Origin of the sequence: Microbacterium sp. RURRCA19A (assembly GCF_900156455.1) — a bacterium.
GTDB lineage: Bacteria > Actinomycetota > Actinomycetes > Actinomycetales > Microbacteriaceae > Microbacterium.
Genome location: NZ_FTNQ01000003.1, coordinates 337394 through 393086, shown reverse-complemented (window position 1 = coordinate 393086; position 55693 = coordinate 337394). Strand labels below are relative to the sequence as shown.

57 protein-coding genes and 1 tRNA gene (2 of these 58 cut by a window edge) are annotated in these 55693 nt (G+C 70.1%); 39 read left to right on the top strand and 19 right to left on the bottom strand.

Annotated elements, in window-relative coordinates:
- Window positions 1–1510, bottom strand: partial view of an acetate--CoA ligase gene (gene acs, locus BW982_RS14240; RefSeq protein WP_076494305.1) — the 5' portion only. Its footprint begins 458 nt before the window's first position; the window shows 1510 of its 1968 coding nt (coding positions 1–1510); the start codon lies at window positions 1508–1510; the stop codon falls past the left edge of the window.
- Window positions 1511–1980: 470 nt separating this feature from the next.
- On the opposite strand from acs, the gene BW982_RS14235 reads away from it, so the two are divergent.
- The 12 genes from BW982_RS14235 to BW982_RS14180 all read left to right on the top strand — a co-directional run bounded on the left by BW982_RS14235 (window position 1981) and on the right by BW982_RS14180 (window position 13049).
- Window positions 1981–2922, top strand: coding sequence for a TadA family conjugal transfer-associated ATPase (locus BW982_RS14235; RefSeq protein ID WP_076494388.1), 942 nt, complete (start codon window positions 1981–1983; stop codon window positions 2920–2922).
- A gap of 47 nt (window positions 2923–2969) precedes the next feature.
- On the top strand, window positions 2970–3809 hold the full coding sequence (locus BW982_RS14230; protein WP_254845612.1) for a type II secretion system F family protein: 840 nt from the start codon (window positions 2970–2972) through the stop codon (window positions 3807–3809).
- A gap of 26 nt (window positions 3810–3835) precedes the next feature.
- On the top strand, window positions 3836–4063 hold the full coding sequence (locus BW982_RS14225; protein WP_076494302.1) for a DUF4244 domain-containing protein: 228 nt from the start codon (window positions 3836–3838) through the stop codon (window positions 4061–4063).
- Window positions 4060–4392: a TadE family type IV pilus minor pilin gene (locus tag BW982_RS14220; protein WP_076494301.1), complete on the top strand. Its 333-nt coding sequence runs from the start codon at window positions 4060–4062 to the stop codon at window positions 4390–4392. Before BW982_RS14225 ends, BW982_RS14220 begins: the two co-directional genes overlap by 4 nt.
- Window positions 4393–4781: 389 nt before the next feature.
- Window positions 4782–7490 carry a type I DNA topoisomerase gene (gene topA, locus BW982_RS14215; protein WP_076494387.1) on the top strand — a complete coding sequence of 903 codons (2709 nt, stop codon included), beginning with the start codon at window positions 4782–4784 and terminating at the stop codon, window positions 7488–7490.
- Window positions 7487–8161: a dTMP kinase gene (gene tmk, locus BW982_RS14210; RefSeq protein ID WP_076494299.1), complete on the top strand. Its 675-nt coding sequence runs from the start codon at window positions 7487–7489 to the stop codon at window positions 8159–8161. Before topA ends, tmk begins: the two co-directional genes overlap by 4 nt.
- A gap of 81 nt (window positions 8162–8242) precedes the next feature.
- A complete protein-coding gene (locus tag BW982_RS14205) occupies window positions 8243–9418 on the top strand; it encodes a DNA polymerase III subunit delta' (RefSeq protein WP_076494298.1) in 1176 nt (391 codons plus the stop codon).
- Entirely contained in the window at window positions 9415–10962 is a 1548-nt protein-coding gene (locus tag BW982_RS14200; RefSeq protein WP_254845604.1) for an alpha/beta hydrolase, read from the top strand. Before BW982_RS14205 ends, BW982_RS14200 begins: the two co-directional genes overlap by 4 nt.
- Before the next feature lie 115 nt (window positions 10963–11077).
- Window positions 11078–11743, top strand: a complete 666-nt coding sequence (gene deoC / locus BW982_RS14195) for a deoxyribose-phosphate aldolase (RefSeq protein ID WP_076494296.1) — start codon at window positions 11078–11080, stop codon at window positions 11741–11743.
- 71 nt (window positions 11744–11814) lie between these two features.
- A tRNA-Thr gene (locus tag BW982_RS14190) sits at window positions 11815–11890 on the top strand.
- 150 nt (window positions 11891–12040) lie between these two features.
- On the top strand, window positions 12041–12436 hold the full coding sequence (locus tag BW982_RS14185; protein WP_076494294.1) for a hypothetical protein: 396 nt from the start codon (window positions 12041–12043) through the stop codon (window positions 12434–12436).
- Between the two features lie 37 nt (window positions 12437–12473).
- Window positions 12474–13049 (top strand): isochorismatase family protein, encoded by a 576-nt coding sequence (locus tag BW982_RS14180; RefSeq protein ID WP_076494293.1) that lies wholly within the window; start codon window positions 12474–12476, stop codon window positions 13047–13049.
- On the opposite strand, the gene BW982_RS14175 is transcribed toward BW982_RS14180, so the two are convergent.
- Both BW982_RS14175 and BW982_RS14170 read right to left on the bottom strand, forming a co-directional pair.
- The gene (locus tag BW982_RS14175) at window positions 13033–14148 is read right to left on the bottom strand and encodes a sensor histidine kinase (protein ID WP_083696715.1); all 1116 of its coding nucleotides are present in this window, start codon (window positions 14146–14148) and stop codon (window positions 13033–13035) included. The two genes, BW982_RS14180 and BW982_RS14175, sit on opposite strands and share 17 nt — an antisense overlap.
- 117 nt (window positions 14149–14265) lie before the next feature.
- Window positions 14266–15852, bottom strand: coding sequence for a molybdopterin-dependent oxidoreductase (locus BW982_RS14170; RefSeq protein WP_076494291.1), 1587 nt, complete (start codon window positions 15850–15852; stop codon window positions 14266–14268).
- Between the two features lie 158 nt (window positions 15853–16010).
- Here BW982_RS14170 and BW982_RS14165 point away from each other — a divergent pair, with 158 nt between their 5' ends.
- Window positions 16011–16238: a hypothetical protein gene (locus BW982_RS14165; protein WP_139327470.1), complete on the top strand. Its 228-nt coding sequence runs from the start codon at window positions 16011–16013 to the stop codon at window positions 16236–16238.
- 20 nt (window positions 16239–16258) lie between these two features.
- Here the strand turns inward: BW982_RS14165 and BW982_RS14160 are convergent, their stop codons facing one another.
- A complete protein-coding gene (locus BW982_RS14160; RefSeq protein ID WP_083696714.1) occupies window positions 16259–16987 on the bottom strand; it encodes an ABC transporter ATP-binding protein in 729 nt (242 codons plus the stop codon).
- Between the two features lie 37 nt (window positions 16988–17024).
- Window positions 17025–18503 carry an ABC transporter permease gene (locus BW982_RS14155; RefSeq protein ID WP_076494287.1) on the bottom strand — a complete coding sequence of 493 codons (1479 nt, stop codon included), beginning with the start codon at window positions 18501–18503 and terminating at the stop codon, window positions 17025–17027.
- Window positions 18504–18730: 227 nt separating this feature from the next.
- Here BW982_RS14155 and BW982_RS14150 point away from each other — a divergent pair, with 227 nt between their 5' ends.
- The 13 genes from BW982_RS14150 (at window position 18731) to BW982_RS14090 (ending at window position 31199) form a co-directional block, all read left to right on the top strand.
- On the top strand, window positions 18731–19108 hold the full coding sequence (locus tag BW982_RS14150; RefSeq protein ID WP_076494285.1) for a hypothetical protein: 378 nt from the start codon (window positions 18731–18733) through the stop codon (window positions 19106–19108).
- On the top strand, window positions 19108–20082 hold the full coding sequence (locus tag BW982_RS14145; protein WP_076494283.1) for an FAD:protein FMN transferase: 975 nt from the start codon (window positions 19108–19110) through the stop codon (window positions 20080–20082). Before BW982_RS14150 ends, BW982_RS14145 begins: the two co-directional genes overlap by 1 nt.
- Window positions 20075–20665, top strand: a complete 591-nt coding sequence (locus tag BW982_RS14140) for a ferric reductase-like transmembrane domain-containing protein (RefSeq protein ID WP_076494282.1) — start codon at window positions 20075–20077, stop codon at window positions 20663–20665. The genes BW982_RS14145 and BW982_RS14140 overlap by 8 nt, the downstream gene beginning before the upstream one ends.
- On the top strand, window positions 20662–21846 hold the full coding sequence (locus tag BW982_RS14135; protein ID WP_076494280.1) for an NADH-ubiquinone oxidoreductase-F iron-sulfur binding region domain-containing protein: 1185 nt from the start codon (window positions 20662–20664) through the stop codon (window positions 21844–21846). Before BW982_RS14140 ends, BW982_RS14135 begins: the two co-directional genes overlap by 4 nt.
- A complete protein-coding gene (locus tag BW982_RS14130) occupies window positions 21843–22049 on the top strand; it encodes a ferredoxin (RefSeq protein ID WP_076494279.1) in 207 nt (68 codons plus the stop codon). The genes BW982_RS14135 and BW982_RS14130 overlap by 4 nt, the downstream gene beginning before the upstream one ends.
- A 40-nt stretch (window positions 22050–22089) precedes the next feature.
- Complete coding sequence (locus tag BW982_RS14125; protein ID WP_175611116.1) at window positions 22090–22824, top strand: response regulator transcription factor; 735 nt, start codon at window positions 22090–22092, stop codon at window positions 22822–22824.
- Window positions 22821–24341 (top strand): sensor histidine kinase, encoded by a 1521-nt coding sequence (locus BW982_RS14120; RefSeq protein ID WP_076494277.1) that lies wholly within the window; start codon window positions 22821–22823, stop codon window positions 24339–24341. Before BW982_RS14125 ends, BW982_RS14120 begins: the two co-directional genes overlap by 4 nt.
- Window positions 24342–24407: 66 nt before the next feature.
- Complete coding sequence (locus BW982_RS14115; RefSeq protein WP_083696713.1) at window positions 24408–25484, top strand: phosphodiester glycosidase family protein; 1077 nt, start codon at window positions 24408–24410, stop codon at window positions 25482–25484.
- Between the two features lie 3 nt (window positions 25485–25487).
- Window positions 25488–26618, top strand: coding sequence for a bifunctional glycosyltransferase family 2/GtrA family protein (locus BW982_RS14110; RefSeq protein ID WP_076494276.1), 1131 nt, complete (start codon window positions 25488–25490; stop codon window positions 26616–26618).
- Entirely contained in the window at window positions 26615–27268 is a 654-nt protein-coding gene (locus BW982_RS14105; protein WP_076494274.1) for a DUF4956 domain-containing protein, read from the top strand. Before BW982_RS14110 ends, BW982_RS14105 begins: the two co-directional genes overlap by 4 nt.
- Complete coding sequence (locus tag BW982_RS14100) at window positions 27265–28110, top strand: VTC domain-containing protein (RefSeq protein WP_175611115.1); 846 nt, start codon at window positions 27265–27267, stop codon at window positions 28108–28110. The genes BW982_RS14105 and BW982_RS14100 overlap by 4 nt, the downstream gene beginning before the upstream one ends.
- Window positions 28095–29663 (top strand): carbohydrate-binding domain-containing protein, encoded by a 1569-nt coding sequence (locus BW982_RS14095; protein WP_076494273.1) that lies wholly within the window; start codon window positions 28095–28097, stop codon window positions 29661–29663. The genes BW982_RS14100 and BW982_RS14095 overlap by 16 nt, the downstream gene beginning before the upstream one ends.
- A 147-nt stretch (window positions 29664–29810) precedes the next feature.
- Window positions 29811–31199, top strand: a complete 1389-nt coding sequence (locus BW982_RS14090; protein ID WP_076494271.1) for a glycosyltransferase — start codon at window positions 29811–29813, stop codon at window positions 31197–31199.
- Between the two features lie 9 nt (window positions 31200–31208).
- Here the strand turns inward: BW982_RS14090 and BW982_RS14085 are convergent, their stop codons facing one another.
- The 4 genes from BW982_RS14085 to BW982_RS14070 form a co-directional block, all read right to left on the bottom strand.
- Window positions 31209–32267, bottom strand: a complete 1059-nt coding sequence (locus tag BW982_RS14085) for a LacI family DNA-binding transcriptional regulator (RefSeq protein ID WP_175611114.1) — start codon at window positions 32265–32267, stop codon at window positions 31209–31211.
- The gene (locus BW982_RS14080; protein ID WP_254845611.1) at window positions 32264–33064 is read right to left on the bottom strand and encodes a carbohydrate ABC transporter permease; all 801 of its coding nucleotides are present in this window, start codon (window positions 33062–33064) and stop codon (window positions 32264–32266) included. The genes BW982_RS14085 and BW982_RS14080 overlap by 4 nt, the downstream gene beginning before the upstream one ends.
- 93 nt (window positions 33065–33157) lie before the next feature.
- Complete coding sequence (locus tag BW982_RS14075; RefSeq protein WP_076494268.1) at window positions 33158–34138, bottom strand: carbohydrate ABC transporter permease; 981 nt, start codon at window positions 34136–34138, stop codon at window positions 33158–33160.
- 63 nt (window positions 34139–34201) lie between these two features.
- On the bottom strand, window positions 34202–35497 hold the full coding sequence (locus BW982_RS14070; protein ID WP_076494266.1) for an ABC transporter substrate-binding protein: 1296 nt from the start codon (window positions 35495–35497) through the stop codon (window positions 34202–34204).
- A 211-nt stretch (window positions 35498–35708) separates the two neighbouring features.
- On the opposite strand from BW982_RS14070, the gene BW982_RS14065 reads away from it, so the two are divergent.
- Together BW982_RS14065 and BW982_RS14060 are read left to right on the top strand one after the other, a co-directional pair.
- The gene (locus BW982_RS14065) at window positions 35709–37754 is read left to right on the top strand and encodes a beta-galactosidase (RefSeq protein WP_076494265.1); all 2046 of its coding nucleotides are present in this window, start codon (window positions 35709–35711) and stop codon (window positions 37752–37754) included.
- On the top strand, window positions 37751–39757 hold the full coding sequence (locus tag BW982_RS14060) for a hypothetical protein (protein ID WP_076494263.1): 2007 nt from the start codon (window positions 37751–37753) through the stop codon (window positions 39755–39757). The genes BW982_RS14065 and BW982_RS14060 overlap by 4 nt, the downstream gene beginning before the upstream one ends.
- Before the next feature lie 10 nt (window positions 39758–39767).
- Here the strand turns inward: BW982_RS14060 and BW982_RS14055 are convergent, their stop codons facing one another.
- Window positions 39768–40364: a TetR/AcrR family transcriptional regulator gene (locus BW982_RS14055; RefSeq protein ID WP_076494262.1), complete on the bottom strand. Its 597-nt coding sequence runs from the start codon at window positions 40362–40364 to the stop codon at window positions 39768–39770.
- 97 nt (window positions 40365–40461) lie between these two features.
- Here BW982_RS14055 and BW982_RS14050 point away from each other — a divergent pair, with 97 nt between their 5' ends.
- Both BW982_RS14050 and BW982_RS14045 read left to right on the top strand, forming a co-directional pair.
- Window positions 40462–42642 (top strand): beta-glucosidase family protein, encoded by a 2181-nt coding sequence (locus BW982_RS14050; protein ID WP_076494260.1) that lies wholly within the window; start codon window positions 40462–40464, stop codon window positions 42640–42642.
- Window positions 42643–42692: 50 nt separating this feature from the next.
- The gene (locus BW982_RS14045) at window positions 42693–43304 is read left to right on the top strand and encodes a DUF1349 domain-containing protein (protein ID WP_076494375.1); all 612 of its coding nucleotides are present in this window, start codon (window positions 42693–42695) and stop codon (window positions 43302–43304) included.
- Between the two features lie 19 nt (window positions 43305–43323).
- Here BW982_RS14045 and BW982_RS14040 read toward each other — a convergent pair whose 3' ends face one another.
- From BW982_RS14040 to BW982_RS14025, 4 genes are read right to left on the bottom strand one after another with little or no spacing between them, the layout of a single operon-like run.
- On the bottom strand, window positions 43324–43911 hold the full coding sequence (locus BW982_RS14040) for a twin-arginine translocase TatA/TatE family subunit (protein WP_175611113.1): 588 nt from the start codon (window positions 43909–43911) through the stop codon (window positions 43324–43326).
- A gap of 13 nt (window positions 43912–43924) precedes the next feature.
- On the bottom strand, window positions 43925–44692 hold the full coding sequence (gene tatC / locus BW982_RS14035; protein WP_083696711.1) for a twin-arginine translocase subunit TatC: 768 nt from the start codon (window positions 44690–44692) through the stop codon (window positions 43925–43927).
- Entirely contained in the window at window positions 44689–44928 is a 240-nt protein-coding gene (locus tag BW982_RS14030) for a twin-arginine translocase TatA/TatE family subunit (RefSeq protein ID WP_076494257.1), read from the bottom strand. Before BW982_RS14030 ends, tatC begins: the two co-directional genes overlap by 4 nt.
- A 28-nt stretch (window positions 44929–44956) precedes the next feature.
- Window positions 44957–45931 carry a dioxygenase family protein gene (locus BW982_RS14025; protein WP_076494256.1) on the bottom strand — a complete coding sequence of 325 codons (975 nt, stop codon included), beginning with the start codon at window positions 45929–45931 and terminating at the stop codon, window positions 44957–44959.
- A 163-nt stretch (window positions 45932–46094) separates the two neighbouring features.
- Here BW982_RS14025 and BW982_RS14020 point away from each other — a divergent pair, with 163 nt between their 5' ends.
- Together BW982_RS14020 and BW982_RS17900 are read left to right on the top strand one after the other, a co-directional pair.
- Window positions 46095–46532 carry a VOC family protein gene (locus BW982_RS14020; RefSeq protein WP_076494254.1) on the top strand — a complete coding sequence of 146 codons (438 nt, stop codon included), beginning with the start codon at window positions 46095–46097 and terminating at the stop codon, window positions 46530–46532.
- A gap of 325 nt (window positions 46533–46857) precedes the next feature.
- Window positions 46858–47163 (top strand): hypothetical protein, encoded by a 306-nt coding sequence (locus BW982_RS17900; protein ID WP_175611112.1) that lies wholly within the window; start codon window positions 46858–46860, stop codon window positions 47161–47163.
- A 31-nt stretch (window positions 47164–47194) separates the two neighbouring features.
- On the opposite strand, the gene panB is transcribed toward BW982_RS17900, so the two are convergent.
- The 3 genes from panB to BW982_RS14000 are packed head-to-tail and all read right to left on the bottom strand — an operon-like array spanning window position 47195 to window position 49709.
- Complete coding sequence (gene panB / locus BW982_RS14010) at window positions 47195–48064, bottom strand: 3-methyl-2-oxobutanoate hydroxymethyltransferase (RefSeq protein ID WP_076494250.1); 870 nt, start codon at window positions 48062–48064, stop codon at window positions 47195–47197.
- Entirely contained in the window at window positions 48061–48951 is an 891-nt protein-coding gene (gene panC, locus BW982_RS14005) for a pantoate--beta-alanine ligase (RefSeq protein ID WP_076494248.1), read from the bottom strand. Before panC ends, panB begins: the two co-directional genes overlap by 4 nt.
- Window positions 48948–49709 carry a DUF2520 domain-containing protein gene (locus BW982_RS14000; RefSeq protein ID WP_076494246.1) on the bottom strand — a complete coding sequence of 254 codons (762 nt, stop codon included), beginning with the start codon at window positions 49707–49709 and terminating at the stop codon, window positions 48948–48950. The genes panC and BW982_RS14000 overlap by 4 nt, the downstream gene beginning before the upstream one ends.
- Window positions 49710–49919: 210 nt before the next feature.
- On the opposite strand from BW982_RS14000, the gene BW982_RS18290 reads away from it, so the two are divergent.
- The 3 genes from BW982_RS18290 (at window position 49920) to BW982_RS18405 (ending at window position 51632) form a co-directional block, all read left to right on the top strand.
- Window positions 49920–50084 carry a cytochrome c-type biogenesis protein gene (locus BW982_RS18290; RefSeq protein WP_175611111.1) on the top strand — a complete coding sequence of 55 codons (165 nt, stop codon included), beginning with the start codon at window positions 49920–49922 and terminating at the stop codon, window positions 50082–50084.
- Window positions 50085–50465: 381 nt separating this feature from the next.
- Complete coding sequence (locus BW982_RS13995; RefSeq protein ID WP_076494244.1) at window positions 50466–50906, top strand: hypothetical protein; 441 nt, start codon at window positions 50466–50468, stop codon at window positions 50904–50906.
- 282 nt (window positions 50907–51188) lie between these two features.
- Complete coding sequence (locus BW982_RS18405) at window positions 51189–51632, top strand: helix-turn-helix domain-containing protein (protein ID WP_076494242.1); 444 nt, start codon at window positions 51189–51191, stop codon at window positions 51630–51632.
- Window positions 51633–51850: 218 nt separating this feature from the next.
- Here the strand turns inward: BW982_RS18405 and BW982_RS18700 are convergent, their stop codons facing one another.
- Window positions 51851–52555 carry a 7-carboxy-7-deazaguanine synthase QueE gene (locus BW982_RS18700; protein WP_076494240.1) on the bottom strand — a complete coding sequence of 235 codons (705 nt, stop codon included), beginning with the start codon at window positions 52553–52555 and terminating at the stop codon, window positions 51851–51853.
- On the bottom strand, window positions 52556–52966 hold the full coding sequence (gene queD / locus BW982_RS18695; RefSeq protein WP_368483031.1) for a 6-carboxytetrahydropterin synthase QueD: 411 nt from the start codon (window positions 52964–52966) through the stop codon (window positions 52556–52558).
- Window positions 52967–53023: 57 nt separating this feature from the next.
- Between queD and BW982_RS17890 the strand changes: the two genes are divergently transcribed.
- The 4 genes in view from BW982_RS17890 to BW982_RS13965 are tightly spaced (at most 29 nt apart) and all read left to right on the top strand, a layout consistent with a single transcriptional unit that may run on beyond the window.
- Entirely contained in the window at window positions 53024–54025 is a 1002-nt protein-coding gene (locus BW982_RS17890) for an 8-oxoguanine DNA glycosylase (RefSeq protein ID WP_139327468.1), read from the top strand.
- A gap of 29 nt (window positions 54026–54054) precedes the next feature.
- Entirely contained in the window at window positions 54055–54381 is a 327-nt protein-coding gene (locus BW982_RS13975; protein ID WP_076494236.1) for a hypothetical protein, read from the top strand.
- Window positions 54378–55604 carry a PfkB family carbohydrate kinase gene (locus BW982_RS13970; RefSeq protein ID WP_083696708.1) on the top strand — a complete coding sequence of 409 codons (1227 nt, stop codon included), beginning with the start codon at window positions 54378–54380 and terminating at the stop codon, window positions 55602–55604. Before BW982_RS13975 ends, BW982_RS13970 begins: the two co-directional genes overlap by 4 nt.
- Window positions 55601–55693 carry the 5' portion of a 7-cyano-7-deazaguanine synthase gene (locus BW982_RS13965; RefSeq protein ID WP_175611100.1) on the top strand. The gene runs 540 nt beyond the window's last position, so 93 of the gene's 633 nt are visible here — the first part of the coding sequence; it begins with the start codon at window positions 55601–55603; the stop codon falls past the right edge of the window. The genes BW982_RS13970 and BW982_RS13965 overlap by 4 nt, the downstream gene beginning before the upstream one ends.

Here is a 55693-nt window from a genome sequence, read left to right as displayed (position 1 = left end):
AGTAGCCCTTGTCGGCGAACTTCTGCCAATAGGTCTCGACGTAGCGGTCGGGGTCGCCCCAGATGCCGCGCAGCATCGACGGCCAGGGCTCGGTGATGACGAGCAGGCCGCCGTTGCCGTGGCCGACGGGTTCACCGGCGTCGTCGACGACCGCCACCGAGATGCCGGGGAGCGGTACCTGCGCCGATCCGGGTTTGGTCTCGGTCACGCCGGGGAGGGCCGAGATCATGATGGCGCCCGTCTCGGTCTGCCACCACGTGTCGACGATCGGGGCACGGTCGCCGCCGATGATGTCGCGGTACCAGATCCAGGCTTCGGGGTTGATGGGCTCTCCGACCGATCCGAGCAACCGCACCGACGACAGGTCGAAGCTCTGCGGCACGTCGCGGCCGATCTTCATGAACGAGCGGATCGCGGTGGGCGCGGTGTAGAACACCGTGACTCCGTGGTTCTGGATGAGCTCCCACCAGCGGCCCGGGTGCGGGGTGTCGGGGGTGCCCTCGAAGAGGAGCTGCGTCGCGCCGTTCGCCAGCGGGCCGTAGGCGACGTAGGTGTGGCCGGTGATCCAGCCGATGTCGGCGGTGCACCAGTAGACGTCGGTCTCGGGGTGGACGTCGTGCACGACCCGGTTGGTGAAGGCCGCCTGCGTGAGGTAGCCGCCCGAGGTGTGCAGGATGCCCTTCGGCTTCCCGGTGGTGCCGGAGGTGTAGAGGATGAACAGCGGGTTCTCGGCCGGGAACGCCTCGGCCTCGTGGTCGTTCGAGGCCTGCGGCACGACGTCGTGCCACCAGATGTCGCGCTCGTCGGTCCAGTCGACGTCGTTCTCGCCGCGCCGGACGACGAGCACGTGCTCGACGGTCTCCTGGATGCCGGATCCGTTGCGGTCGGCGAGGGCCTGGTCGACCGCGGGCTTGAGGGCCGAGACCTTGCCCTTGCGCCAGCCGCCGTCGGCGGTGATGACGAGCTTGGCTCCGGCGTCGTCGATGCGGGAGCGGAGGCTGTCGGCCGAGAAGCCGCCGAAGACGACCGAGTGGACGGCGCCGATGCGGGCGACGGCGAGCATCGAGGCGATCGCCTCGGGGATCATCGGGAGGTAGATCGCGACGCGATCGCCGCGCTCGATGCCCAGGTCGATGAGGACGTTCGAGAGGCGCTTCACCTCGTCGGTGAGCTCGGCGTAGGTGACGTTCCGCTGGTCGCCGGGCTCGCCCTCCCACCGGAGCGCGATGCGGTCGCCGTTGCCGGCCTCGACGTGACGGTCGAGGCAGTTGTAGGCGACATTGAGCTCGCCGTCGGCGAACCACTCGGCGAACGGCGGGTTCGACCAGTCGAGCACGGTCGTGAACGGCGTGTGCCAGTGGAGTTCGCGGGCCTGGTCGGCCCAGAATCCTTCGCGGTCGGCGGCGGCGCGCTCGTAAAGACTCGCGTCGCCCACGGCGTTCGCGGCAAATTCCGCCGAGGGGGCGAAACGGCGGGTCTCGTTGAGGAGATGATCGATCTGGCTGCTCATCTGGCGCTCCTTCGCGGTCGAGGCACGGCGCGTCCTCGCGCCACGGTCACGTTATCCCTCGTCCGTGAACGCCGGTTACCTCCGATAGTTGGGATCGGCCGGAAACGACCCGGCTGATATATCGCTCGCTTTTCGAGCCATTCGGTTCCTTCGACGGCTGCGGGCGGTTAGTCTTGTCTCTGCCCGAACATCGCTTCCGGCAGCGCGTCGGGGGGAGCCCCCCAATTTTTCCCCGGCGCGTGGCGGCATCCCTCGCCCCCCATTGACGGGATGCCGCCTCCTCTTTTTTCCGGGCCCGTTCGGCGGGCCGTCGGTTTCTCCCCAGGCCGCGAAGTCGCGGACCTCTCCACGGATGAGCCCCTCGTCACCACGCGGGGATGGGGGACTTTCCTACCGTCGTCGGTGTGATCTCCCCGCTCCTTCTCCCCGTTCCGGAATCCGCCGGCGTGGCGCATTCCGCGCTCGCGGAAATGCCCTCCGCATGGTCCGACCCCGCCCTGGCTTTTCTTCGTCCTTTCCTCGACGATCCCGCCGTCAGCGACGTGTTCGTCAACGGGGAGGACGGCCTCTTCGTCGACCGGGGAAGAGGGGCCGAGCGCGTACCGTCCTGGCGGGCGACCGAGGCCGAGGTGCGGCAGCTCGCCGTGCGGCTGATCGCGCTCGGGGGACGTCACCTCGACGACGCATCTCCGTGCGTCGACGTGCGACTCGAACGGGGAGTGAGGGTGCACGCGGTGCTCGCGCCGGTCGCCGTGCGCGGGACGGCGATCTCGATCCGTGTGCCGCGGTGGGACGCCCCCGACCTCGATTCTCTCGATGCGACGGGGATGTTCCCCGCGGGAGTCCGCACGCAGCTCGAGGCGCTGGTCGACGAGCGCTCGAACGTTCTGATCTCGGGCGCGACGGGGGCGGGGAAGACGACGCTGCTGTCGGCGCTCCTGACGCGCGTCCCCGCCGCCGAGCGGATCCTGACGATCGAGGAGGTCGCCGAACTCCGGCCTCGCCACCCCCATCACGTCGTCCTCGAGGCGCGACAGTCGAATCTCGAGGGCGCGGGCGGCATCGGGCTGACCCGTCTGGTGCGCGAAGCCCTGCGCATGCGACCGGATCGTCTCGTGCTGGGGGAATGTCGCGGCGCGGAGATCCGAGAGCTCCTCCTCGCACTCAACACCGGGCACGACGGCGGTGCCGGAACACTGCATGCCCGCGGACTCGCCGAGGTGCCCGCGCGGCTCGAAGCCCTCGGAGCGCTCGCCGGAATGGATGCCGTCGCCCTGGCGCGTCAGGCCGTCAGCGCCCTGCATGCGATCTTGCACGTCGAACGCCGCGGCGGACGGCGGCAGGTCGCCGGGATCGGCCGCCCCGTTCTGAACGGTGACCGGCTGATCGTCGAACAGGTCCGCTGCGCATGAGGACGCGAGCACGGTCCGGTGCCGACGTCGCGACGATTGACGTGGCGATGCGACTCGCCGTCCTCCTGTCGGCGGGAGTGACGGTACCGGCTGCCTGGCGTCACCTCGCCCGCGACGGCGATGCAGTGCTCGTCGCTGCGGCGCGGGTTGCGGAGGACGGCGGTGACGTCGCCGCGGCACTGCGTTCCGGAGGCGACGCATGGCGTGACATCGCGGCGGCGTGGGCCGTGGCGATCGCCGTCGGCGCACCCCTCGCGGATACGCTGCGCTCTGCCGTGACCGCCCTCCGCGACGCGGGCGAGGTCCGCGACGACGTCGAGGTGGCGCTCGCCGAGCCCGTCGCCACCGCGCGCGTGCTCACCTGGCTTCCGCTCCTCGGGCTCCCGATCGGGGTCGCTCTCGGGCTCGATCCGCTCCGAGTGATCACCGAGCCCCTGGGCGCCGGTGCCGTCCTCGCGGGACTCCTGCTGATCGGAGTTTCCCACGTGTGGACGCGCCGTCTGGCGGACCGCTCGGCGCCCTCCATCGATCTCCCGGGGTGGGAGGCCGAGCTCGTGGCCATCGCCCTGTCGTCCGGCGTGTCCGTCGACCGCGCGCAAGCGCTCGCCGCGGCTGAACGCGGAACGACCGCTGCGGCCTCGGTTCGCGCGGGGATCGCCGCGTCGCTCGAACTCTCGATCCGAACCGGGGCGCCCGCGGTCGAACTGCTCCGGGGAGAGGCCTGGCTCGCGCGCCGACGTGCCCGGACCGAGGGGCGGGAGACCGCCGCGCGGCTGTCGACTCGACTCCTTCTTCCCCTCGGCGTCTGCACGCTCCCGGCCTTCCTGCTTCTGGGGGTGGTGCCGGCCGTGCTCGGCGTCATCCGCTCCACCGTCCTGCCCCTCTGAACCCGTCCACGACACGAAGGAATCCCATGTCCGTTCCGTCCCGCCCCGTGCTCCCTCTTCCTGCGCTGCCGCCGCTCACGTCGCGTCGCGCTGCGCTGCTGTTCCTCGACGATCGCGGCGCCGCCACGGCCGAGTACGCGATCGCCACGATGGCGGCTGTGGCCTTCGCCGGCCTTCTCGTTCTGATCATGCGTTCCGATGAGGTGCGCGGCATCCTCACCGACCTCGTGCGCCGCGCCCTGACGGTGCAATGAGGAGGACGGGGCTCGACGACCGCGGAGCGGTCACGGCCGAGTTCGCCGTCGTGCTCCCCGCCGTCGTGCTCGTGCTCGCTCTCGGCCTCGGGGCCCTTTCGGCCGGCGCGGCGGGGGTGCGGCTGCAGCACGCCGCCGCGGAGTCCGCCCGCTTGTTCGGACGTGGAGACGACGCCGGCGCACGCGCCGTCGTGGCGCGCGTCGGGGCGACGGTCGGTGTCACCCGCACGGATGCGCTGGTGTGCGTCGACGTGACGGCGACGCCGCCGGTGCCTCTTCCCCTCGGCCCGCTCGCTGCCAGGTCGTGCGCACTCGACGGAGGCGGGTGATGGCCGGCGGCGTATCGGCGGTCGGCGTGGTCGCGGCGGTCGCCGCCGCGGCCCTCGGACTGGCCGTCGCGGCGGGCGCCGCCGCGCAGGTGCAACGTCTCGCCGGGATCGCGGATGCCGCGGCCCTCGCCGCCGCCGACACCGTCAGCGGCGCGATCCCCGGGGTGCCCTGCGAGGCGGCCGCCGCCGTCGCCGATGCCGGCGGCGTGAACCTGGACGAATGCGATGTCGACGGCCTCGTCGCCACGGTCGCCGTCGGCAGCGCGTACGGTGGGATTCCGTTCGGTGCACGCTCCCGCGCAGGACCACCCGATGTCTCGACGGCGCACGACCTCCCGGAACCCGACCAGGAAGGCGTGTGTATGGTGTGCAACGAAGAAAGGACCCCAGTGGCAAACGGCAAGAAGCTCGTCATCGTCGAGTCCCCGACGAAGATGAAGTCGATCCAGGGATACCTCGGCGACGGCTACGAAGTGCTCAGCTCGGTCGGGCACATCCGCGACCTCGCCTCGAAGAAGGAGATCCCGGCCGACAAGAAGGCGGCGTACGGAAAGTACTCCATCGACGTCGAGAACGACTTCGACCCGTACTACGTCGTCAACGACCGCAAGACCAAGACGGTCGCCGAGCTCAAGCGCGCCCTGAAGTCGGCCGACGAAGTCCTGCTCGCCACCGATGGTGACCGCGAAGGCGAGGCCATCGCGTGGCACCTCCGCGAGGTCCTCAAGCCCAAGGTCCCCGTGCGTCGCATGGTGTTCCACGAGATCACCAAGGACGCCATCCAGGACGCCGTCCACCACACCCGCGACCTCGACGAGTCGCTCGTCGACGCGCAGGAGACCCGCCGCGTCCTCGACCGCCTCTACGGTTGGGACGTCTCGCCCGTGCTGTGGCGCAAGGTCGGCTCCGGCCGCGAAGGCACCGCCCTCAGCGCCGGCCGCGTCCAGTCCGCCGCCACCCGTATGGTCGTGGAGCGCGAACGCGAGCGAATGGCCTTCGTCTCGGCCACCTACTGGGACGTCGAGGCGTTGGCATCCAAGTCGGGCTCGTCGTTCACTACGCGCCTGAACCGCCTCGACGGCGCCCCCCTCGCCCGCGGTGGCGACTACGACGACAACGGAAAGCTCAAGAAGGCCGTCGTCGTCCTCGACGAGGCGCAGGCCCGCGCGCTCGCCGCCGACATCATTGCCGCCGCCAAGGCCACCGTCGCCAAGGTCGAGGCCAAGCCCGGCACCCGCAGCCCCCGCGCTCCCTTCACCACCTCCACGCTCCAGCAGGAAGCCGGACGCAAGCTCTCGATGAGCGCCAAGCACGCCATGGGCGTCGCGCAGCGTCTCTACGAGAAGGGCTTCATCACCTATATGCGTACCGACTCCACCGCGCTCTCGACGCAGGCCGTGAAGGCCGCGCGCGAGCAGGCGGTGGCGCTCTACGGCGACAAGGCCGTGCCGGCCAACCCGCGCGTCTACAAGAGCAAGTCCAAGAACGCGCAAGAAGCGCACGAGGCCATCCGTCCCTCGGGCGAGCACTTCCGCACGCCCGCGTCGCTCGCCTCGTCGCTCGACCGCGACGAGCAGAAGCTGTACGACCTGATCTGGAAGCGCACCGTCGCCAGCCAGATGTCGGATGCCAAGTACGAGACCACAACGGTCACCCTCGCCGTCCAGGCGGGGGAGAAGCAGGCCGAGTTCACCGCCTCGGGCACCGTGTACACCTTCAAGGGCTTCCTCGAGGCGTACGAAGAGGGCAACGACGAGAAGCGCAACGACGACGACGCCGACCAGTCGCTCCCCGTGGTCGCCGTCGGCGACGAACTCGCGATCAGCGACGTCGAGCCCAAGGGCCACAGCACCTCGCCGAAGCCGCGCTACACCGAAGCCAGCCTCGTCAAGGCGCTCGAAGAGAAGGGCATCGGTCGCCCCTCGACCTTCGCCAGCATCATCGGCGTCATCCTCGACCGCGGCTACGTCACCAAGCGCGGCCAGGCCCTCGTTCCCAGTTGGCTCGCGTTCAGCGTCGTCCGTCTGCTCGAGCAGCACTTCGCCGACCTCGTCGACTACGACTTCACCGCGGCCCTCGAAGACGACCTGGATGCCATCGCCCGCGGCGAGCAGCGCCGCACGGAATGGCTCAAGGCGTTCTACTTCGGCTCCGAGAAGCAGGTCGGCCTGCGCCACATCGTCGAGAACCTCGGCGAGATCGACGCGCGCGAACTGAACTCCACGCGCATCACCGACACCGCCACGCTCCGCTTCGGCAAGTACGGCCCGTACCTCGAGGTCGTCGAGCCCGGCGCGCCCGAAGACGCCAAGCCGCGCATCGTCAACATCCCCGAAGACCTCGCACCCGACGAGCTCACGGCTGAGAAGGCCCAGGAGCTCATCGAGGCGCCGGTCGCCGGCGACCGTGTGCTCGGCGAGAACCCCGAGAACGGCAAGCTCGTCGTCGTCAAGGACGGCCGCTTCGGTCCGTACGTCCAGGAAGTCGAGGCGGAGGAGCCGGAAGAGGTCGACCAGGCCACCGGCGAGGTCGTCGAAGCGCCGAAGAAGCGCGGCGCGAAGAAAGAGGCCGCGCCCAAGCCCCGCACGGCATCGCTCTTCCGCTCGATGTCGGTCGACACCATCGACCTCCACACCGCGCTGCAGCTGCTGTCGCTCCCGCGCGTCGTCGGCGCCGACCCGGCCACCGGGGAAGAGATCACCGCGCAGAACGGCCGCTTCGGTCCGTACCTGAAGAAGGGCACCGACTCGCGGTCCCTCGACTCCGAGACCCAGATCTTCGACATCACCCTCGAAGACGCCCTCGCCAAGTACGCCGAGCCCAAATACGGTGCCCGACGCGCGTCGAGCGCCCTCAAGGAATTCGACGCCGACCCGGTCAGCGGCAAGCCGATCAAGCTCAAGGACGGCCGCTTCGGACCGTACGTCACCGACGGCGAGACCAATGCCACGGTCCCGCGCGGCGAAGACGCCATGGCCGTCACCTTCGAGCGTGCCGTCGAACTCATCGCCGACAAGCGCGCCAAGGGCCCCGCGCCCAAGCGCACCGCGGCGAAGAAGACGACGACCACGCGCAAGGCCCCGGCGAAGAAGTCGTGACCGCCGACGCCCCCCGGCCGCCGCACGCCCCCCACGCGACGACGGCCGGGGGACCCGGCCTCTTCCTCACCTTCGAAGGCGGCGACGGCGCCGGCAAGACCACCCAGGCCGTGCTCCTCGAAGAATGGCTGCGGTCCCAGGGGCGCGAAGTCGTGCGCACACGCGAACCCGGCGGCACCGACGTCGGCGTGCGCATCCGCGACATCGTCCTGCACCACCGCGGACACATCGCCCCCCGCGCCGAAGCGCTGCTCTACGCCGCCGACCGCGCCCACCACATCGAGACCGTCGTCCAACCCGCGATCGCGCGCGGCGACGTCGTCATCCAGGACCGCTACCTCGACTCCTCCGTGGCGTACCAGGGCGCCGGACGCGTCCTCGACCCCGGCGACGTGCGCGAACTGTCGCTCTGGGCCACCGGCGGGCTCCTGCCCGACCTCACCGTCCTGCTCGACCTCGACCCCGGGTCCGCGCGGGCTCGACTCGACGCCGACGACAAGCCCTTCGACCGTCTGGAAGCCGAGAAGACCGAGTTCCACGAACGCGTGCGCTCCGCCTTCCTCACGCTCGCCGAGGCCGAACCCGAGCGCTTCCTCGTCCTGGATGCCACGCAACCCGCCGACGCGCTCGCCGAACGCGTCCGCGAGGCCGTGGCATCCCGACTCGGGTGACCGGCGCACCCGATCGACGCCCTGCCGACCCCCAGCCGATCGACAGCGGCGGTGTCGGTGCCCGCGATTAGGGTGGAACCCATGTCGGCCGCCGTGGAGTCCCCCTCGCAGACCGCCGCCCTGCCCTTCCCGTGGGATGCGGTATGGGGGCAAGACGAGGCCGTCCAGACACTCCGCGCCGCGGCCGCCGACCCCGCCGCCCTCGCCCACGCGTGGCTGATCACCGGTCCGCCCGGCTCCGGGCGCTCCACCCTCGCCTACGCCTTCGCGGCGGCGCTCATCGCCGACCCCGGCGACGACGCCGCCCAACGCCAGGTCCTCGCCCGCACCCACCCCGATCTCACGGCGCTGCGCACCGAACAGGTCGTCATCCGCATCGACGAAGCCCGCCGCCTCGTCGAACGCGCGTCGTTCGCCCCGTCGCTCGGGCGCCACCGCGTCATCGTCGTCGAAGACGCCGACCGCATGGCCGAGCGCACCTCCAACGTCCTGCTGAAAGCCCTCGAAGAACCGCCCGAGCAGACGGTCTGGGTGCTCTGCGCGCCCAGCGACGCCGACCTGCTCCCCACGATCCGCTCGCGCGTGCGGGTCCTGCGCCTGCGCGAACCATCGGTCGCCGACGTGGCCTCGCTCATCGTCGAACGCACCGGCGTCCCCGCCGACGTCGCCGAAGAGTCCGCACGCCACGCCCAGCGCCACATCGGCATGGCCCAGCGCCTCGCCACCGACGACGACGCCCGCGCCCGCCGCGCCGAGACGCTGTCGGCGGTGCTCGCCGTCCGCGGCATCAGCGACGCGGTCGAGGTGGCCGGGCAGATCGTGCGTCTCGCCACCGACGACGCCAAGGCCCTCACCGCCACCCGCGACGAAGAAGAACGCCGCAGCCTGCTGCGCACACTCGGCGTCGCCGAAGGCGCCGCGGTCCCGCCGAGCGTCCGCGGACAGCTCAACGCCCTCGAAGACGACCAGAAGCGCCGGGCCACCCGCAGCCTCCGCGACGGCATCGACCGCGTGCTCACCGACCTCCAGTCGCTCTTCCGCGACGTCGTCATGCTCCAGTACGGGCGCGACGGCGATCTCGTCAACGCCGAAAGGATCGACGATCTGCGCTCCCTCGCCACCGAGTGGACCCCTGCCCGCACGCTGGGCGTCCTCGACCGGATCACCGACACCCGCCGCAACCTCGAGCAGAACGCGGCCCCGCTGCTCGCCCTCGAGAGTCTGCTGATCACCGTCGCGAACGGATCCGCGCCGTGAGCCTCCGCCGACGCGTCGCCACGGCCGTGGCCGGAGTCGTGGCCCTCGCCGTCGCCCTGTCCGGATGCCTCTACGCCCAGATCCCGCCGCTGCCCCCGGGCGGTGGGGCATCGCTCGCTCCGCAGACCGACGGGGTGTCCGCGGAACTGCTCCCGTACTATGGGCAGACGCTCGACTGGCAGGAGTGCGGCACGGGTCTGGACTGCACGAAAGTGACCGTCCCGCGCGATTACAGCGACCCCAGCGTCGGTGATCTCCAGCTCGCCGTGGTGCGCCACCGCGCGACCTCGGGCGCGCCGATCGGCTCGCTCCTGACCAATCCGGGCGGCCCCGGGGCCGCGGGCGTCTCGCTGATGAAGCAGGCGCTGTCGATCCTCGTCGACGACAAGCTCACCGCGGCCTACGACGTGATCGGCTTCGACCCGCGCGGAGTGGGCGAGTCCACCGCGGTCACCTGCTACGACCCGCCGCAGCTCGACGCCTACCTCTACGACATCCCGCCCGGAGCGCGCGGCAGCGACGAACGGCGAGCCGCCCTCGACCAGCGCGCCGCTGACTTCACGAAAGCCTGCCGGGACCGCAGCGACGGCATCCTGCCCTACATCACCACCGCGAACTCCGCGCGTGACATGGACGTGCTCCGTGCGGTGCTCGGCGACTCGAAGCTCAACTATCTCGGCTACTCGTACGGCACGTTCCTCGGCACGACCTACGCCGGACTCTTCCCCGAGCGCGTCGGACGCATGGTGCTCGACGGCGGGATCGACCCCAGCGTCTCGGGTTCCGACACGTCGCTGCGGCAGGCCGTCGGCTTCGAGCAGTCGCTCCGCGCGTTCATGGCCGACTGCCTGGCGACGAACGAATGCGCCTTCGCGGGCAGCGTCGACGACGCGATGTCCGATCTCTCCGCCCTCCTGGCCCGCGTCGACGCCCGCCCGATCACCGCGGCCGACGGTCGGAAGCTCGGCGGCGATTCGCTGATGACGGCCATCACCGCGGCGCTGTACAGCGAAGAGAGCTGGCCGTACCTGCGTTCGGCACTGACCGACGTCAGCAACGGGCGCGCGGATGTCGCGTTCCAACTCGCCGACTTCTACAACGGCCGCATGGGCGACACGTACGGCGGCAACACCATGGAGGCGTTCGTCGCCTACAACTGCATGGACTACCCCGACGAGGGGACGGATGCCGACCTCGCGGCGCTCCAGAAAGAGCTCGACGTCCAGGCCCCCGTCATCGCCCCGTACTGGGCCGGAGCAGGCGGCGACCCGTGCGCGACGTGGCCCGCGCCGCCCACCGGCGTCCGCGAACCGATCACCGCGCCCGGCTCCCCGCCGATCGTCGTTGTCGGGACGACGGGCGACCCCGCCACCCCATACGAGGGGGCGCAGAGCCTCGCGTCGCAGCTGGCGCAGGGCGTCCTGATCACCAACGTCGGCGAGGGCCACCTCGGCTACAACAAGGGCAATGCCTGCGTGACCGACGCGGTCGACGCCTATCTGGTCGACGGCACGGTGCCCGAGAACGGCCTCCGCTGCGGCTGACCGTCGCGTCGGCCGACCGACACATCGGTCGCGGGCTCGCCGTCGCAGCGATCGCGAAGCGCGCGGCGGGCGCGCGGAACGTAGGCTTGTCGTCGTCCCCGCCCGAAGGAGCACCATGACCACCCCCGACCTGGCCACCTACATCGACCACACGCTGCTCAAGCCCGAAGCGACCCGCGCCGACGTCGAACGCACCATCGCCGACGCCGCGGAGCTCGGCACGTACAGCGTCTGCCTGTCGCCGTCGTTCCTGCCGGTCGAGGTGCCCGAGGGGCTCAAGGTCGCCGTCGTCTGCGGGTTCCCCAGCGGCAAGCACCACGCCGAGGTCAAGGCCGCCGAGGCGGCGCTGTCGGTCGCCCAGGGCGCCGACGAGATCGACATGGTCATCGACATCGGCGCCGCCGTCGAGGGACGCTACGAGGTCGTGGAGGCCGAGATCCGCGCGGTCCGGGCCGCGGTCCCCGCACCGACCGTGCTCAAGGTCATCATCGAAGCCGCCGCACTCTCCGATGAGGCGATCGTCGCGGTCTGCGAGGCCGCGGTCGCCGCGGGTGCCGACTTCGTCAAGACGTCCACCGGTTTCCACCCCGCCGGAGGGGCCAGCGTCCACGCCGTCGCGCTCATGAAGCGGACCGTCGGCGACCGTGCCGAGGTCAAGGCATCCGGAGGCATCCGCACCCGCGCCGCCGCCGAAGACATGATCGCCGCCGGCGCGACCCGCCTGGGTCTGTCGTCGAGCCGCGACATCCTCGCCGACCGCTCCGCCACCGGCGACTACTGAGCGGGCGCCGATTCGTCGGGTGGCCCGCTGAGCATGTAAGATCGATGATCGTGCACGCGTCAGCGGCGCGCGCCGCCTTAGCTCAGACGGCAGAGCGATTCACTCGTAATGAATAGGTCAAGGGTTCGATTCCCTTAGGCGGCTCCAGCACAAACCGAAAGGCCCGGGTTCCCCCCGGGCCTTTCGTGTTCCCCCGTCCCGATCGGCGGCACGGGGCGGGTTCCGACAGCCCGATAGGCTGAAGCTCCACCGTCGCGCCTCGGCGCGGAGACCATCGCCCCGCCCGCAGGAGCCCCCGTGTCGAACGTCGTCGATGTCGTCATCGAGCTCTTCACGTGGGTCGGTCTCGGGGCGGGAATCCTCCTCGCGGTGGCGGCCCTGATCCTCTACGTCGCCGACGGCACCTGGGTCCCCGTGCGCGCCGTGGTCGAAGACGTCGAGGACCACCGCGTCGTCCGCTGGTTCGACGAGAACGGGGGAGTCAACGAAGCCCCCCTCTCGCCGCACGACGACGCCCGCATCGGCGACGCCGACATGGCCGATGTCTTCGCGCGCCGCGGGTCGCAGCATCGCATGCGGCTGACGCGCTCGTCGCCGCTGGTCCGGTTCGTCTCCCTGCTCGCGGTGGGTGTCCTCGGGCTCGGCGCGGTGGCGTTCGCCCTCTCGATCGTCCTGCTGTTCACACGTGGATGACGGCTCCCGCCACTCCGGCCGCGCGTAGGCTCGGGTCATGAGCCGGGCACTGTTCATCGTCGACGTCCAGAACGATTTCACCGAACGCGGCGCCCTCGGCGTCGTCGGCGGCGACGCGGTCGCCGAACGCATCTCGCGGTACCTCGATGCGCACGCCGACGACTACGCGGTCGTCGTCGCCTCGCGCGACTGGCACCACGGCGACGACGACAACGGCGGCCATTTCTCGGCCGAACCCGACTTCGTCGACACGTGGCCCGTGCACTGCGTCGGGGGAACCTACGGAGCCGACTACGACGAGGTGTTCGACACCCGCCGGGTCACCCACCACCTCAAGAAAGGGCAGGGCCGACCCGCGTACTCGCTGTTCGAGGGAGTGACCGACGACGGTCGCACCGCGACCGGCATCCTCGACGAGCACGGCATCCGCGACATCGACATCGTCGGTATCGCGACCGATTACTGCGTGCGCGCCTCCGCACTCGACGCTCTCCGTGCCGGTCGCACGGTGAGGGTGCTGACCGACCTCGTCGCTGGGGTGCACCCCGATTCCAGCGCCGCGGCCCTGTCGGAGATCGAGACGGCCGGAGCGCGTCTCACTCGCTCGGAGTGACCTCGTCCTCGGCGCGGGGAATCGTGAGGGTCACGGTCGTCCCTGCGCCCAGCTCGCTCGCGATCCGCACTGTGCCGCTGTGCTCCTGCAGGATGTGCCGGACGCTCGCCAGACCGATCCCACTGCCCCCGTCGCGCGCATCCGCCAGCCTCCCGCGTTCTCCTTCGTCGAGCACGGTCCGCAGGTCGTCGGGATGGATGCCACGACCCCCGTCCCGCACCGACACCGTGGCGCCCTCGTCGGTCTCGTAGACCTGCACCTCGATGACGTCGTCCGAGTACTTCGCGGCGTTCTCCAGCACGTTCGCCACGGCGCGGCGGAGGCCGAGGACGTCGCCCACGACCGGGACGGCATCCATCTGTCCATAGGCGATGCGGTGAGGGGCGTCGCCCGGGAGCACCAGGGCGACCGCGCCCCGCGCCACGAGGTCCAGGGTGACGCGGCGACGCCCGCGCTCGGGGCGCGCGTTCGCGTCGGACATGAGTGCCTGCGCCATCGCGACGAGGTGGTCGCTCGCCTCTCCCGCCAGGCGCAGGAGCCGATGGTCGGCGGGGAGCTCCTCGGCCATCAGGTCGAGATAGCCGCGAAGCGCAGTGACCGGCGACAGCAGGTCGTGCGCGAACGTCCTCTGCAGGGCGGCCTGCTCGTCGGCCGACTGCTTCTCGCTCGTGAGGTCGCGGACGATCTTCACGAACCCGAGCACCTGCCCGGATTCGCTGCGGATCGCGGAGATCGTCACGCTCGCCCAGAACTCGCTACCGTCCTGGCGGACCCGCCACCCGATGTCCTCCACGTGTCCGTCGCGCTGCGCGGCGGCGAGGAGCTTGTTCGGGAGGCCGCGGCGGCGGTCCTCCTCGCGGTAGAAGCGCGAGAAATGCTCTCCCACGATCTCGTGCTCCGCGTAGCCCTTGATGAGTTCGGCTCCGGCGTTCCACCCGCGCACGATGCCGCCGCCGTCGAGCTTGACGATGGCGAACTGGTCGACCTGGCCGTCCCAGTCCGGTGGCAGGGTGCGGCGCAGGCTAGCGATGGGTCTGACCTCGTCGGGTGAGGGGGGCGCGGCGCGGAACGGGGAGGTGTCGTCCTCGGCCACGCTCATGCGGTTCGGCCGATGCGGGGCGGGATGCTTGCTGAAGGCATGCCCCGATCATGCCGCGATCCACACAGGGAAGACCAGCGCTTGACACGAGTCGTCCGCCGGACGTTTCGCGTACCGTCAGCGGACCGTGACAAGGGTGCGCTGCCAGCCGCTCGACCCGTTGGGCGCGATCGCGGCGGGTTCCTGGATCTGCACGTTGCCCTGCGTGTCGGTCGCGCGGACGGTGATGTAGTGCGATCCGGGCTGCGCGTCCCACTCGAGGACCCACTGCACCCACGACTGGTCGTTGATGGGCGTCGAGAGGGTCGCCTGCTGCCAGTCGCCGTCGTCGATGCTCACCTCGACGGTCTTCACGCCGATCGGCTGCGCCCACGCCATTCCGGCGATGGGGACCTTGCCGGCGGAGACGGGCGTACCGATCTTGGGGGTGTCCACGCGCGACGACATCTTGATCGGCGCTTCCGCGGAGTACCCGCGCGGAGTCCAGTACGCCTCCATCTCGTCGAAGCGGGTCACGGTGAGCTTGGTCACCCACTTGGTCGCCGACACGTAGCCGTACAGGCCCGGCACGACCATGCGGACGGGGAATCCGTGCTCGAACGGCAGCGGTTCGCCGTTCATGGCCACCGCGAAGATGGCATCCAACCCGTCGTCGGTCAGGGCGGACAGGGGAGTGGATGCCGTGTACCCGTCGACGCTCTCGGAGAGCACCATGTCGGCGTCGCCCTGCGGCGCGGCCATGCGCAGCACGTCGCGGATGGGGACGCCCTGCCAGATCGCATTGCCGACGAGGCCTCCGCCGACCTCGTTCGACACGCACGTGAGGGTCACGCCGTACTCGTCCAGGCCCATGTTGACGAGATCGTCGAAGGTGAGCTCGATGGGCTTGTCGACCATGCCCTCGATGCTCAGACGCCACGTGGACGGGTCGACGTTCGGCACGGTGAGGGCGGTGTCGACGCGGTAGAAGTCCGCGTTCGGCGTGATGATCGGCGACAGGCCCGGGACGTCGAGCGACGCACCCTCGGGCACGGTCACCGTGCTGCGGACCGCGGGAAGGCGCAGCGCGTCGCGAGCGGCGGCGACCGACGCGGTGGCGGCGTTGACGACGCGCGCGCCCACACCCACCACGACGGCGGTCGCGGCGGCGATGCCGGAGAGGAGGAAGAAGCCGCGGCGGTCCACGCCGGCCGCGGTCGCGTCGCCGTCGGAGGCCGCGGCGGACCACCGTCGCAGACGACGGCTCAGCAGGAGGAGGAGCACGACGCCGACCACGGTGCCGAGGACGGGCGGCAGCCAGGCGAGCGCGGTCGCACCCGCGCGCGTGACGATGGCGGCGGTGGCCAGCGCCCCGCCGACGCCGAGCAGGATCGCGCCGACCGGGCGGAACCGGTACTCGACGAAACCGGCGATCGCGGCCGCGACACCGGCGCCGAGCCCGACGCCGGCGAGCAGCGCGATCTTGTCGGACTCGCCGAACACGGTGATCGCGAGCTCCTTCAGCGGGCGGGGCACGATGTCGACGATGAACGAGCCGACCGCGAGCACGGGGCTCGCGGATCGCGCCACGAGCACCGCGAACAGTTCGGCGACGGCGAGCAGGGACGCGGCCGAGACGAGCCCCGCGAGGGCGGCCCAGAACCACGCCCGCGGACGCCGGACGCTGGTCGGCTCGCCGGTGCGGGCCGCGGTGTCGGTGGTCATGGCATCCCTCTTCCTGGTCGACGACGCAGGAGGCCCCGCCGTCATTCCGTTGTTCGGAGCGGAGGCGGGAACGGATCGGGCGGGAGGGTCCGCCGATACGCTGTGTGCACCCGCCCCGGGGCAACCGCCCGCGCGCGAGAGGAGCGGGGACCGTCGCGGTGCGCCACGCCCGGGTGGATGCCGCTGCGGGCACGCTCTTCCTCGTCGGCGTCGCCGCCTCCTTCGCGGGGGTGGCGGGCGCGTGGTCGCTGTTCCCGGCGACGGCGTCACGGATCGAGCGGATCTACGCCCGGCTCAGACGGACCGATCATCGCCTCCTGTACGCGGGCATCCTCGCCGCGGCGGGTCTCGTCCGCCTCACGGTGGCGCTGCTGCCGGTGCGCTGACGGCACCGGCAGCAGCGGGGTCACCCGCGCGTGATGTCGGTGATCCGACCGTTCGCGAGCCGCAGACGGCGCCGCGCGCGCCGCGCGACCGCCGAGTCGTGGGTCACCATGACGAGCGTGAGTCCTTCGGCGTTCAACGCCTCGAGGACGGCGAGGATCTCGTCGCGCATGTGCTCGTCGAGGTTCCCCGTGGGTTCGTCCGCAAGCAGCACGCGGGGCTGTTTGGCCACGGCCCGGGCGATCGCGACACGTTGCTGCTGCCCCCCGGAGAGCTCGGTCGGACGATGGTCGTGCCGGTCGGCGAGGCCCACACGCTCCAGTGCCTCCGTGACCCGTCGGCGGCGTTCGTCGCGGTCGAGGCCGAGGGGCTCGAGGCCCATGTCGACGTTCTCCGCCGCCGTCAGCGTGGGGATGAGGTTGAAGCCCTGGAAGACGAACCCGATCTCGGCCGCGCGCACGCGACCCAGCTCGGAGTTGGTCGCCCGGGCGATGTCCAGGTCGCCGAGGCACACGCTCCCGGCGGTGGGACGGTCGAGAGCGCCGAGCATCTGCAGCAGCGTCGATTTGCCCCCGCCCGTGGGGCCCTGGATCGTCACGAAATCGCCCGCGGCGATCTCGAGGTCGATGCCGTCCAGCGCCTTCACGGTGCGCTCGCGTTGACGGTAGGTGCGGGTCACCCCCTCGAGGCGGTAGGCCGGTGTCGGAACGACGGGGTCGGGGGAAAGGGGCGGAATGCCGGTCATGGTCATGATGTCTCCCTGCGGGTGAGATGCGAACGGATGCCGGTCACGCGACCGAGCGGAGGGCGGCGGCGGGGCTGAGGCGCGCAGCGCGCCAGCCTCCGAAGGCTCCGGCGAACACGCCGCCGAGGACGGCGATCCCCACGGCCGCGACGACGACGGTGGGCGTGAGGGGGGCGTTGAGCACGATGTCAGTGGCCTGCGCGGCCGCCTGGCCGAAGCCGCCGCCGCCCATCCCCGGTCCGCCCTGACCGCCGGGACCCGTCGCCGTCGTCGAGGACGCCGTGACCGAGATCGTGGGCGAGATCACGTTGACGAGCAGGATGCCGCCGAGACCCAGGATCAGTCCCGCGGCGCCGCCGATGAGCCCCTGCACGAGCGATTCGCCGGCGACCTGGCGGACGACGCGGCCGTTGGACCAGCCGATCGCCTTCAGCGTGCCGAACTCCCGCGTGCGGCGGGCCACCCCGGAGAGCGTGAAGAGCACCGCCAGCGCGACGGCGACGGCCAGCACGACGATCGACAGCCACGTGCCGAGGTTGGTGATGAGCGAGGATGCGCTGGACAGCGAGCCCGAGACCGTCGAGGCGAGCTCGGACTGCGAGCTCACGGTCGCGTCGGGCAGAGCGGCCGTGACCTCGGCCTGGACGGTGTCGATGGCATCCGCGGAATCCGCCTGCACGTAGACCGTGGAGACGACCGCGCCGACACCGGCGAGGGACTGCGCGACATCGAGCGGCAGGTACACGTTCGCCGCGGTGTCCGCGTCGGCGGAAGCGGAGGCGACGATGCCGACGATCTGCATCGTGGTGCCGCCGACGTCGATCGTCCCGCCGACGGTCAGGCTGTTGGTGGTGGCGTAGGTCGCGTCGACCACGGCGACGTCCGTTCCGGCGTCGGCGGCTGTGAGCGCCCGTCCGTCCGAGACGGTGACGGAGGTCAGCGGGCCCACGGTCGCGGAGGGATCCACGCCGAGCACACTGAACGAGTCGATGCCGAACGCGCTGCCGCCGTCTCCGCCGGGCCCGCCGGACGGGGGCTCGCCGCCCATGCCGCCGCCGCCCAGCGCGCCGTCGGTGCTCGTCCCCGAGTTCGCGCCCCGGTCGGGGATCTGGCCCGAGAACGTGGTGTTGGTGAGCGCGAGAGCGCCCGTGGCGGAGGCCACGCCGTCGAGCCCGGACACGGTCGTCACGGTCGAGGCATCCAGGGTCCCGCGCATCATGTCGGTCATCAGCCGCGACTGGCTGAGCGACGTCGTGCCGTCGGAGGTGGAGCCGTCGTCGGCGCCGAAGTCGAACCGCGGACCGCCGCCGCCCTCCCCGGGCTGGGTCTGCGCGCCGGTGACGGTGAGGTCGGTGCCGACGCCGTACACCGACGACAGCGCCTGCGCCTGCGCGTCGCGCACCCCCGCCGATAGGGCGTTCACGACGATCACGAGCGCGATCGCGACCGCCAACCCCACGGCGACGATCACGGTCTGTTTGGTGCGGCCGGCGAGTTCGCGCCGCAGGTACGTCCAGTACATGGTTCTCCTTCCCGGCGCGGAGTGCGGCCGTGGCCCCGAAAGTAGGGACGGCGCCCTCACCGATCCCTCACGCTTCCTATGCAGGGGGTATGTTCGCGATCCGCCTTCGATCCACCGAGCCCCGGTCGCACAGCAGACGCATAGACATCGCAGAGACGGCGCATCGAATCGGTGAGTGCTGCTCTTGTCGGCGGTCGTGACGATGGGGCCATCGAAAGGAGGCACCGATGAGTGCTCTGCAGAAGATGTGGCTCCGCACCCGGGTGGCCACCGCCATGGTCGCGGCCCTCAGCGCCGGCGCCGTCGTGATCATCGCGGCCGGGGTGGTCGACGGATCCTCGGCGACCGAAGCCGCGACGACCACCACGACGTCCGACACCGCCGACTCGACGGTCACGCCGACGCCCTCGGCCTCGGCGACCGCGGCGACCACGGCCACCACGACGACCGACGACGCGGCCACGACCGGCACCTCCGCGTCCGACGGCACCGCGAGCGGGTCGAGCTCGGGAGCCTCGACCTCGGAGAGCTCGACGGGTTCGGCATCCGGCTCGGTCTCCTCGTCGCAGTCCACGCGATCCGACGCCACCTCGAGCGGGTCGTGATGCGCGCCTCCTCCCTGTGGGGCCTCTGGTCCACCGAAGCGACCCTCGTCGTCGACAGCGACGCGGAACGTCTGCCGCGCGGAATCCGCGACGTCGACGACCTCCGCGACGCCGCCGTCGAGATCGCGGATCGCGAACTCGCGCTCGTCGACGCGGCCGTCAACCGCTTCCGCGGCGACTCCGAGATCAACCGCATCGCGAGCGATCTGCCGCGGGGGGTGAGCATCAGCGCCCTGCTCACGGAGTACGTCGGCGCGGCCCTCGACGCGGCACGGCTCACCGAGGGAGCCGTCGATCCGACCCTCGGCCGTCACCTGAGCGCGCTCGGCTACGACCGCGACATCGCCCTCGTCCTCGACGACGACGACCGACCGGTGCGCGCCGTCGCGACGGACGTCGCCGGGTGGCAGCGCGTGGAGCTGCGCGGCCGGCGTCTCCGGGTCCCGGCGGACCGCACGCTCGACCTCGGCGCCACCGCCAAGGCGCTCGCCGCGGACCGCGTGGCCGCGACCATCGCCGCGCGTCTGGACTGCTCGGTGCTGCTGTCGCTCGGCGGAGACGTCTCCACGGCGGGTCCCGAACCGCGCGACGGATGGCATGTGCGCGTGCAGGACCTGCCCGACGAGCCGGCGACGACCGTGCGGGTGGCGGCGGGGCACGCCGTGGCGACCTCGAGCACCCTTCGGCGCCGGTGGCGTCGCGGCGGCGAGACGATGCACCACATCCTCGATCCCCGCACGGGGCTCCCCGCGGACCCGGTCTGGCGCACCGTCACGGTCGCCGCGTCGCGCTGCGTCCTCGCCAACGCGTACGCCACCGCCGCGATCGTCCGCGGCGCCTCGGCCCTCGAGTGGCTCGCGGACCGGGCGCCCGCGCGGCTCGTGGACCAGCAGTGTCGGGTGCACACCGTCGGCGGCTGGCCGGCGGAACCCGTTCCCGCGCACGCGACGGGGGAGGCGATGATCCGTGGATGAGGCACTGTGGGCCCTCGGGCGCGGCACGGGGGTCGTCGGACTCGTGCTGTTCAGTCTCGCCGTCGTCGGCGGCATCGTCGTCCGCTCGGGCGCGCCGTTGCCGGGTCTCGGGAGGTTCGGCGCCGCGCGCCTGCACCGCGACATCGCCCTCCTCGCGACGGTGTTCATCGGCATCCATCTGGTGTCGCTGCTGTTCGACAGCTACGCGCAGCTCGACGTCGTCGACTTCTTCGTGCCCTTCCTCGCGGCCTACCGTCCGGTGTGGCTCGGACTCGGCACGCTCGCGATCGACCTCGTGCTCGCGGTGGTCGTGACCGCGCTGCTCCGGCACCGGATCGGTGCCCGCGTCTTCCGTTTCGTCCACCGTGGCACCTACCTGCTGTGGCCCCTGGCCCTCGCCCACGCGATCGGTGCGGGAACGGATGCCGGGGAGCCGTGGTTCCTCGCCACTGCGGCGGCGTGCGCCGTGGCGGTCGCCGCGGCCGTGGGGTGGCGTCTGGTCCTCCGGTCCCGCGAACGCCGGGCGACCGGGCTCGTCGCCGACGTCGACCGTCCGCGGGCGCGTGTGGGGGTGGCGTCATGACCGCGCCGATCCTCCTGCGTGCCGCCGATCCCGGCCTGGCCGCCCACGCGGCGGTGTTCGGGTCTCGCCCGTCGCCGTCGCTCGACGGCCTCCTCGGCGAGCTCGAGGCCGCGGGCCTCGACGGGAGAGGCGGCGCCGGATTTCCCGTGCACCGCAAGCTCGCCGCCGTGGCGCGCGCTTCGGCGCGCGGCGGCGCCCCGATCGTGGTCGGCAACGGCAGCGAGGGCGAGCCGCTCAGCGCGAAGGACCGGGTGCTGCTGCAACGCGCCCCGCACCTGGTCCTCGACGGACTGCTGATCTGCGCCGAGGCGCTGGGGTCCGATGAGGCCCACCTCGTGGTGCACGCCGACGCGCGCTCGGCGGCGGAGAGGGCGCTGGCCGAACGCAGCGATGCCGGAATCGTCCGGTTGCACGTCGCCGATCACGGTTTCGTCGGAGGAGAGGCGTCGGCGCTCGTCGCCGGAGTGTCCGGGCGACCCGGGGTGCCCTCCGATCGCGTCGTCCGCCTCGCGGAGCGGGGTCTGCGCCGGCGGCCGACGCTGGTGCAGAACGTCGAGTCGCTGGCCCAGGTGGCGGTGATCGCCCGCACCGGCGCCGACCGGCACCGGAGTCGCGGTCGCGCCGGCGACGCCGGAACACGGCTGGTGAGTGTCAGCACGCCGGGGGAGACGCCGATCGTGCTCGAGGTCGACGGGGGAACGGCGATCGCCGAGATCCTCACGGCGACCGGGGTCACGCGAGACCCCGCGGCCGTCCTCGTCGGCGGGTTCCACGGCACGTGGCTCCCGCGGGAGGCGCTCGACGCTGCCCTCTCGCCCCGCGGCCTGGCGCAGTGGGGCGCGTCCCCGGGCGCGGGCGTGCTCCACGTCCTCTCCGGCGGAGACTGCGGCATCCGCGCGACCGCCGACATGCTCGCGTTCCTCGCGGCGGCGTCCGCCCGGCAGTGCGGGCCGTGCCTGAACGGTCTACCCGCCATCGCCGCGTCGATGCGGGCGCTCGCCGCGGGGCGGGACACCCGGGACGAACTCCGACGCCTCGCCGGACTCGTCGACGGTCGGGGGGCCTGCGCGCACCCCGACGGGACGGTCCGCCTGCTGCGGAGCGCGCTGACGGTGTTCGCGGACGACGCGCAGGCCCACACGGAGAGTCGCTGCCGGGCGGGAAGAAGGGTGAGATCATGACGAAGAACCTGCACGTGGACTGGACGGCCTGCACGGGCCGCGGGGTCTGCGCCGAGCTGCTGGCGGGCGTGGTCCGCACCGACGACTGGGGGTACCCCCTCGCCGAGGGCGGCACCGACATCGTCGTGCCCGCGGGCCGCGAACGCGACGCCCGGGATGCCGCGGCCGTGTGCCCGCGCCTGGCGCTGACCTGGAGAGGCTGATGTCGGCGCGATCGGCTCGCCCCGGCCGCGCGGAGAGGGCATGCTGAACCCCATGGTCATCGCACGGCATCCGCTCTCCCGCCCCGACGGATCGCCGATCCGCGCACTCGTCGTCGACGACGAGGTCAACCTCGGCGAGTTGCTGCGCATGGCGATGACCAACGAGGGGTGGGAGGCCCGCGCGGTGACGAACGGCCGCGACGCCCTGGACGTCATCCGGGAGTTCGATCCCGACCTGCTCGTGCTCGACGTGATGATGCCCGGCATCGACGGCGTCGAGCTGCTCACCCGCGTGCGTGCCGGCGGCAACGACGTGCCGGTTCTCTTCCTCACCGCGAAGGATGCCGTGGAGGACCGCATCGCGGGGATCGCGGCCGGCGGCGACGACTACGTCACCAAGCCCTTCAACCTCGAGGAGGTCGTGCTGCGCCTGCGCGGCATGGCCCGCCGTCACGTGGCCGCCGCGGCCGAGGCCGACAGCCTCCTGCGGGTGGGCGACCTGTCGCTCGACGAGGACGCGTACGAGGTCCAGCGGGCAGGGGTCGCCATCAAGCTCACCGCGAAGGAGTTCGAGCTGCTCCGCTACCTCATGCAGAACGCGCGACGGGTCGTGAGCAAGACGCAGATCCTCGACACCGTGTGGGGGTACGACTTCGGCGGGAGCAGCGGGGTGGTGGAGATCTACATCTCGTACCTGCGGCGCAAGATCGACGCGCTCGGTGAGCCGCTGATCCACACCGTTCGCGGTGTCGGATACACCATCAAGTCCTCATGAGCCGCCGGCCGCTGACGCTGCAGAGGGCGCTCGTGATCGGCGCGAGCGCCCTGGTCGCCGTCGCGCTCCTGATCATGAGCGTCGCCACCATCACCGCGCTCCGCGCCTTCGTCTACGACCGGCTCGACGAACAGGTGCAGGGCGGCCTGATGATGGTGGGCGGGCCGCGCGACGGGGGGCACGGGCAGTCGTCCGGTGCGGATGCGGGGGCGTCCTCCACGCCCGCACCCACCCCGTCCGGCAGTGTGAGCGGGTCCGGGGGGCGGGGGCCGTCGCCGCGCGTCGGATCGCTGCAGCTCGTGATCGGGGCGGACGGGAGCGCGCAGTCCTCCAGCTACACGCAGTCGGACGGAACGGTCGTCACGCTCTCGGCCGATCAGATCGCGATCCTCCAGGCCGCCGTGCCGACCGACGGCGTCCCCGTCACGGCGGATCTCGGAGGAGACCTCGGTGCGTTTCGCGTCGCGGCGCGCGACTCGAACGGGACGACGGTCTTCTCGGGGATCTCCCTCGCCGACTCGGCGGCGACGACGACCGCACTGACGACCATCCTCATCGCCGTGGGAGCGGCGACGCTCCTCGCGGCGATCGCGGGACTGTCCTTCCTCGTCCGCCGGGCGCTGCGCCCGCTGGACCGCGTGGCCGCGGTCGCGCAGCGGGTGTCGGGGCTCTCGCTCGGCCGCGGCGACGTCGACATCCCCGACCGGGTGGCGCCGGCCGACACCGACACCCGGACCGAGGTCGGACGGGTCGGTGCGTCCCTGAACGACCTGCTCGGTCACGTGCAGGCCGCGCTGGCCGCCCGCGCGCACAGCGAGAACGAGCTGCGCCGTTTCATCGCGGATGCCAGCCACGAGCTCCGCACACCCCTGGCCAGCGTCCGCGGCTACGCGCAGCTGACGCTGTCGGGGCCCGAACCGATGTCGTCGACGCAGCAGCGCTCGCTCGAGCGGATCGAATCGGAGTCCCGCCGCATGACGACGCTCGTCGAGGATCTGCTGCTCCTCGCGCGGCTCGACGCGGGCCAGCGGCTGCGGGTGGACGACGTCGAGCTGCCGCTGCTGGCGATCGACGCGGTCAGCGACGCGCAGGCCGTCGACCGCGACCGGGAGTGGCGGCTGGACGTCGCCTCGGACGACCCGCTGACCGTGCCCGGCGACGAGGACCGCCTGCGTCAGGTGGTCGCGAACCTGCTGCGCAACGCCCACACGCACACGCCGCCCGGGACCGTCGTGACCACCACCATCCGACGCGAAGGCGACGAGGCCGTCCTGAGCGTGACCGACACGGGGCCCGGGATCGACCCGGTCGTGGCCGACACGCTGTTCGAGCGGTTCGCGCGGGGCGACCGGGCTCGCAACCGCGACGCGGGCAGCACCGGCCTGGGGCTCTCGATCGCGCAGGCGATCGTGGCCGCGCACGGCGGTTCGCTCGACGTGCGCAGCCGCCCGGGCGAGACGACCTTCACGGTGCGGTTGCCCGCGTTCCGCTCCTCGCCGGTCACAGCAGACGCATAGTCTTCCACAGCCCACGCCGAGGAGCGGGGAGGGACCGGTTAGTGCCCCGTCCGTAGACAAGGGGGCATGGACAACGCACACCGCTCCACCGGATCCCCGGACGATCGAGAGCCCGTCGCGGGCGTCTCGCCCGACCCGTCGTCACCGGCTCCCCAGGCGACGCCGGTCCCGCGGCGCACGGGCGCGGGTCGCATCGTCACCCGGCGTTCCGTGCTCCTGGGCGGGGCTGCGGCTCTGCTCACCGTCGGTGGCGGAGCATGGTGGGCGGCGGACAGGTTCCTCATCCCGCACGTCGAGGTCGCGGACGTCGCGTCCTACGAGGCTCAGCACGTCAGCTCCGAGGCCAGCGCGGCAGCCGAGGCCGCGGCGAGCGCGACGGCCGCCGCGACGACCACGCTGACCGACACGACGTTCAGCGACGGCGCGACCTCCATCGCCCTCTCCACCGTCTCGACCGGGTCGGGCTCGTCGGCTCTCACGTACTACGTGGCCGACGTGACCCTGGGGGATGCCACGGCCCTGCGCTCGGCTTTCGCCGACGACCAGTTCGGCGAGAACATCATCCAGACCACGAGCGAGATCGCGCAGGCGCACGGCGCCGTGTTCGCGATCAACGGCGACTACTACGGCTTCCGTTCGACCGGGATCGAGATCCGCAACGGCGCCGTCTACCGCGACGAGCCCGCCCGTCAGGGGCTCGCCTTCTTCCTCGACGGGCATGTCGAGGTCTACGACGAGACGCAGACCTCCGCCGCCGCCCTCCTGGCCGCGGGCGTCTGGAACACCGTCAGCTTCGGACCCGCGATCGTCGAGGACGGCACGGCGGTGGCGGGCATCGACTCCGTCGAGATCGATACGAACGTCGGCAACCATTCGATCCAGGGCGATCAGCCCCGCACGGCCATCGGCGTGATCGGGGACAACCATCTCGTCTTCGTCGTGGTCGACGGTCGCCAGGAGGGGTACAGCGAGGGTGCCACCCTGCCCGAGCTCGCCGAGATCCTGATCTCTCTCGGGGCCACCACCGGGTACAACCTCGACGGCGGCGGCAGCTCGACGATGTACTTCAACGGCAGCGTCGTCAACTCCCCGTCCAACGGTGGCGAGCGCGGCACGAGCGACATCCTGTACGTGGCGGGCTGAGCGGTGTTCGTCCTGATCCCCGCCTTCGAACCCGGACCGGCGCTCCCGCGTCTGGTCGCCGACCTCCGGCACGCCGACCCCGATCTCGACGTCCTCGTCGTCGACGACGGGAGCGGCCCGGGGTTCGCGGAGGTGTTCGCGGACGCGCGGGACGCCGGCGCGCGGGTCGTGACGCACGACGTCAACCGCGGCAAGGGTGCGGCCCTGAAGACGGGCCTGGCCGACATCGCGGTGCATTGTCCGGATGCCGATGTCGTCACGGCCGACGCCGACGGGCAGCACGCGCCCCTCGACGTCCTGCGCGTCGCCGACGCTCTCCGTGAGGACGCCGGGCGCGGGCGCAGCGCCCTCGTCCTCGGGATCCGGGACTTCGGCGGAGACGTCCCGCTGCGCAGCCGCGTCGGCAACGCGGTCGCCCGCGGGCTCTTCCGCGTCGCGACCGGGCGCCGCGTGACCGATACGCAGACGGGCCTGCGCGGCATCCCCGCCGATCGGATCGCCTGGGCGCTCGGCATCCCGGGTGAAGGGTTCGAGTACGAGCAGCGCATGCTCCTGCGGCTCGCGCCCGACGGGGTGGCCGTGCGCGAGGTGCCCATCACGACCGTGTACCTCGCGCGCAACGCCTCGAGCCACTTCCGTCCCGTGCGGGACTCGCTGCGGGTGCTGCTCCCGGTGCTGCTGTTCGCCTCGTCGTCGCTCGCTGCGTTCGTCGTCGACACGGTCGCCTTGTTCGTCCTCGACCTCCTGACGGGATGGTTGGTCCCCTCGATCGTCGCCGCCCGCATCCTCTCGGCCACGGTGAACTTCTTCGTCAACCGTCGCATGGTGTTCCGTGCCCGCGATCAGGCGCTGACGGGACAGGCCGTCCGCTACGGCGTGCTCGCGCTGGCGCTCCTGGCCTCGAACATCGCGTGGATGTCCTTCCTCACCGAGAACGGCCTCGCGCTGCTGCCCGCGAAGGTCGTCACCGAAGGCGTCCTGTTCATCTTGAGCTACGGCGTGCAACGCACCCTCGTCTTCCCCCGTGCGGACGCCTCACCGCCCGCCGCCACCGCCCGCGTCGACACGGCACCGCGCGTGACCGCGGATCCGGATGCCATGACCACCACACCCACCACAGGGAGAATCCGATGACCACCACCGCCCTTCTGCTGGCCGCCACCGATCTGGTCACCGCCGTCATCCTCAGCGCCGTGTACTTCCACCGGCACCGCCGTCGCGATCTGGTGGTCGCCTTCCTCGGTGTGAACGTGGGCGTGCTCGCCGTCGCGACCGTGCTCGGCACGGCCGAGGTCGCGCTGGGGCTCGGGCTCGGACTTTTCGGCGTGCTGTCGATCATCCGGCTGCGCTCGAGTGAGATCAGCCAGCGCGAGGTGGCGTACTACTTCGCCGCTCTGGCGGTCGGCCTCATCTGCGGCCTGCCCCACACCGACCTCGCGACGCCGCTGCTGCTGGTGGGCCTGATCGTCGCGGTGCTCGCGATCGCCGATCACCCGCGCCTGTTGTCGCGCGCGCGGCACCAGACGGTGCACCTGGATCGGGCGATCGCCGACGAGACGGAGCTGCGGGTCGAGCTCGGCCGTCAGCTCGGCGGCGAGGTCACCGCGATGACGGTGCAGCAGCTGGATCTGGTGGATGACACCACGCTCGTGGACGTGCGCTACCGGGTGCGCCCCGGCGCGGCGCCGGTCGCGACGCGCGTCGACCCGGGCCTCGGTTCCGAGGTGCGGGCGTCCGCTCCGGCCGACACGGGTTTCGCCGACCTGCTCGGGGGCGGGCGGTGAGCGCCCGCGCGCGCGTCGCCGCCGCGCTGGACGTGCTGCCCCCGGTCTCCCTCGAAGAGCTCACCGAGGATGCCGCTCTGCTCACGCGTGTGGATCGCAAGTACCTCGTGCCGCTGGCCTCCGCGGCTGAGCTGCTCGAAGGGCTCGGGCGTCGGCAGAACGCCCCACGGGTGCTGGAGATGGACGCACGGCGTGAGATGGCGTACCGGTCGGTGTACTTCGACACCCCCGATCTGCTGAGCTTCCGCCTCGCGGCGCACGGGCGCCGGCGGCGGTTCAAGCTGCGGACGCGTTCGTACCTGGACACCGGTTCCACGTTCCTCGAGATGAAGACCCGCGGGGCGCGCGGTTCGACGCAGAAGGATCGCGACGCCTACGCCGGCGCGGTGCCCGACCGTCTGACGCCCGCTGCCCGCGACGAGGTCGCCCTCGCCCTGGATGCCATCGGCATCCCCGCCACGCGCGCCGACGAGCTCGACTCGCGCCTGCGCACCCTCTACCGGCGCGCGACGCTGCTCCTCCCCGGTGAGGGGGGAGCGCCGTCCTCGCGGGCCACCGTCGACCTCGACCTGGAGTGGGTCGATGCGACCGGCGGCGGTTTCCTCCTGCCGCGTTTCGCGATCGTCGAGACGAAGTCGCCGGGCCAGGCGGGCCGTCTCGACCGTGCCCTGTGGCGTGCGGGTCACCGGCCCCAGCGCATCAGCAAGTACGCCACGGGCCTCGCCGCCCTCCATCGCGACCTGCCCCGCAACCGCTGGTCGAGGGTCCTCGCGGGTCCCCTCGCCACCGCCGTCCCCACTTCCCGCCCCGACCGAAAGGACGTGCCATGCGCCGCCGCCTGATCCCCTTCACCCTCCCGCTGGCCGTTGCCGGTCTCGTCCTGGCCGGATGCGCGGTCACCGCGCAACCGGCATCCGTCGGCGACACCTCCGTCTCGACCTCGCAGACCAGTACCGAGGCGATCACCGAGGTGGACTCGACGATCCCGGCGGCCGCCGCGGAGCTGCTCGCCGCGAACGCGGACGGCACGGTGGTGAAGGACGACGAGTGGAACATCGCGGATGCCGTCGACGTCACCCTCTCGGGCGCCACCGCGACGAGTGATTCGTCGTCCGTCGCGGTCGACGGCTCGACCGTCACGATCTCCGCTGCCGGTGTCTATCGCCTCAGCGGCACCCTCGACGGGCAGGTGGTCGTGGACGCCCCGGAGGACGCCCTGGTCGTGCTCGTCCTCGACGGCGCCACCGTCACGAGCACCGGCGGTGCGGCCATCCACGTGGTGTCCGCCGACGACGTGGCCGTGAATCTCGCCGCGGGGTCGACGAACATGATCACCGCGGCGAGCTCGGCCGACGCCGACGCGAGCGCGGCGATCTACGCCGACACCGACCTCACGATCTCCGGATCCGGGAGCCTCTCCGTCACGGACTCCGGCAACGACGGGATCTCCGCCACCGACGATCTCGCGATCATCGGCGGCACGATCACCGTGGACGCCGCCGACGACGGCCTGCGCGGCAAGGACTCGCTGGTCGTGAAGGACGGCACCGTATCGATCACCGCGGGCGGCGATGCGCTCAAGAGCGATCAGACCGACGACGCCACGAAGGGCTACGTCTGGATCGCCGGGGGCACCATCGAGGCGACCGCGGGCGATGACGGCATCGACGCGCAGACCGACGCCGTCATCACCGGAGGCACGATCACGCTCGCGACCGAGGACGACGGCATCCATTCCGAGACGGCTCTGGCCATCGCCGGTGGACAGGTCGACATCACCCGCTCGTACGAGGGGATCGAGTCGGCCGACATCCGCATCGCCGGCGGAGCGACGAGCGTCACCTCCTCCGACGACGGCGTGAACGCCTCGGGGAACTCCACGTCGAGCGGCGGCGTGGGCGGGGGTGGAATGCAGGACTCCGGCGAGACGCTCACCATCTCGGACGGCACCCTGCGGATCGACGCCGACGGCGACGGCCTGGACTCCAACGGCACCATCACGATGACCGGGGGAGACGTCACCGTTTACGGCCCGACCGCGAGCAACAACGGCGCGCTCGACTCCAACGGCGGGATCACCGTCTCGGGCGGCACCCTCGTCGCGATCGGCAGCAGCGGAATGGCCGAGTCTCCGGAGACCTCCTCGCCGCAGGGATGGCTCGCCGCGGCGGTCGACGGCTCCGACGGTGCGTCGATCCAGATCACGGATGCCACGGGCGCGGTCATCGCGTCGTACGTCGGCGCGAAGGACTTCCAGACGGTGGTGTTCTCGTCGTCCGCGATCACCTCGGGCCAGTCGTACACGGTGACCGTGGACGGCACCTCGACGACGGTGACGGCCGGTCAGGCCGTGGCCGGCGGGATGGGAGGAGGAATGGGCGGCGGTCGCCCCTGATCGGCCGCCGCGGGTCGTGGACCGGGACCGCTCCGCCCGCTCCACGACCCGCTGTCGTTCCCAGCCCATTCATAAGAACGCTTAGCCGGGGGAGAGTCCCCGATCCCTACCGTCGAGATCCGTTCCCCCGACACGCAGGAGACCGCCATGACCGGACCGCTCGACGCCGACGTGGTGGTGCTGACCAGCCGATTCGCGCCCGAACGGGACGGGGGCTATGCGGTGGCGGTCCTGTCCCGGCTCCTCGCCCTGCACAGCGCCGGGGTACGGCATCCCCTGCTTCTCACCCTCGATGTGGGTTCGCCCCGTGACCGGGAGCGCGCCGTCGCGTACGCGCACGCCCACGGGGTGCCGGCGGGGTCCTTCACGTTGCGGAACCTGTTCGACGAGGTCGTCCGGGATCCGCGTCGGCTCCGCGCGCAGGCACGCCCCGGCGGGCGGACACCGGGCGTGGCCTACCGCGAGCTCCGCGACGATCACGGCGCGCTCGTCGTGTCCCTGCCGGTCGTCGCCGACGCGGCCTGGCATCTGTCCGAGGCGAACGTGGTGATCCATGGGGGAGAGGGCGACCGCGTGCTCCCCGGGTTCGCGGCGCTGTACGTCGCCTGGCTCTCGCACGTCGCCGATGACCTGCGCGCCGCGGCGGGCGACGCCGAGCGGCGCCTGGTCGTGATCTGCGAGTCCCGACAGATCGGGGAGACGCTCGGCCGGTGGTGCGATCCTCGGGTGCGCATCGTGCACACCGTCCACAACTCCCACCTCGCACACCCGTTCGACGCCGCCGCGCCGGTGCGCGACGAGGGGTGGCGGCGATGGCTGGACGCGCTCGACGGCTTCGACCTGGTGCTCTGGCCTACACGTGCGCAGGCGCGCGAGGTCGACGAGCGCTTCCCGCACCGCGTGCGCTTCGCCACGGTGCCCTCGGCGATCCTGCCGCGGCGGGCGGCCCGGGTCGCGTCGTGCCGCCGTGACGACGTGGTGGTCATGGCGTGCCGTCTGGTCGAACAGAAGCGCATCGACCTCGCCATCCGCGCGTGGGAGGAGGTCGTCCGCGAGCGGCCGGGTGCCCGCCTGGAGATCTACGGCGACGGACCGTTGCGGGAACACCTCCGCACAATGGTGCGCGAGCGCGGTCTGCAGGGCGCGATCCGACTGCGCGGACACGACGACGATGTCCGTGCGGCGATCGAGAGAGCCCGTGTCTTCCTGTCGACCAGCGCGTTCGAAGGACAGGGCCTCGCCATCGTCGAAGCCCTGTCGGCCGGGGTGCCGGTCGTATCGACCGACGTGCGCTACGGACCGGCCGAGGTGATCGGCGACGGCGGCATCCTCGTGCCGGCGGGCGACGTCGCCGGGATCGCCGCGGGCGTGGTGTCGCTCCTCGGCGACGACGATCAATGGGAGCGCGCCTCCGCAGAGGCGCGTCGCTCCGCCACCCGCTTCAGGCCCGAGGTGGTCGGTGCGCGTCTCCGTGAGGAGCTGGACGCGGTCCTCGCGCGGCCGGCGGGTCGTCTTTGCGCCCTCGCGGGGGCGTGACGCAGGTGATCACCGCGCCGTGGAGCGACGCTCGATCAGTGTCGCGGGCAGACGGACGGCCGCGACCCCGCTGCCCTCGATCATCTCCCCGAGAAGGCGGACGCCCTCGCGGCTGAGGCGGTCGAAGGGCTGGTCGAGGGTCGTGAGGTGCGGATGGGACTCCACTGCCTCGGGGGCGTCGTCGAATCCGCCGACCGCCACATCTTCCGGCACGCGGCGCCCGCTCGCCACGAGCACCTCGATCGCGGCGCGAGCCATCCGGTCGTTGGCGGCGAACACGGCTCCGAGATCGGGGTGGCGGGCGAGAAGTGCGCGCATTGCGGTGGCTCCGCTGTCCCGGCTGAAGTCCCCGAACTCCACGAGAGTCGGATCGAAGTCGGCACCCAGGGCTTCGCGATAGCCCGCCAGGCGGTCGCGACCCCCGGACATGTCCTGCGGACCGGCGATCATCCCGACTTTGTCGCGCCCCAGCCCGAGCAGCAGATTCATCATGGCTCGGCTGCCCGAGACATCGTCGACCGTGACGTAGGAGACGCTGTGCTCGAACCCGAAGGGGACGCCGAAGACGACGAGGGGGAGCCCGAGATCGGTGATCGAGCGGATCAGGTCGCGGTTGCCCTCGTGCGTGCTGACGATCAGGACTCCGTCGACCGCGCCCCCGGCGAGGAAGTCCAGGGCCCGGGTCTTCTCGGCATCCGTGGCCGCCGTGAGCATGACGAGCGTCAGCTCCTGCTCCCCGAGCGCGTCGCCGCATCCCTGCAGGACCTTTGCCAGGTTCCGGTCCTCGAAGAGCAACTGCTGCGGCTCGGTCAAAAGGAAGGCGATCGAGCGACTTCGGGAGCTCGCCAGGGTTCGCGCGGCGACGTTCGCTCGGTATCCCGTGGACTTGATGGCTGCCAGCACGGCATCCCGTGATTCCGGGCTGACCCAGCGCTTGCCGTTCAGGACGCGCGACACGGTGCCGCGAGACACCCCCGACACCGCCGCGACGTCCTCGATCGTCGGGCGACGGCGCGACACCTCGGCGCCGGACGAGGTCGTGGCGTGCGGGCGGGGAGTGACGGTCACGCCTTCACCGCTCCCGCGGCGATGTCGACCCGCCAGAACCGTTGCAGGAACAGGAACAGAGCCATCAGCGGGAGCACGGACAGCAGCGATCCGGTGATGACCAGGGAGTACAGCGCGGGCTGCGAGGCGCCCTGGTTGAGCAGTGCCGATAGTCCGACCGTCACGGGGAACAGCTCCTCCTGGCCGAGCATGATGTACGGAAGCATGAAGTTGTTCCAGACTGCCACGAACTGGAACAGGAAGATGGTGACGAGGCCGGGGAGCATCATCGGCAGCGCGATCCGGTGGAAGATCGTCAGCTCCCCGGCGCCCTCGGTCTTGGCCGACTCGACGACTTCGACCGGGACGGCGGCGGCCGCGTAGATGCGGGCGAGGTAGATGCCGTAGGGGCTCAGGATCTGCGGGAGCAGGACCGACCAGTACGTTCCGGCCAGGCCCGCCTTCGCCAGGAGGAAGTACTGCGGGACCGCGAGGATCACTCCCGGGACGAGCACCCCCATGAGCAGGATGGCGAACACCACGTTCTTCCCCCGGAACTGGAACTTCGCCAGCACGTGGCCGGAGAGGGCCGAGATGTACGTCGAGAGGAGCGCGCCGACGCCCGCGTAGAGCGCCGTGTTGGCCATCCACCTCCAGAACAGTCCGCCGCGGAATTGGCTGAGCTCGGTGATGTTGGCCCAGAGGTCTCCGCTCGGGAAGAACGTGAACGTCGAGAACAGATCGCCGCTGCTCTTCGTCGCGGCGATGAGCACCCACAGCACCGGGAGGAGGCAATACGCGGCGCCGAGCAGCAGGATGCCGGTGGAGAACGGGCTCGGGCGCGCCGAGCGGTCGCGCGACCGTGCGGCGCGGCCGGTCGTGACGGGGGTCGAGACGAGAGTCGCCACAGGTCAGCTCTCCTGGCTGAATGCGCGTCGCTGCACGACGCGGAGGAACAGGAAAGACAGCGCGAAAGTGCCGAGAGCCAGCACGATGCTCGTCGCTGCCGAGGCGTAGATGTCATCGCGGATGAAGGCGTCGCGGTAGACGATCATCAGCGGGCTCCACGAACTGGAGATCGACGTGCTCAGCGGACGCAGGACCGTGGGCTCGGTGAACACCTGGACGGTCGCCACGATGGAGAACAGCGAGGTCATGATGATCGACGGGATGACGAGGGGAACCTTGATGCGCAGCGCGATCTGCGTCTCACTGGCTCCGTCGATGCGCGCGGCTTCGTAGATCTCGGTGGGGATCGAACGCAGTGCGGTGAAGATGATCACCATGTTGAAGCCGACGCCGCCCCACAGCCCGATGTTCGCGATCGAGAACAGCACGAGATCCGGGGAGAGCGGATCGGGCAGGGAGACCCCGAAGAACGAGGCGATGTCGTTGATCGGGCTCACGCCGGGGAGGTAGAGGAAGCCCCAGAGCAGCGAGCTGATGACACCCGGAACGGCGAACGGGAGGAAGATCGCGACCCGGCTGAACCGGCGCCCGCGGGACCGCGGTGAATCCAGCAGGAGAGCGAAGAGCATCGCGAGTCCGAGGACCACCGGGACCAGAATGAGGCCGTAGACGAGCATCCGGAGGAGGCTCTCCAGGAACTCCCCGCTGGTGAGGACAGCGGCGAAGTTCTCCAGCCCGGCCCACTCGATCCGACGGCTGTCGGGTCCGATGCCGAGGCCCTCCACGGTGGACTTCTGGAACGACAGCACGACCGTGTAGACGATCGGTGCCGCCATGAAGAGCACGAACAGCACGATGGCGGGAAGAAGGAGCGTGTACGGCACGATCGTGCGCGTTCCCGGCGCGCCCGTCCGACGGCGGCGTCCGGATACGGGCGGCGGGGCGGAGGCTGCGACGGAGATGTCGGGGGTGGTGACGGTCATGGGTTCTCGGCTCTCGCTGGGACGGGAGGGGATGCCGGTGGCATCCCCTCCCGGTCGGTTCGACTACTTGACGGTGAAGCCGGCCTTCTCGAGGTCGTCGCGGGTGGCGTTCTGCACGGCGCTCAGGGCGTCGAGGAATGCCGGCGCGGTACCCGCCTGGACGGCCTTGCCGAACTCGTCGCTGTAGGTGCTGTACGCCACATTCACGTTCGGACCGTAGGTGACGGGGAGGACCGCCTGGGAGGCCTTGCTCGAGATCTCGTAGAAGTCGGGCACGTTCGACATGAACTCGGGAGCCTTGTCGAGCAGTCCGAACGTCTCGGTCGTCGCCGGGTAGATTCCCACGTCGTTGACCCACGCCGTGATGGCGTCCTTGTCGGTCGTCAGCCACTTCACGAACTCCGCGGCGGCCTCGGGATGCTGCGACTGCGACGTCACGACTTCGGCGCCGCCGCCCCAGCTGCCGTTCGCGTCGTCGCCGGCCTTCCACTGCGGCAGGGCGGTGACGCCCCACTTGCCGGCGGTGTCCGGCGCGTTGCTCGCGAGGACTCCGGCGCCCCACACGGGTGCCGTCCACCCGATCTGCGTCCCGGCGGCGAGGGCGGCATTCCATTCCGGGGTGAACATCGGGGTCGTGTCCACGGCCTTGGATGCGACGAGGTCGCCCCAGAAGGATGTCACCTTCTGGTTCTCGGCGGAGTCGATCGTCACGTCCCATGCTTCGCCGTCCGAGCCGTACCAGGAACCGCCGCCCTGCTGGGTGAGTGACGCGAACCAGGCACTGCCCGCAGCGTCGAATGTCCCGAGATACGTGCCCGGCCGCGCCTGACTGACGGCTTTGGCGGCGGCGGCGTACTCGTCCCACGTCTTCGGGGGAGCGATACCGAGCTCGGCGAGGATGTCCTCGCGGTAGTAGAACAGCATCGCCCCCTGGTCCAACGGCAGACCCCAGACGGTGTCGGAGCCGAGGGTCACCGAGTTCCAGGTGGCATCCGTGAAGGTGGACTTGGCGTCCGAGAGACCGTACTGCGCCAGATCCGTGAGGGCGCCGGCGGAGGCGAGCGTCGCGATCGTCTGGTACTCGACGCCGACGACGTCGGGAGCGCCACTGCCGGCCTTGATCGCCGTCAGCAGCTTGGTCGTCAGCTGGTCGCCGCCGGGGACGACCTCGGCCTTGACCTGGATGTCGGGGTGCGAGGCGTTCCAGACCGCCGCGACTTTGTCGGTGTTCGTCCCACCCCAGAAAGTCAGGGTGACGGGTCCGGATTCTTCGGGGGCCGAGCCCGCCGAACATCCGCTCAGGGCGGCTACGGCTGCGGCGATGGCCGCTACGGCGACCACGGTGCGGGTTCTACGCACGGTAACTCCTCGTCGAGTGCAGGATGGTGGTGTCGATCCTACTGCGGCAAAACCTGTGCGCGCTCCCAGCAGGATCGAGGCAAGCATGACCTGCAAATGCTGACCTGTCAACCGGGCTGGCGCGCGAAATCAAAAAATGAACCGTGAGCGCGCACGGGTTCTGCGCTAGGTTTGCACAGGCCGTGATCCTGGCCTGAAGGAGAGTTGTGACATGAACCCGGATGCCCCCCGCCCCGACCGCACCTGGCCGCGCGACCGCGTCGGGCTGCGATACGGCGGTGACTACAACCCCGAGCAGTGGGATGCCGTCACCCGCCGCGAAGACATCGAACTCATGAAGGCCGCGCGCGTGAACCTCGTCAGCGTGGGCATCTTCTCGTGGGGACTCATCGAGCCCCGCGAGGGCGAATTCGACTTCGCTGTCCTCGACGAGACGATGGACGCGCTCGCCGAGGCCGGAATCGGGGTCAACCTCGCCACCCCGACGGCATCCCCTCCCGCCTGGTTCTTCCGGACATACCCCGACGCCTGGCCGGTGACGAGGGACGGACGACGGCTCGGCTTCGGGTCGCGCGGAATGGCTTCTCCGAACTCGCCGCATTATCGGGGGGCGATCGTGCGCATCGCTTCGGCTCTGGCCGAGCGGTATGCCACGCACCCCGCGTTGGCGATGTGGCACGTCCACAACGAGTACGGGAATCCGATCCCGGCGTCCTACGACGATCACTCGGTGGCGGCGTTCCGCGTCTGGCTGCAGCATCGCTACGGGTCGCTCGACGGTGTCAACCGTGCGTGGGGAACGGCGTTCTGGGGGCAGCGATATCACGAGTGGGAGGAGATCGACGCGCCACGCCTCGCGGCGACCACGACGAACCCCTCGCAGCGCCTCGACTTCGCGCGGTTCAGTTCCGAGAGTCTGCTCGATTGCTTCCGCGCCGAGCGCGACGCGATCCGCGCGCACACGCCGGACCTGCCCGTGACGACCAATTTCATGGCGTCGACGGAGGTCTCCATGGATCTGTGGCGGTGGGCCCCCGAGGTGGACGTCGTCGCCACCGATCACTACCTCCAGGCCGAGCGCGACGACCGGCACATCCTGCTGTCGATGGATGCCGATCTCACCCGTTCGCTCGGAGACGGTCGGCCCTGGATGCTCATGGAGCACTCGACATCGGCGGTGAACTGGCAGCCCCGCAATCTCGCCAAGCTCCCCGGCGAGCTCGCGCGCAACAGCATCGCGCACCTCGGGCGGGGCGCGGACGCGATCATGTTCTTCCAGTTCCGGGCGTCGCGCGCCGGCGCGGAGAAGTTCCACTCGGCGATGCTGCCGCACGCGGGAACCGGAACCCGAGTGTGGCGAGAGGTTCTCGCGCTCGGCGAGTCGCTCGAGTCGCTCTCTGAGATCCAGGGCAGTCGCGTGCGCTCCGACGTGGCGATCGTCTGGGATTGGGAGGCGGCCTGGGCCCAGGGCCTGGAGTGGCGCCCTTCGGAAGACGTCCGCTCCTACGATCGCACCGTCGACGCTTACGCCTCTCTCTGGCGCCACGGGGTCGAGACGGATTTCGTGCACCCCGAAGCTGACCTGTCCGCCTATCGCGTCGTCATCCTGCCCGGCATCCACCTGCTCTCCGCGCGCGCCGCCGCGGGGATACAGGCATTCGTCGCGCGCGGCGGGGTCGCCCTGGTCGAGTTCGGCACGGCGGCGGTGGACGAGAACGACCACGTCCACCCGGGCGGCTTCCTCGCGCCTCTCCGGGAGGTGCTCGGAGTCGGGGTCGACGAATACCTGCCGTTCGCCGCCGGAGAGCGGCATCCGCTGACCGGGGGCGGGGAAGGCCGGCTCTGGGCCGAGGATCTCGTCCTCGACGTAGCGGAGGTGCGGGAGACGTTCGCCGCCGGTCGAGCCGCCTCTCGGCCCGCGCTCACGCGGCACCGGTACGGCGAAGGATCCGCGTGGTACCTCGCGACGTCACCCGATGCCCCGACGCGAGACCGGATGCTGAGAGACGTGCTCGCCGACGCCGGGCTGGTGGTCGACGCCCTGCCCGAGGGGCTGGAACGCGTCGATCGCTGGAGTGACGATGCGCGATACCGCACTCTCGTCAATCACGGCACGGCGGACGTCGTCCTCGCCGTGGAGTCCGGCTCGTCGGACGTCGTCACGGGCGAGCCGTGCGGAGCCGAGCTCGTGGTCCCCGCCGGCGCGTGGCGCGTCATCCGAACCCCGCGCGCGAGCCTCGAGGGGAAGCGTCCGTGAACGATCAGACGTGGGTCCTCGGGGGAGGCTCGGTCGTGATCGAGGGGGCGACCGGAGCTCCGGTGCAGTTCTCCCGCGCGAGCGATCCGGACCGCCCGTTCCTTCTCGATGCGCGGATCGACGCCTGGCATCACCCCGATCACGCGTGGGGAAGCGGCTTCGCGATCATCGAGGGTGTGGCGGTGCGGTGGAATCGGCCGGACGTCCTCGAACGCGTGCCCGACGGCCTCCGCGCGGAGTACGTACTGGCGGAGACGTGCCGGCTGATGGTCACGCGTCGGGTGATCGGGGAATGCCTGCGCGAGACCTTCGAGCTGCGCAACGATGGGTCGCGAGCCATCGACGTCTCGACGGTGGGGGTGTCCACCCCGTTCCGTGACGTGTATGAAGCCGACGGCGGAGCGCTCGCCCGCGGCAACCACGTGCACGTGTGGACGGGAGGTTCGGACTCCTGGGTGCTCGCACGTCCGATGTCGGGCGCGGACGACGTCCTGGCGCTCACCCTGACCCGCGGGCGCCTGACGGCCTACTCGGTCGAGTCCCGCAACATCAACACCGTCTCGAACGTGCGCGGACACCTCGTGCTGCACCCCACGGATGCCGGTCGCAACCCGCGGGCGATGGGCGGCCAGCGGGTGCTGTCCGTCCCTCCGGGTCAGGCGGAGGTCTGGGAGTGGGAGGTCGGGTTCCCCGAGAGCGCCGCGCACTTCGAGTCCGCGCGCTCGCACCCCCTCTACGGCGTGGAGCTGGCGGCATCCATCCCCGGGCGCGTGACGTTGCCGGTGGCGCTCGACGCGGTCCGGGCGGATCCTGCCGTCCGCGTCGGGGGGCGCGACGGCGCCGTGGAACTGTCGGGCGCGTCGCACGGCGTCTTCGCCGTCGACGTGGCGGGGATGCAGACCTCCGTTCTCTTCCACCTCCCCGTCCGCGAACTCGTGGAGCGAAGAGTGGCCTACATCCTGCGCCACCAGCGCGCCGTCGAGCGAGCGGGCTCGGGTGCCGGCGCCCTCGTTCCGGTGGACACGCGGACGGGGCTCCGGCAGAGCACGAACGGCTGGTCGGACTGGTCGGACGGGGCGGAGCGGATGGCGATGCCCGCGCTCCTGCAGCAGGCGCTCTTGCGCGGCTGGGGTGATCGCGAAGAGCTTCTCCACGCGGTCACGGCCTGGATCGACTTCGCCACCGCCGATCTCCTGGACACCGACGCCACGGTCCGATGGGGGAGCGGGATCGTCGAGGCCCACCCGCGCCTCTACAACTTCCCCTGGCTCGTGCACATCCTGTGCGACCAGGCGCGGATCACGGGTGACCAGGGCCTGCTCGACCTGGCGCTCCGGGTCCAGCGACGCGCGGTCGAACTCGGGGCGACCCGGCACCTGGCGATCGGGTTCGCCGAGGCGCTGAGCGCGCTGGCGGGGAGTCTGGATGCCGTGGGTCGGACGCCCGACGCCGACGAGATGCGCGGTGTCATCCTCAGCGCGGCCGATCATTTCGGTCGCGTCGGCGGGGCGCTGCCCGGTCACGAGGTCAACTTCGAGCACGCGATGATCGCACCGTTGGTGTCGCTCCTGGCCGTCGCCCGCACGCTGCGCCACGACGATCGCGATCGCCGCGCGCTCGAGTCCGCCGTGCGATGGTTGCGCGCGTTCGGTGGCCCCCAGCCGCATCCGCGACTGCGCTCGATCGCGTTGCGGCACTGGGACGGCTTCTGGTTCGGTCTGCGTCGACAGTGGGGCGACGTGTTCCCCCACCATTGGAGCGCGTTGACGGCCAGTGCTCTGGATCTCCTCGAGGAGGACCTGCGCGACGAGTCGATCGAGGCGGAGATCGACCGGATCTTCGTCGCGAACCTGGCGAACATCCGCGAGGACGGTTCGGCGACCTGTGCCTTCGTGTTCCCCAGCACCGTCGACGGCGAGCCGGCCTACGCCGAGGATCCGCTGGCCAACGATCAGGACTGGGCGCTCGTCCTTCTGTTGCGGAGCGGCCGCGAGATGGAGTGAGGGCAGCGGCTCACTCGAGCGTCGTGCGGGCGGGACGGCCGATCAGGGATGCCGCGCGGTACCAGAGGTCGAGCAGGTCGCTGCCGGGCTCGCGCAACCATTGCAGCTGGAGCCCGTCCAGGAGAGCGAGGACGACAGCGGCGAAGGACGGCGGATCGGGATGCCAGTCGGCGGCGAGGTTCGTCAGCGCCGCGAGGGCGTTGCGCGTCCGGTCGATGAAGTAGTCGTGCGCCGGGTGATCGGGATGCAGGGACTCGGCCTCGAGCAGGGCGTAGAGCCGGACGAGTTCCGGCTGCTGCGCGTTTCGTTCGACCAGGGCATCCAGGCCTCGCCAGGCGACTTCTGCCCCGGTGAACCCCCGGAGCGCGGTCGAGGTCACCGCCTCGAGATCGAGATCGTCCCGGTGTTCGAGCACCGCGACGAGCAGGCTCGCCGCGTCGGGGAAATAGTGCTCGACTCCGGCTCGAGTGATGCCGCAATCGGCGGCCAGGCGCGAGAGCGTGAAGCCGTTGTAGCCGCGCTCGGAGATCTGGGTCAGGGCCGAGGCGATGAGCTGGGCCCGCCGGGCTTCCGGGGTCAGTCGGACTCGTCTCGGCACGGAGGTCATGACTTCAGGTTCACACATCGGCCCTTCCCTTCCGGTTGGCGACTCGCATACACTCGCTCTTACCTGCACTTATGCAGGTAAGAGCGAAGGAGCAGGCATGTCAACGACGACAGCGTCGACGGTGTTCGCCTCGGGCGTCGAGCGGATTCGCCGCGGAGCCCTCGTCGAGGAGGTGACGGAGGAACTGCTGGGTCACCTCGAACCGGACGAGAAGCTGTGGCTCCTGGACGGGGACGACGACTTCTGGTCGGGCATGGCTCAGATGTCCGGCGGCGGGTACAACACCGAGCCGATCATCATGGGAAGGGTCGACAGGCTCGGCATCCCGGGTCTCCGCTTCAGCGATGGGCCGCGGGTTGTCGTCGTGGGGCGGTCCACCGCGTTCCCGGTGTCCATGGCCCGAGGCGCGACCTGGGACGTCGACCTCGAAGAGCGCATCGGACGCGCGATCGGCGCCGAGATGCGCGCACAGGGCGCCAACTTCTTCGGAGGGGTGTGCATAAACCTCCCGCGGCATCCGGCGTGGGGGCGCGCGCAGGAGACGTACGGCGAGGACAGCCTGCTGCTCGGTGAACTCGGGGCGGCGCTCACCCGGGGCGTACGCCGTCACGCGATGGCGGTGGCCAAGCACTACGCGTTGAACTCCATGGAGAACGCCCGGTTCACCGTCGATGTCACCGTCGACGAGGCGACGCTGCACGAGGTCTACCTGCCGCACTTCCGTCGCGTCGTCGAAGAGGGCGTCGACGGGATCATGACCGCGTACAACAGCGTGAACGGGGAGTGGGCCGGTCAGAACGAGTACCTGATGGAGGACATCCTCCGGGGGGAGTGGGGCTTCACCGGGGTGACGGTGAGCGACTTCATCTTCGGGCTCCGCGACCCGGCGAAGTCCCTCGCCGCCGGGCTCGATGTCGAGGAACCGTTCCGACAGCAACGTGCCGTCTCGCTGCGGGCCGATCTCGACGAGGGACGCGCCTCCTGGGGCCATGTCGACCGTGCGGCGCGACGGATCCTCGCGACGCAGCTGGCCTTCTTCGCCCGTGACCTGGATCCCGCCCCCGACGCCGGGGTGGTCTTCTCCGACGCCCACCGGGCCCTGGCCCGCGAGGCCGCGGCCACCGCGGCGGTTCTGCTGAAGAACGAGCCCGTCGGCGGTCGGCCGCTGCTTCCGCTCTCGGCGGAGGACCTTCGCCGGGTCGCGGTGATCGGCCGTCTCGCCGACCTCGAGAACACCGGCGACGGAGGCTCGTCGAACGTGCGCCCACCGCACGTGGTCACTCCGCTGCGGGGGCTGCGGGAGGCCCTGCCGGACGCGGAGATCGATGCCGTGCTCTCGGGGGACACCGCGGATGCCGCGCGCGCGGCATCCGCGGCGGACGTCGCCGTCGTCGTCGTCGGGTACACCGCCGCCGATGAGGGCGAGTACATGGGCGAGCTGTCCCACAGCCCCGAGCTGATGTCGCTGTTCCCGCCGCCGCCGGAAGGTGTCGATCTGGCCGCGCTTCTCGCGCCGGCCGCCGAGGGAGAAGAAGTCCACTCCATGGGGACGGCGCTCGGTGGAGACCGGCGCTCTCTCCGGCTGCGCCCCGACGACGTGGATACGATCCGTGCCGTCGCGGCGGCCAATCCCCGCACCATCGTGGCCATCGTCACCGCGGGAGCGGTCGTCACCGAGGAGTGGCGTTCCGCGGTTCCCGCGGTCCTGCTGAGCTGGTACGCCGGCAGTGAGGGCGGGCACGCGCTCGCCGACGTGCTTCTGGGGCGATCGGATGCCGCGGGCCGGCTGCCGTACTCGATCCCCACCAGCGAGGACCACCTGCCGTTCTTCGACATGAACGCGACCTCGATCGAATACGACCGGTGGCACGGGCAGCGGCTCCTGGACCGCGACGGGATCGAGCCCGCGTTCCCGCTCGGCTTCGGTCTGTCGTACACGACCTTCGCCATCGCAGAGGTCGAGGCGGCGTCGCCGGTGGGCGAGAGCTTCGCCGCGCGCGTGAAGGTCGCCAACACCGGGTCGGGCCCGGGGCGCCACGTCGTCCAGCTGTACGCGCGCGTCGATGCCCCCGACTTCCCCGTCCGGGTCCTCGTCGGCTTCGCGCCCGTTCACCTCGCCGCCGGTGAGGAACGCTCGATCGAGATCGTCGGGTCGACGCGTCCCCTCCAGCGCTGGTCGGACGGTCGGTTCCACCCCGTGGCATCGACCGTCACGATCGAGGCCGCGGCCTTCTCGGGCGATCCGGATGCCGCGTCCGCCGTCCTCGCCCTCTCGTGACGGACGACGACCGTCCCGCCCCGTTCCCCTCCTCGATCCGAAAGACTCACATGCCCCGTCTCCCTTCCCTCCCGTTCGACTTCACCGCTTCGTCGGAGGCCGACTGGCGCCTGTCCGCCACCGGCGTCGACGTCACCTCCTCTCCGATGACCGACTACTTCCTCGACCCCGGCTACACCGAGGTGACGGGGGAGTACACACGGCTGAACGCCGACACACTGCTCGCGGAGCTGCCGGAGGGGGACTTCACGTTCACGGCTCAGGTGAGCGTCGACTTCGCGAGCGATTTCGACGCCGGCGTCCTGCTGCTGTGGCGGGATGATGCGCACTGGGCGAAGCTCTGCTTCGAGCTGTCCCGCGAGAAGGAGCCTCTGGTGGTCTCGGTCGTCACCCGGGAGTACGCGGACGATGCCAACGCGTTCGGCGTCGAGGGGCCGACCGTGTGGCTGCGTGCGGTCCGCATGGGGCACATCATCGCCTTCCACGCCTCCACCGACGGTGAGACCTGGCGGATGGTCCGGGTGTTCACGTTCGGGCGCGATCTGCCGTTCACCCGGTTCGGTTTCCTCGCCCAGTCGCCGAACGGGCAGGGGTGCACGGTGCGCTTCTCGCACGCCGCGTTCTCGACCGACCTGCCGGCGGATGTGCGCGCAGGCGGGTGACGTATCGGTCGCCGACCGATCAACCGGCGTCGGCGGCGTCGGCGGGGGCGAGCGGCCGGCCCGTCGTCCCACCCGTCGGGACCGGCGCGGCGGGCGTCGGCTCGTCCTCGGGCGTGACCTCCGCGGCCCGACGAGCGGGGTGATCGTCCGGGAGATCATCGAGCGCGATACGCGCGGGGTGGGCGGAGCCGCCGACCACGACGAAACGTTGCCCGGGGCGGATCCGCGCCAGTGTCTCGGGTGCGGACAGCACCTCGGCCCACGGGTCACCGGACTCGGGGGAGTCGGATGCCGTGCCACTCGCGGTTTCGTCGGCGGTCGTGTCGCGTGGGGCCGTGGCATCCGATGTCGGTGGCGTGGCGTCCGCGGGCGCGTCCCGCAGAGCGCTGCGCACGATCTCCCGGGGGTCGTAGCGGCGCCACTCCTCGGGGTTCCAGTGCTCCCGCGGGAGGCCGGTCTCCTGCGCGAGCCGTGCGGTCGCGGCATCCATCTGCCCCCGAGCCGAGCGGATGACGCTCGAGAGGCGGCGCGCGTAGTCGGGCAGACGGGTGGGGCCGATCAGCACGGCGGCGATCAGCAGCACGAGGACCAGCTTCTCGAGGCTCATTCCGAACATCGGGTCATCTCCGGTCGAGGGCGTCGCGACGCGCACGCCGACGGTCGGCGAGGTGCGTGATAACGAGGGCGGCGGCGAACAGCGCCGACATGGGCGCGGCCACCAGGAACATGGACAGGACGTCGGCAGCCGGCGTCACCAGCGCGCTGAAGAGAACGATGGCGACGACCACGACGCGCCAGTGGCGTCGGATGGTCCGGGACGAGACCAGACCCACGGCGTTCAGCAGCACGACGAGCACCGGCAGAACGAAGGCCACGCCGGTGGCGGCGACGAGCTTCAGCACGAAGTCGACGTAGGTGCCGGCGTTGAGGATCGAACTGTCCTGGTCGGACGAGAAGCTCGTGAGCACCTCGACGACGTGCGGGAAGACGGCGAAGCCGAGCGTGCATCCGGCGGCGAACAGCACGATCGCGGCGACCGTGTAGCCGGCCGTCATCCGCCGTTCGCGGCGCGTGAGGCCGGGCGAGACGAACGCGAAGAGCTCGTACAGCCAGATCGGACTCGACAGGATGATGCCCGCGACGATGGCGATCTTCACCTTGAGGTCGAACGCGGCGGACACGCTGTCGTAGTTCAGGCTGGCGTTTCGCGCCAGGGCGATCTGCTCGATCGGGTCCCGCAGCACCTCGAGGATGCCGCCCGACAGGGCGTAGCCGGCGATGATGCCGACCACGAGTGCCACCGTCGCGCGCATCGAGCGGATGCGGGCTTCGCGCGCGTGCCCGGCGAGCGGCATCGCCGCCCGTGCGGCGACGGTGGCGGCGCTCATGCGACGTGTCTCTGCGGAGCCGCCTCGACGGGGGCGGTGCGGGGCGCGGCGTCGGTGACGGTCGGGACGGCCGTGGTCTCCGGCTCGGGGGTGCGGTCGGCCTCGGATTCCTGCTTGAGGATGCGCATCGACTGGCCGACGCTGCGCGCGAGGGCGGGGAGCTTGGCGGCACCGAAGATCAGAACGACGACGGCGAGGATGAGGAGGGCGTGCCAGCCCGTGAGGTTCTGCAACATGGGGGTCTCTTTTCTGGGTGTGAGGGGATCAGGGGCGGGACGGTCCGCCGCCGCCGGACACGGTGGCCTCGGTCGTCGCATCGATCGCGACCGCGAGGCTGCCGACGTAGCCGGTGGACGGGTCGCCGGTGAAGGTGCCCATCTCGAGGTCCCAGCCGTCGGAGAAGACGTTGTCGTTGGAGAGGCTGCCGATCTGGGCCAGGTTGCGCGCCGAGTCCGGGTAGCTGTCGAGGGCATAGACGGCGTCGAGCATGTCCTGCGGGAACGCCACCTGCGAGGTCGCGATCTGGTTCGACACGTTCGTCGCCGACGCGGCATCCGGGTACACCTCGAAGTGGATGTGGGTCCACCGCCCGCTGTAGCAGCCCGGGACGATCGTGGTGAAGGTCACCCGACCCTGCGCGTCGGCCACTTGGATGCCACGGAGGTAGGTCTCGTCGACCACCGCGTCGGAGTACATCGAATACAGTCCGTCGGCGTCGCAGTGCCACACGTACACCGCGGCTCCGGCGTAGGCGGCGTTCCCGTTGGCGAGGTCGCTGAGCGTGAACGTGAACGTCAGCGGCACCCCCTCGGCGGTCGCGCCGCCGTCGAGGCTCGAGCGGATGTCGCTGCGGACGATGCCGGACTGGTTCAGCACGTCGACGCCGTTGGTGCCGTCGGCGGGGTAGGGGCCGTTCGTCTCCTGCGGGATCTCCTCGGACGCGTACGCCGCCGCGGCGGCAGTCGCCGTCGGAGTCGCCGACGCGGTGGCGCTCGCGGTCGGGGTGGCGGTGGCCGTCGCCGTGGTGGCCGTGGAGGCCGCGGTCTGCGGCGTGCAGGCGGCCAGGGCGACCGCGCCGGCGCCGAGCCCGACGATGCCGAGGACGTTCCGGCGGCTGACGAGGGTGCGCATGTCGAAGGACGCCCCCTGGTCGACGACCTCGTCGTCGGGACGGTCGAGCAGGCGCCCTTCGTAGGCGGGGCCGAGGGGGGTCTGGTCGGGTTCGGGGATGCGGGTCATGTCTGCTCCTGGATGCCGGTCGTTTCGGGGACGACCTCAGCATCGGGGGCGGAGACTCATGGCATCCTCATCGTTCCTATGTGCTCGCTATGGGGCTTTCGCGTGTCGGAGGTCGGGTCTAGCGTGGCCCCCAACCGACCACCCTCCAGCGAAGGATGCCGCCATGCCCACGTCGCTCGTCGTCTACATCTCGTTCGACGGTCACGCCCGCGAGGCGATGACCTTCTACCGGTCGGTGTTCGGCGGTGAGCTGACGATCTCGACCTTCGCCGATTTCGGCATGTCCGACGCGCCCGCCGATGGTGTGATGCACTCCGAGCTGCGCGTGGACGGATTCACGGTCATGGGGGCGGATGCGTTCGGCGAGCCGGCGGAGGGCTGGGGCAAGAACCGCGTGCACGCCGCGTTCATGAGCGATGAGATCGACCGTGTCTCGGGGTTCTACGACGCTTTCGTGGAGCGCGGTGCCGAGGTTGTGCAGTCGCTCGAGAAGCAGGTCTGGGGCGACTTCTACGGCGAGATCGTCGACCCGTGGGGCGTCGCGTGGATGTTCAACATCGCCGCGCCCGACGGCTGGGCGAAGAGCGGCGAGTCGGCATGACGATTCCTCCTGCCCGGGTGGTGTGACCGCACGGATAGACGTCGGCACGCCGGCGGGAGTTCGGTCCTTATACTCTTGTGTCGTCGCCACGGTGCGGCGGGTGGGGGATGCGATGGGGACCGGGTTGAGCTCTGGGTTCTTGGGCCTTGCAGGGTCTGTCACGTTCGTCATCTCCGCGGGGACCTTCGGTGCTCGCGATTTCCTTGCCGTGGAGATCAGCGGTTTCATCCGAGACAACTCTGGCATCCCCTTTCGAGGGGCGTTCCTGAGGAAGCCGCAGCAAGACGGAAGGGCCATGATTCCGGTGGCGGTCGGAGCTGCCCTCATGTCGGCGACCTTCTTCGTCCTGGCGTGTCTCTGCGTGCTCGGTGTGTGGCCCGATCGCGCCCATGGCCCCCGATTCACGCCGATCGTCCTAACAGCGCTGTTCGTCCTGGGCGGCGTATTCGTCTTGCTGGCCTATCTGTCGGTTCGCCTGCGGGCGCAACTGACGGGACCGCCGCGGTTCGTCACCCTGGCCCGCAAACCCGTGCCGGTGACGAACGCGTCCGGGGTACGGCTCTTCAGCGTCGTGGCGGCCGTCGCCGGTGTCATCTGCCTGGCAGGGGGTGTGCGCGGGCTTCTCGGATGAGCTCGGCATCCACCTGCGTGCAAGTGCGGCGTCAGCGGTCCGCGTCGTCGCGACCCTCGACATACTCCCGCACCGCCGCCGCGACCTCCGCCGACGCCGGGTACACGTGCTCCGCCGCGGGGAATACGCCGTCGCGCACCTCGCGCGCGTAGGCCTCGACGGCTTCGACCATCGCGTCGCCGATCGCGGCGTACCGCTTCACGAACAAGGGCGCGCGGCCCTCGGTGATCCCGAGGAGGTCGTGCTGCACGAGCACCTGCCCGTCGGCCGTGCCCGCGCCGATCCCGATGACGGGGATGCGGAGCGCCCGCCGGATCTCCTCGACGACGTCCGCGGGGACGGCTTCGATCACGACCGCGAACGCGCCGGCATCCTGAACCGCGAGGGCGTCGCGCGCGACCCGGATCGCGTCGTCGGCGGTGCGACCCTGCGCGCGGAGACCGCCGAGCGCCGTGGCCGTCTGCGGGGTGAGGCCGACGTGGCCCACCACGGGGATGCCGGCCTCCACGATCGCCCGGAGTCGCGAGAGCCGCGCGGGATTGGCGCCCTCGATCTTGACCGCGTCGGCCCCGGCTTCCTGCACGAAACGGACGGACGTGGCGACCGCCTGCGCGTCGCTCAGCTCGGTGGTGCCGAACGGCAGGTCGCACACGATCAGCGGGGTGCGGACCGCGCGTCGCACGGCCTTGGCGAGCGTCAGCATCTCGTCGAGCGTCACCGAGGTCGTGTCGGGCAAGCCGAGCACCACCTGGGCCCCGGAATCGCCGACGAGCACGATGTCGACGCCCGCCCGCTCGGCCACGCGGCCCGACACGAAGTCGTACGCGGTGACCATCACGATCGGCGTTCCGGCGTCGGCGAGCTCGCGGAGCCGTCGCAGCGTGACCTTCGGACTCGTCATGCGTGACTCCTTTCGGCGGGGCCGAGGGCGATGCGGTCGTCGACCCCGGGCACCAGCACCACGTTGTCGATCAGGCGCACCTGCCCGACACGGACCGCGAGCGCGAGGAGCGCCGGACGTTCGATCTCGCGGATCGGGTCGAGGCTGTCGGCATCCACGAGCTCGACGTACTCGGGGGAGAGGCCGACGAGTTCGGCGCGCACGGTGTCGGTGAGACGTCGGGGGTCCCGGATGCCGTCGACGAAGGCATCCTGTGCCGCCCGGAGCGCCCGGGGAATGGCCGCGGCGACCGCGCGATCATCGGGGGAGAGGCGCGTGTTGCGGCTGGAGCGCGCGAGCCCGTCCGCATCACGGGACGTGGGTCGCGTGACGATCTCGACCGGGATGCCGAGGTCCGCCACGATCCGGCGGACGACGACGACCTGCTGGGCGTCCTTCGCCCCGAAGTAGGCGCGGTCGGGCTGTACGGCGAACAGGAGCTTCGAGACCACCGTCGCGACCCCGTCGAAGTGCGCCCGGCCGCGTTCGGCGCCTTCGAGGGTGCCGGTGATCGCCCCGCCGACCGACACCGTGGTAGCGAAGCCGGTGGGATACATCTCGGCGACGGAGGGCGCGAAGACGACGTCGACGCCCGCTTCTGCGGCGAGGGCGACGTCGGCCGCTTCGGTGCGCGGGTAGGCGTCCAGGTCGGCGGCCTCGCCGAACTGGGTCGGGTTCACGAAGATCGAGAGCACCACCGTGCCGTTGTCGTTCCGTGCGGCGCGGAGCAGTGACAGGTGTCCCTCGTGGAGGGCGCCCATGGTGGGCACGAAGCCGACGCCGGCCGCGCGAAGCGGGGCGAGCACGGCGCGAAGTTCGGCGACCGTGCGCACGATCCGGGGGCTCACGGGGTCGCCGTGGTTCCGGCGCGCTGGGTCGCGGCCAGGTCGCGTGTCGCGTCGACGAGGGCGTCGAACAGCGCCAGACGGTCGGGGATCCGCTCGGCGATGGCCGCGCGCTGGCGGGCGACCGTCACGTCGTCTCCGCGTGAGACGGGGCCGGTGAGGGCGGATGCCGCCCCGCGATCGGCCCAGTTCTCGACGGCGGCGCGCACGAGAGGCACGAGCGCGTCGCGGTCGACGCCGGCGGTCGCGGCGAGGTCTTCCGCCATGCCCTCGAGCGTGACCAGGAAGTTCGCGGCGATCGACGCGGCCGCGTGGTACGCCGCACGGTCCTCGTCACGCACCCGGACGCCCGTCATCCCGAGGACGTCCGCGAGTGCTTCGGCGACCGCGTGGGCGCGCGGGGTCGTACCGGCGAGGGCGGCGGTCACGCCCGCGAACGAGGCCCCCGCACCCGTAACGGTCATGAGCGGATGGATGCCGAACGCCTCGTGCGGCGCGAGGACCGAGAGGTCGAGCGCGCCCGACAGGTGCCCGACCAGCCGGCCGGGTGCGATGGCCCGCGCCGCATCGGCGATCGCGGCATCGGGGACGGCCAGGAGCACGATTCCGGCATCCGCACCGTTCTCGCCCCGACCCGCGGGGCCGACGACCGAGACGCCGACGGTTTCGAGCGACGCCGCGAGCGCACGGCCCATGCGGCCGTCACCGACGACGAGCACCGGGGCGTCATGGCGGAGGGCGGAGAGCGAGGAGGTCTTCATAGTGTGGGGCGGTGCCCGCACGGGCGGCTACGCCGGATTCCAGGGTATCGCGGTGGCGCGCGGGGAGGCCGTGCTGCGGAACCGAGAAAATGCGCACCGCCCGCGCGGGATCTATCGCTTCTTGTCCGGCGGCCGTCGGAAAAGCCGGGAAACGCATCGCCGGCAGAGGCAGGGGGTACGAGCCGGTCGTGGGCGCGTACAGTCGCGAACATGTGGACCGTACTGATCATCCTTCTCGTGCTGTGGGTGGTGCTCTCGATCGTGGGGTTCACTTTCCAAGGGCTTCTCTGGCTCGGAATCATCGGTGTCGTGTTGTTCGTCGGGACCGTCATCTTCGGTTTCGTGCGCCGCAGCGCCGCACGACGATCGAGCTGATCCGGTCCCGTCGGTGGCCGATGTCGGACCCCTCCTATCCGTCCGACAATCGCGCGCGTAGAGTCCGGCTATGAGCGACACATCGACGGACGAAGAGGACGACACCGCTGCTGCACACTGGTCGGATGACGGCGGCGGCACCACCTCCGACGAGTCTCGCCGCGCCCGCGCCCGGCGAGGACGATGGGCGGACGCGACCGGAGAGCACTGGCAGGGGTACGCCCCTTCCGAGGAGACCCGAGCGCGACGAGAGGCAGAGATTGCACGCGCGGCGACCGGGTCCGCATCCGACCGCCCCTCACCCGTCGGCCATACGCCCGGGCTCCGATCGCGGCCGGTCACCAGCAGCACCAGTGACACGAACGAGGAGCCTGCCCAGCCATGACGATCGAACCCGCCCCCGCATCCTCCGACAGCGACCTCGGGCTCACGTCCGTCCTCCCCGGTTCGCTCCCGAAAAGCCTGGGGACCCCCGACGCCCCGCAGCGCTACCAGATCGACGCGGTGTTCAACCGGCGCCCCCTTCCCGAAGAACTCAACGCTCTCCACGCGGACACCGCCACCCTCCCGGAGGCCGGCTACCCCGACGTCACCCTGACCGTCTCGGACCGGCGGCTGGAGATCCACCAGTCCAACCTCGAAGAACTCGAGAGCGGCCTCTCGACGGTGCTCGCCGACGTCCTCGCGCGAATCTCACGGAACGTTCGCGATGAACGCGAAAGCGCCCGCCGGCAGTCCGAGCACGCGGCCGACGTCGAACACACCCGCGCCGATGACGTCATCCGTCGGGCGGCCCGCATCGAGTTCGTCAGCGGGATCTGACGCCCCGGCCGTATCCGCGACGAACGGTCCCGCGCTCGCGGGCGGAGAGCGACGCTCCCGGATCGGTCGAGAGGCTTTGCGCTCGTGGATGCCGCTGGCCGGGGACGAGACGGCCGTCCCGACGGCGATCGCCGAAGTGTGGTGGGGCTCGTTCAGTGGTACTCGAATAAATCGGGAGGGGCTTCCCACCTCCGTAGGTTGGCGGCCACAGGACCTGATCGGCGGCCGGATGAGCGGCGAAGTCTGCCTCGGAAGGCTCGGCAGCTGACTGACGACGAGAAGATGGGGTTCGTTGAGGGCTACGAGCAGGGTGAGCCGATCGCCGACCTAGCCACGAAGCTCGGTGTCCATCGGACGACGCTCGACAACCTCATCAAGCGCCTGGAACTCACCCGCAAGGATCCGGACGCCGTCCCTCCGGCGGTCAGGGACGAGATCTTTGCGTCGTATCGAACAGGAGCGACGCTCGCAGTCATTGGCAGCCGGCATGGATTCAGCCCGAACAAGGTGCAACGGTTGCTGGTCGCGGTGGGGGAGCCGATCAGGTCTCGTGGCCCGCAAGGCTCACAGCTGACGAGTGAGCAGGCACGGGACCTCGCGGATCGGTACGAGCGGGGACAGGCGATAGGCAGCATCGCGGAGGGATTTGGCGTCAGCTACGCCTGCGTGCGCAAGCAGCTCATGGGTGCTGGTGTGCAGCTTCGGCCGCGGGGCGGGGCGCGGTGAGTTACGAGTTTCGACGCTCACGGTCGACCTAGTCCTTGGCGAAGGCAAGCAGCGCACAGGCAAGCTTGTCGTGTCGATATCGGGCCGCACGAGGCCTTCGACGCGAACTTGGTCGTCCTGTTTCACTCCCTGTACTTCTACGAACCGTATCGGTCCAGATGTGGTGAATGCGGTGGGAATCGCGAACGCCGTGCCCGCCCTTAAGGGGAAGTGATGGCTTAGCGTCCACGCTCGTCACCCCAAGCCAAGACGTGAAGGCGATTAGTCGCGTTGACACCGAAGTCGACCGCGGCTTGCGCAATAGTCGGCCACCTCGACTCAAGCTGGCGAGCATCGATGCCCTGCGGCATCACCCACACCCTGTCTGATCGCCACCCGAGCTCTTTCGCGAATGACGCCGCGACCGAGACATCTTCACGACTCTCGCACACAATCTTAAGGTGAATTTCGGTGAAACCCGACGAAGCCCCCCAGCCCGAGGCGAACGCTGCGGATTGTGAGCCGCGATGGGGGCCGGCATTTGCAAGCTTGGGGGAAAGTGAAATTACATCAAACAGGCCCACAATGTCGCCCCCAGGATATATTGTACCGTTAGTCTCGAGATGTATCTGCCTACCGCGAGACCGAAGAGTAGTCAGCAAATCATAGAAAGCGGGGCTTCTGTGGTGCAGGAGGGGCTCTCCGCCTGTCACCACCACCACGCCGTCCCGACGCATTGTCTCCTCAACGATGTGGTCCACTGGCATCGGTGAAATTGTGTCCCTGAGATTATGTCGGTCAGAATCCCAGGTAAACGAAGTATCACACCAAGAGCACGACAGGTTACAGCCGCCGAGCCGGACAAACGTTGCGCGCCGCCCAGCGTATGGACCCTCGCCCTGGATGGTTGGACCGAAGATTTCTGCAATTGGCAGGTCGGCCATCTAAAGATCTCTGCCGTACGTCGCCCTGGTGCCCGCCGATTCCGACATCGTCACAGAGAGAGTTTGTATTCGTTCACGCTCTGGTCTATGCGCCAACCATTGATTTATCTCTCCCCAAAGCCAGTGGGCCAGGAGTTCGGACGTCGGGTTGACCGACACTACGTCGTTCAGCGTTCGGTGGTCGACAGTGTTGTCGAGGAAACTCTGGATCCACTGGAGTTCTCCAAAGTCGATAACCATTCCAACGTCGTCGACGAGCCCAGCAATCTCAACCTCGACTCTGTAGCTGTGACCGTGCAACCGGCTGCACTTGTGCCCAGAGGGTAGGCCCGAGATGGAATGGGCGGCCGAGAATTTGAACGTGCGAACGACTTTTGCTTCCAAAGCGACTCCTGTGTTGCTTAGGGGCACGCGCCACGGTCGTGAAGGTCCTGCCAAACCTACTACATGGCCTGTAGCATCCAGCCCATGGCTACGGACATGCTCATACGTCAGCGACCAGCGGGTTCAAGCGCGGCCGCGCTCACGACGTCGATCGTGGAGGCGCGCACGCGCGATGCTCCGCTGGTTGGACACAGCATCGATCGACCTCAGAGATCGCGGTCGGCGCGGGCGACGCGAAAGCAGAGTCTGACCGATGCCTCGCCGGAGGTTGTCCTGTGCGACCACAGAGGTGTCGGGGTCTGGGATCGCGGCGAGTTGAGGTACGTACGAGATTCTCGTGGGGACGAGCGGCCTTACTGGTCCGGGCAATCGTGGCAGTTGGGCACCGCGCGCTTCTGGGAAGAGACGTGTCGTCAAGCGAGCGTATCTGGTCATTACCGGCTCGGAGAAAATCTGCGTGACGAAATACTTGCATGTGTGCTCGGTGGATATGGCGTGCGATGGAGTGCGGTTTCGCCGTATATAGAGAGAATTCGGGAATCGGGCGCACTCGCCCGGGACGTCGTGGCGATCGACGAGCTGCGGCTGCTCTTGACGGAACCCGTTCTCATTGACGGTCGTTGGCAACGCTACCGATTTCCGAATCAACGCGCGCGACGGCTCTCGTCGGCGCTGAACGCTGTCTGCGAGCGCGAGTACAGCAAATTGGGCGACTTAGAGTTGCGCGACGCACTGATGCTTATTGAGGGCATTGGTCCGAAGACGGCAAGTTGGGTGGTCCGCAATCATCGCGCGAGTGACCGCGTAGCTATCATCGACATCCACATTGCTCGCGCTGGGATCGTAGCGGGCGTATTCGACCCGGCCTGGGATGTGAATAGGCACTATCTGGATTTTGAGGCGGCGTTTCTTTCGTGGAGCCAATCCGTTGGCCTATCTGCTGCCGCACTCGATTCGGTTATATGGGGGTATCTCGCAGGAGACGAAGCCTGGGCCAAGGACGTTCTCGGAGTCGATTCCTACTCCAATGTAGCCCTTAGACCCGTATGGCCGCCAGAAATGGCACCGGGCAACGTCCAGAGTTAGTTCATGCGAGACAGTAGAGAGGATTAATCATGAGCGGAAGCGACTCCAGTATCAAGCGCTCGGCCGGCGGCGGCCCGGGCGGGCCCGCAGACTGCGCCATTGTCTTCGAGACAACGCTTGCGTCGCCGGACCCGCGGGTCATAGATGACCTTGGGTCGTCCGAGATACTTGACGTGGTAAGTGTCGAGGAGCCAATTCGCGGTGTGGTCGCGGTAGTGATCAACGGGCCAACGGTTGGGGCTATCACCCAGCAGATCATCGCGCTTCGGAGATGTATTGAGCTAGGGAACCAGTATGAGGCGGAGGTGCTGCACCGCGAGGGCGGTTCGGTGCGTGTGCAGGTGCGCCCTCGATGAAAATCGTCGGCGGTACGTACACAGAGTCCGTCGTTGAACCTGACTCCGAGGAAATTATGGGATCAGGAATGCGCGCGGCCGCAGCCTTAGCGCCACACGTTGACAACCTCTCACTGATCACGGCTATCGACTCTGAATTGAACGAACCTGTGGACTGGATCGCGACTGCCCTGAGAGTCAACCGGACGGTCGTGGAAAGGTCAGAACCAGTCGGTTTCCGCTACATGACGCCGATCAGCGCACCTCTGATTAACGGTATTGGCGCACGAATTTATGACGACGTAGTGGTTGAGGACTCCTTCGCGCTATTGTTCGGTCTTGTCGAAAGACATTTCGGCAAGAGAAAAGTCGATGCGTCAACCGTGGTGCTTGATCCGCAAAAGCCGAGAGACACGGAGCAGTTGCAGCTAGCGGACCTCTCTTATGATCGACTCGTCATCGTCGCTAATCGGTCAGAAACTCTCCAGCTTGCGCGTGAGGCTCGCTCGGTCAGTGTGGCCGCTCGATTGCTGTTGAATGCGTCGGAGGCGTCCGCGGTGATCACGAAACAGGGCGCCGCGGGGTGTTTAGTTACGTGGCGGGAAGGAACGAGCGTACGGCAAGAAACTGTCGGCGCGCACCCGACGAAGCGAGTCTGGCCAATTGGTAGTGGGGATGTTTTTTCTGCTGGCTTTTCGTTCGCACTATCTGAGGGGGCGCACTTCGTCGAGGCTGCGCGGATTGGGTCGCGGAGCGCTGCGCATTGGTGTTCGACGCAGCAGCCCGACGTGCCCGCATCAATTCTTCGCGGCGAATCAACTGGCGGTGTCCTTAATCCGCGAAGAGCACAGATTTACCTCGCAGGCCCGTTCTTTACCACCGGGGAGCGGTGGCTCATCGAGACCGTGCGGGACATGCTGAATAGCCTGGGAGTGGTCGCTTGGTCTCCCGTCCACGAGGTGGGCCACGGCGACGATATAGCCGAGGCCGACTTGGAGGGGCTGCGGAATTCTGACGCGGTTTTGGCGATGCTCGATCACTCTGACGCGGGAACGATCTTTGAAGTCGGATGGGCGGTCGCGCGCGATATTCCCGTGGTGGGCTTCGGACGTGTGGTCGAGAAGGAGGGGATGAAGATGCTCGGTGGATCTTCGGTCGAACTCCATCGGGACTTGGCGACCGCGTGTTATCGAGCAGCTTGGGCGGGCATGGGGATGCGCACCACCTCGGGCTGGCTTACGTGAGCAGCATTCGCAGAGAGGTGCTTCTGCTGTCGGGCGGCCTCGACAGTGTTGCTCTCGCATATGAAATCAGGCCAGCCTACACACTGTTC

What these genes read in the sequence shown, in the direction of transcription:
- BW982_RS14150 (WP_076494285.1), top strand. Translation starts at nt 18,731, where the DNA reads ATGAGTGCTCTGCAGAAGATGTGGCTCCGCACCCGGGTGGCCACCGCC.
- BW982_RS18405 (WP_076494242.1), top strand. Translation starts at nt 51,189, where the DNA reads ATGGGGTTCGTTGAGGGCTACGAGCAGGGTGAGCCGATCGCCGACCTA.
- BW982_RS14175 (WP_083696715.1), bottom strand. Translation starts at nt 14,148, where the DNA reads ATGAGCGTGGCCGAGGACGACACCTCCCCGTTCCGCGCCGCGCCCCCC.
- BW982_RS14170 (WP_076494291.1), bottom strand. Translation starts at nt 15,852, where the DNA reads ATGACCACCGACACCGCGGCCCGCACCGGCGAGCCGACCAGCGTCCGG.
- BW982_RS14120 (WP_076494277.1), top strand. Translation starts at nt 22,821, where the DNA reads ATGAGCCGCCGGCCGCTGACGCTGCAGAGGGCGCTCGTGATCGGCGCG.
- BW982_RS14230 (WP_254845612.1), top strand. Translation starts at nt 2,970, where the DNA reads ATGCGACTCGCCGTCCTCCTGTCGGCGGGAGTGACGGTACCGGCTGCC.
- BW982_RS14125 (WP_175611116.1), top strand. Translation starts at nt 22,090, where the DNA reads ATGCTGAACCCCATGGTCATCGCACGGCATCCGCTCTCCCGCCCCGAC.
- BW982_RS17890 (WP_139327468.1), top strand. Translation starts at nt 53,024, where the DNA reads ATGGCTACGGACATGCTCATACGTCAGCGACCAGCGGGTTCAAGCGCG.
- BW982_RS14090 (WP_076494271.1), top strand. Translation starts at nt 29,811, where the DNA reads ATGACCGGACCGCTCGACGCCGACGTGGTGGTGCTGACCAGCCGATTC.
- BW982_RS14130 (WP_076494279.1), top strand. Translation starts at nt 21,843, where the DNA reads ATGACGAAGAACCTGCACGTGGACTGGACGGCCTGCACGGGCCGCGGG.
- BW982_RS14020 (WP_076494254.1), top strand. Translation starts at nt 46,095, where the DNA reads ATGCCCACGTCGCTCGTCGTCTACATCTCGTTCGACGGTCACGCCCGC.
- BW982_RS14000 (WP_076494246.1), bottom strand. Translation starts at nt 49,709, where the DNA reads ATGAAGACCTCCTCGCTCTCCGCCCTCCGCCATGACGCCCCGGTGCTC.
- panB (WP_076494250.1), bottom strand. Translation starts at nt 48,064, where the DNA reads ATGACGAGTCCGAAGGTCACGCTGCGACGGCTCCGCGAGCTCGCCGAC.
- BW982_RS14065 (WP_076494265.1), top strand. Translation starts at nt 35,709, where the DNA reads ATGAACCCGGATGCCCCCCGCCCCGACCGCACCTGGCCGCGCGACCGC.
- BW982_RS14220 (WP_076494301.1), top strand. Translation starts at nt 4,060, where the DNA reads ATGAGGAGGACGGGGCTCGACGACCGCGGAGCGGTCACGGCCGAGTTC.
- BW982_RS14135 (WP_076494280.1), top strand. Translation starts at nt 20,662, where the DNA reads ATGACCGCGCCGATCCTCCTGCGTGCCGCCGATCCCGGCCTGGCCGCC.
- BW982_RS14225 (WP_076494302.1), top strand. Translation starts at nt 3,836, where the DNA reads ATGTCCGTTCCGTCCCGCCCCGTGCTCCCTCTTCCTGCGCTGCCGCCG.
- BW982_RS14095 (WP_076494273.1), top strand. Translation starts at nt 28,095, where the DNA reads ATGCGCCGCCGCCTGATCCCCTTCACCCTCCCGCTGGCCGTTGCCGGT.
- BW982_RS18700 (WP_076494240.1), bottom strand. Translation starts at nt 52,555, where the DNA reads ATGGCCGACCTGCCAATTGCAGAAATCTTCGGTCCAACCATCCAGGGC.
- BW982_RS17900 (WP_175611112.1), top strand. Translation starts at nt 46,858, where the DNA reads ATGTCGGCGACCTTCTTCGTCCTGGCGTGTCTCTGCGTGCTCGGTGTG.
- BW982_RS14180 (WP_076494293.1), top strand. Translation starts at nt 12,474, where the DNA reads ATGAGCCGGGCACTGTTCATCGTCGACGTCCAGAACGATTTCACCGAA.
- BW982_RS14055 (WP_076494262.1), bottom strand. Translation starts at nt 40,364, where the DNA reads ATGACCTCCGTGCCGAGACGAGTCCGACTGACCCCGGAAGCCCGGCGG.
- BW982_RS13970 (WP_083696708.1), top strand. Translation starts at nt 54,378, where the DNA reads ATGAAAATCGTCGGCGGTACGTACACAGAGTCCGTCGTTGAACCTGAC.
- BW982_RS14045 (WP_076494375.1), top strand. Translation starts at nt 42,693, where the DNA reads ATGCCCCGTCTCCCTTCCCTCCCGTTCGACTTCACCGCTTCGTCGGAG.
- BW982_RS14030 (WP_076494257.1), bottom strand. Translation starts at nt 44,928, where the DNA reads ATGTTGCAGAACCTCACGGGCTGGCACGCCCTCCTCATCCTCGCCGTC.
- BW982_RS14205 (WP_076494298.1), top strand. Translation starts at nt 8,243, where the DNA reads ATGTCGGCCGCCGTGGAGTCCCCCTCGCAGACCGCCGCCCTGCCCTTC.
- deoC (WP_076494296.1), top strand. Translation starts at nt 11,078, where the DNA reads ATGACCACCCCCGACCTGGCCACCTACATCGACCACACGCTGCTCAAG.
- BW982_RS14115 (WP_083696713.1), top strand. Translation starts at nt 24,408, where the DNA reads ATGGACAACGCACACCGCTCCACCGGATCCCCGGACGATCGAGAGCCC.
- BW982_RS14050 (WP_076494260.1), top strand. Translation starts at nt 40,462, where the DNA reads ATGTCAACGACGACAGCGTCGACGGTGTTCGCCTCGGGCGTCGAGCGG.
- BW982_RS13975 (WP_076494236.1), top strand. Translation starts at nt 54,055, where the DNA reads ATGAGCGGAAGCGACTCCAGTATCAAGCGCTCGGCCGGCGGCGGCCCG.
- BW982_RS14040 (WP_175611113.1), bottom strand. Translation starts at nt 43,911, where the DNA reads ATGAGCCTCGAGAAGCTGGTCCTCGTGCTGCTGATCGCCGCCGTGCTG.
- BW982_RS14075 (WP_076494268.1), bottom strand. Translation starts at nt 34,138, where the DNA reads ATGACCGTCACCACCCCCGACATCTCCGTCGCAGCCTCCGCCCCGCCG.
- BW982_RS14025 (WP_076494256.1), bottom strand. Translation starts at nt 45,931, where the DNA reads ATGACCCGCATCCCCGAACCCGACCAGACCCCCCTCGGCCCCGCCTAC.
- BW982_RS14160 (WP_083696714.1), bottom strand. Translation starts at nt 16,987, where the DNA reads ATGACCATGACCGGCATTCCGCCCCTTTCCCCCGACCCCGTCGTTCCG.
- tatC (WP_083696711.1), bottom strand. Translation starts at nt 44,692, where the DNA reads ATGAGCGCCGCCACCGTCGCCGCACGGGCGGCGATGCCGCTCGCCGGG.
- BW982_RS14145 (WP_076494283.1), top strand. Translation starts at nt 19,108, where the DNA reads ATGCGCGCCTCCTCCCTGTGGGGCCTCTGGTCCACCGAAGCGACCCTC.
- BW982_RS13995 (WP_076494244.1), top strand. Translation starts at nt 50,466, where the DNA reads ATGACGATCGAACCCGCCCCCGCATCCTCCGACAGCGACCTCGGGCTC.
- BW982_RS18290 (WP_175611111.1), top strand. Translation starts at nt 49,920, where the DNA reads ATGTGGACCGTACTGATCATCCTTCTCGTGCTGTGGGTGGTGCTCTCG.
- BW982_RS14155 (WP_076494287.1), bottom strand. Translation starts at nt 18,503, where the DNA reads ATGTACTGGACGTACCTGCGGCGCGAACTCGCCGGCCGCACCAAACAG.
- BW982_RS14105 (WP_076494274.1), top strand. Translation starts at nt 26,615, where the DNA reads ATGACCACCACCGCCCTTCTGCTGGCCGCCACCGATCTGGTCACCGCC.
- BW982_RS14235 (WP_076494388.1), top strand. Translation starts at nt 1,981, where the DNA reads ATGCCCTCCGCATGGTCCGACCCCGCCCTGGCTTTTCTTCGTCCTTTC.